Annotated in this window: 58 protein-coding genes and 1 pseudogene; 30 read left to right on the forward strand and 29 right to left on the reverse strand. The window is 72.4% G+C overall.

All coding sequences use genetic code 11. The features are described from left to right. The first annotated feature begins 134 nt into the window (after positions 1 to 134). From ACTWPP_RS30280 to ACTWPP_RS30295, 4 genes are all read left to right on the forward strand, one after another. Entirely contained in the window at positions 135 to 1,739 is a 1,605-nt protein-coding gene (locus ACTWPP_RS30280) for an alpha/beta hydrolase (protein WP_443107784.1), read from the forward strand. Positions 1,740 to 1,877: 138 nt separating this feature from the next. Then, positions 1,878 to 2,720 (forward strand): GNAT family N-acetyltransferase, encoded by an 843-nt coding sequence (locus tag ACTWPP_RS30285; protein ID WP_443108003.1) that lies wholly within the window; start codon positions 1,878 to 1,880, stop codon positions 2,718 to 2,720. 90 nt (positions 2,721 to 2,810) lie between these two features. Continuing rightward, positions 2,811 to 3,797, forward strand: a complete 987-nt coding sequence (locus ACTWPP_RS30290) for a helix-turn-helix domain-containing protein (RefSeq protein WP_443107785.1) — start codon at positions 2,811 to 2,813, stop codon at positions 3,795 to 3,797. A 150-nt stretch (positions 3,798 to 3,947) separates the two neighbouring features. Further along, on the forward strand, positions 3,948 to 4,856 hold the full coding sequence (locus ACTWPP_RS30295; RefSeq protein WP_443107786.1) for a hypothetical protein: 909 nt from the start codon (positions 3,948 to 3,950) through the stop codon (positions 4,854 to 4,856). A gap of 151 nt (positions 4,857 to 5,007) precedes the next feature. Here ACTWPP_RS30295 and ACTWPP_RS30300 read toward each other — a convergent pair whose 3' ends face one another. Together ACTWPP_RS30300 and ACTWPP_RS30305 are read right to left on the reverse strand one after the other, a co-directional pair. Continuing rightward, positions 5,008 to 5,409, reverse strand: a complete 402-nt coding sequence (locus ACTWPP_RS30300) for a DUF3037 domain-containing protein (protein ID WP_443107787.1) — start codon at positions 5,407 to 5,409, stop codon at positions 5,008 to 5,010. Beyond that, positions 5,406 to 6,233 (reverse strand): HipA family kinase, encoded by an 828-nt coding sequence (locus ACTWPP_RS30305; RefSeq protein ID WP_443107788.1) that lies wholly within the window; start codon positions 6,231 to 6,233, stop codon positions 5,406 to 5,408. Before ACTWPP_RS30305 ends, ACTWPP_RS30300 begins: the two co-directional genes overlap by 4 nt. Before the next feature lie 45 nt (positions 6,234 to 6,278). Between ACTWPP_RS30305 and ACTWPP_RS30310 the strand changes: the two genes are divergently transcribed. The 3 genes from ACTWPP_RS30310 (at position 6,279) to ACTWPP_RS30320 (ending at position 8,620) form a co-directional block, all read left to right on the forward strand. Then, entirely contained in the window at positions 6,279 to 6,962 is a 684-nt protein-coding gene (locus tag ACTWPP_RS30310; protein ID WP_443107789.1) for a cyclase family protein, read from the forward strand. Between the two features lie 69 nt (positions 6,963 to 7,031). Then, positions 7,032 to 7,790, forward strand: coding sequence for a hypothetical protein (locus ACTWPP_RS30315; RefSeq protein WP_443107790.1), 759 nt, complete (start codon positions 7,032 to 7,034; stop codon positions 7,788 to 7,790). Between the two features lie 5 nt (positions 7,791 to 7,795). Then, positions 7,796 to 8,620 carry an LLM class F420-dependent oxidoreductase gene (locus ACTWPP_RS30320; protein ID WP_443107791.1) on the forward strand — a complete coding sequence of 275 codons (825 nt, stop codon included), beginning with the start codon at positions 7,796 to 7,798 and terminating at the stop codon, positions 8,618 to 8,620. 1 nt (position 8,621) lies between these two features. Here the strand turns inward: ACTWPP_RS30320 and ACTWPP_RS30325 are convergent, their stop codons facing one another. Next, a complete protein-coding gene (locus tag ACTWPP_RS30325) occupies positions 8,622 to 9,206 on the reverse strand; it encodes a DUF4870 domain-containing protein (RefSeq protein ID WP_443107792.1) in 585 nt (194 codons plus the stop codon). Between the two features lie 85 nt (positions 9,207 to 9,291). On the opposite strand from ACTWPP_RS30325, the gene ACTWPP_RS30330 reads away from it, so the two are divergent. After that, a complete protein-coding gene (locus ACTWPP_RS30330) occupies positions 9,292 to 10,269 on the forward strand; it encodes a hypothetical protein (RefSeq protein ID WP_443107793.1) in 978 nt (325 codons plus the stop codon). A 74-nt stretch (positions 10,270 to 10,343) separates the two neighbouring features. Continuing rightward, positions 10,344 to 10,976: a PaaI family thioesterase gene (locus tag ACTWPP_RS30335; RefSeq protein ID WP_443107794.1), complete on the forward strand. Its 633-nt coding sequence runs from the start codon at positions 10,344 to 10,346 to the stop codon at positions 10,974 to 10,976. Positions 10,977 to 11,021: 45 nt separating this feature from the next. On the opposite strand, the gene ACTWPP_RS30340 is transcribed toward ACTWPP_RS30335, so the two are convergent. The 4 genes from ACTWPP_RS30340 to ACTWPP_RS30355 all read right to left on the reverse strand — a co-directional run bounded on the left by ACTWPP_RS30340 (position 11,022) and on the right by ACTWPP_RS30355 (position 13,343). Further along, positions 11,022 to 11,375 (reverse strand): DUF6510 family protein, encoded by a 354-nt coding sequence (locus tag ACTWPP_RS30340; protein WP_443107795.1) that lies wholly within the window; start codon positions 11,373 to 11,375, stop codon positions 11,022 to 11,024. A 1-nt stretch (position 11,376) separates the two neighbouring features. Then, complete coding sequence (locus ACTWPP_RS30345) at positions 11,377 to 12,132, reverse strand: ferredoxin reductase (protein ID WP_443107796.1); 756 nt, start codon at positions 12,130 to 12,132, stop codon at positions 11,377 to 11,379. Beyond that, complete coding sequence (locus ACTWPP_RS30350) at positions 12,102 to 12,701, reverse strand: sulfite oxidase-like oxidoreductase (protein ID WP_443107797.1); 600 nt, start codon at positions 12,699 to 12,701, stop codon at positions 12,102 to 12,104. Before ACTWPP_RS30350 ends, ACTWPP_RS30345 begins: the two co-directional genes overlap by 31 nt. A 126-nt stretch (positions 12,702 to 12,827) precedes the next feature. Further along, positions 12,828 to 13,343, reverse strand: coding sequence for a hypothetical protein (locus tag ACTWPP_RS30355; RefSeq protein WP_443107798.1), 516 nt, complete (start codon positions 13,341 to 13,343; stop codon positions 12,828 to 12,830). 27 nt (positions 13,344 to 13,370) lie between these two features. Between ACTWPP_RS30355 and ACTWPP_RS30360 the strand changes: the two genes are divergently transcribed. Both ACTWPP_RS30360 and ACTWPP_RS30365 read left to right on the forward strand, forming a co-directional pair. Continuing rightward, positions 13,371 to 14,057 carry a response regulator transcription factor gene (locus ACTWPP_RS30360; protein ID WP_358450891.1) on the forward strand — a complete coding sequence of 229 codons (687 nt, stop codon included), beginning with the start codon at positions 13,371 to 13,373 and terminating at the stop codon, positions 14,055 to 14,057. Further along, positions 14,054 to 15,397 (forward strand): sensor histidine kinase, encoded by a 1,344-nt coding sequence (locus tag ACTWPP_RS30365; protein ID WP_443107799.1) that lies wholly within the window; start codon positions 14,054 to 14,056, stop codon positions 15,395 to 15,397. Before ACTWPP_RS30360 ends, ACTWPP_RS30365 begins: the two co-directional genes overlap by 4 nt. On the opposite strand, the gene ACTWPP_RS30370 is transcribed toward ACTWPP_RS30365, so the two are convergent. After that, a complete protein-coding gene (locus ACTWPP_RS30370; RefSeq protein WP_443107800.1) occupies positions 15,394 to 15,843 on the reverse strand; it encodes a YdeI/OmpD-associated family protein in 450 nt (149 codons plus the stop codon). The two genes, ACTWPP_RS30365 and ACTWPP_RS30370, sit on opposite strands and share 4 nt — an antisense overlap. 129 nt (positions 15,844 to 15,972) lie before the next feature. On the opposite strand from ACTWPP_RS30370, the gene ACTWPP_RS30375 reads away from it, so the two are divergent. Further along, a complete protein-coding gene (locus tag ACTWPP_RS30375; protein WP_443107801.1) occupies positions 15,973 to 16,146 on the forward strand; it encodes a hypothetical protein in 174 nt (57 codons plus the stop codon). A gap of 11 nt (positions 16,147 to 16,157) precedes the next feature. Here ACTWPP_RS30375 and ACTWPP_RS30380 read toward each other — a convergent pair whose 3' ends face one another. The 3 genes from ACTWPP_RS30380 to ACTWPP_RS30390 form a co-directional block, all read right to left on the reverse strand. Continuing rightward, on the reverse strand, positions 16,158 to 16,655 hold the full coding sequence (locus tag ACTWPP_RS30380) for a DinB family protein (RefSeq protein ID WP_443107802.1): 498 nt from the start codon (positions 16,653 to 16,655) through the stop codon (positions 16,158 to 16,160). Positions 16,656 to 16,763: 108 nt separating this feature from the next. Beyond that, complete coding sequence (locus tag ACTWPP_RS30385) at positions 16,764 to 17,222, reverse strand: SH3 domain-containing protein (protein WP_443107803.1); 459 nt, start codon at positions 17,220 to 17,222, stop codon at positions 16,764 to 16,766. Between the two features lie 400 nt (positions 17,223 to 17,622). After that, a complete protein-coding gene (locus ACTWPP_RS30390; protein WP_443107804.1) occupies positions 17,623 to 18,183 on the reverse strand; it encodes a TetR/AcrR family transcriptional regulator in 561 nt (186 codons plus the stop codon). Between the two features lie 73 nt (positions 18,184 to 18,256). On the opposite strand from ACTWPP_RS30390, the gene ACTWPP_RS30395 reads away from it, so the two are divergent. After that, complete coding sequence (locus tag ACTWPP_RS30395) at positions 18,257 to 19,633, forward strand: amidase (protein WP_443107805.1); 1,377 nt, start codon at positions 18,257 to 18,259, stop codon at positions 19,631 to 19,633. Positions 19,634 to 19,701: 68 nt separating this feature from the next. Here the strand turns inward: ACTWPP_RS30395 and ACTWPP_RS30400 are convergent, their stop codons facing one another. The 5 genes from ACTWPP_RS30400 to ACTWPP_RS30420 all read right to left on the reverse strand — a co-directional run bounded on the left by ACTWPP_RS30400 (position 19,702) and on the right by ACTWPP_RS30420 (position 25,021). After that, the gene (locus tag ACTWPP_RS30400) at positions 19,702 to 20,463 is read right to left on the reverse strand and encodes a glucose 1-dehydrogenase (RefSeq protein ID WP_443107806.1); all 762 of its coding nucleotides are present in this window, start codon (positions 20,461 to 20,463) and stop codon (positions 19,702 to 19,704) included. A 71-nt stretch (positions 20,464 to 20,534) separates the two neighbouring features. Then, positions 20,535 to 21,131 (reverse strand): TetR/AcrR family transcriptional regulator, encoded by a 597-nt coding sequence (locus tag ACTWPP_RS30405; RefSeq protein ID WP_443107807.1) that lies wholly within the window; start codon positions 21,129 to 21,131, stop codon positions 20,535 to 20,537. A gap of 83 nt (positions 21,132 to 21,214) precedes the next feature. Then, the gene (locus ACTWPP_RS30410) at positions 21,215 to 21,901 is read right to left on the reverse strand and encodes an endonuclease V (protein WP_443107808.1); all 687 of its coding nucleotides are present in this window, start codon (positions 21,899 to 21,901) and stop codon (positions 21,215 to 21,217) included. A gap of 41 nt (positions 21,902 to 21,942) precedes the next feature. After that, positions 21,943 to 23,136, reverse strand: coding sequence for a serine hydrolase domain-containing protein (locus ACTWPP_RS30415; RefSeq protein WP_443107809.1), 1,194 nt, complete (start codon positions 23,134 to 23,136; stop codon positions 21,943 to 21,945). Positions 23,137 to 23,176: 40 nt separating this feature from the next. Next, positions 23,177 to 25,021 (reverse strand): bifunctional lysylphosphatidylglycerol flippase/synthetase MprF, encoded by a 1,845-nt coding sequence (locus tag ACTWPP_RS30420; protein WP_443107810.1) that lies wholly within the window; start codon positions 25,019 to 25,021, stop codon positions 23,177 to 23,179. A gap of 136 nt (positions 25,022 to 25,157) precedes the next feature. Here ACTWPP_RS30420 and ACTWPP_RS30425 point away from each other — a divergent pair, with 136 nt between their 5' ends. The 3 genes and pseudogenes from ACTWPP_RS30425 to ACTWPP_RS30435 form a co-directional block, all read left to right on the forward strand. Then, entirely contained in the window at positions 25,158 to 25,613 is a 456-nt protein-coding gene (locus tag ACTWPP_RS30425; protein ID WP_443107811.1) for a flavodoxin family protein, read from the forward strand. Positions 25,614 to 25,716: 103 nt separating this feature from the next. Continuing rightward, positions 25,717 to 26,016 carry a Dabb family protein gene (locus ACTWPP_RS30430; RefSeq protein ID WP_443107812.1) on the forward strand — a complete coding sequence of 100 codons (300 nt, stop codon included), beginning with the start codon at positions 25,717 to 25,719 and terminating at the stop codon, positions 26,014 to 26,016. A 192-nt stretch (positions 26,017 to 26,208) separates the two neighbouring features. Further along, positions 26,209 to 26,549 (forward strand): annotated as a pseudogene (locus ACTWPP_RS30435) (response regulator transcription factor); the annotation flags it as partial. Here ACTWPP_RS30435 and ACTWPP_RS30440 read toward each other — a convergent pair. Together ACTWPP_RS30440 and ACTWPP_RS30445 are read right to left on the reverse strand one after the other, a co-directional pair. Next, the gene (locus ACTWPP_RS30440; protein ID WP_443107813.1) at positions 26,524 to 26,754 is read right to left on the reverse strand and encodes a hypothetical protein; all 231 of its coding nucleotides are present in this window, start codon (positions 26,752 to 26,754) and stop codon (positions 26,524 to 26,526) included. The pseudogene ACTWPP_RS30435 and the gene ACTWPP_RS30440 sit on opposite strands and share 26 nt — an antisense overlap. 288 nt (positions 26,755 to 27,042) lie before the next feature. Next, positions 27,043 to 27,192: a hypothetical protein gene (locus tag ACTWPP_RS30445; RefSeq protein ID WP_443107814.1), complete on the reverse strand. Its 150-nt coding sequence runs from the start codon at positions 27,190 to 27,192 to the stop codon at positions 27,043 to 27,045. A gap of 80 nt (positions 27,193 to 27,272) precedes the next feature. Between ACTWPP_RS30445 and ACTWPP_RS30450 the strand changes: the two genes are divergently transcribed. Then, entirely contained in the window at positions 27,273 to 28,238 is a 966-nt protein-coding gene (locus ACTWPP_RS30450) for an MMPL family transporter (RefSeq protein ID WP_443107815.1), read from the forward strand. After that, positions 28,151 to 28,978, forward strand: coding sequence for an MMPL family transporter (locus ACTWPP_RS30455; RefSeq protein ID WP_443108004.1), 828 nt, complete (start codon positions 28,151 to 28,153; stop codon positions 28,976 to 28,978). The genes ACTWPP_RS30450 and ACTWPP_RS30455 overlap by 88 nt, the downstream gene beginning before the upstream one ends. On the opposite strand, the gene ACTWPP_RS30460 is transcribed toward ACTWPP_RS30455, so the two are convergent. After that, the gene (locus ACTWPP_RS30460) at positions 28,975 to 29,643 is read right to left on the reverse strand and encodes a TetR/AcrR family transcriptional regulator (RefSeq protein WP_358450867.1); all 669 of its coding nucleotides are present in this window, start codon (positions 29,641 to 29,643) and stop codon (positions 28,975 to 28,977) included. The two genes, ACTWPP_RS30455 and ACTWPP_RS30460, sit on opposite strands and share 4 nt — an antisense overlap. 112 nt (positions 29,644 to 29,755) lie before the next feature. Here ACTWPP_RS30460 and ACTWPP_RS30465 point away from each other — a divergent pair, with 112 nt between their 5' ends. Further along, positions 29,756 to 30,343, forward strand: a complete 588-nt coding sequence (locus ACTWPP_RS30465) for an HAD family hydrolase (protein ID WP_443107816.1) — start codon at positions 29,756 to 29,758, stop codon at positions 30,341 to 30,343. A gap of 82 nt (positions 30,344 to 30,425) precedes the next feature. Here the strand turns inward: ACTWPP_RS30465 and ACTWPP_RS30470 are convergent, their stop codons facing one another. Then, the gene (locus ACTWPP_RS30470) at positions 30,426 to 32,132 is read right to left on the reverse strand and encodes a LamG domain-containing protein (RefSeq protein ID WP_443107817.1); all 1,707 of its coding nucleotides are present in this window, start codon (positions 32,130 to 32,132) and stop codon (positions 30,426 to 30,428) included. A 280-nt stretch (positions 32,133 to 32,412) separates the two neighbouring features. Here ACTWPP_RS30470 and ACTWPP_RS30475 point away from each other — a divergent pair, with 280 nt between their 5' ends. Continuing rightward, positions 32,413 to 33,375, forward strand: coding sequence for a UbiA prenyltransferase family protein (locus ACTWPP_RS30475; RefSeq protein WP_443107818.1), 963 nt, complete (start codon positions 32,413 to 32,415; stop codon positions 33,373 to 33,375). On the opposite strand, the gene ACTWPP_RS30480 is transcribed toward ACTWPP_RS30475, so the two are convergent. Beyond that, complete coding sequence (locus tag ACTWPP_RS30480) at positions 33,372 to 34,331, reverse strand: hypothetical protein (protein WP_443107819.1); 960 nt, start codon at positions 34,329 to 34,331, stop codon at positions 33,372 to 33,374. The two genes, ACTWPP_RS30475 and ACTWPP_RS30480, sit on opposite strands and share 4 nt — an antisense overlap. 266 nt (positions 34,332 to 34,597) lie before the next feature. Here ACTWPP_RS30480 and ACTWPP_RS30485 point away from each other — a divergent pair, with 266 nt between their 5' ends. After that, positions 34,598 to 35,272, forward strand: coding sequence for a hypothetical protein (locus ACTWPP_RS30485; protein WP_443107820.1), 675 nt, complete (start codon positions 34,598 to 34,600; stop codon positions 35,270 to 35,272). Positions 35,273 to 35,337: 65 nt separating this feature from the next. Here the strand turns inward: ACTWPP_RS30485 and ACTWPP_RS30490 are convergent, their stop codons facing one another. Then, positions 35,338 to 37,863 carry a M14 family zinc carboxypeptidase gene (locus tag ACTWPP_RS30490; protein ID WP_443107821.1) on the reverse strand — a complete coding sequence of 842 codons (2,526 nt, stop codon included), beginning with the start codon at positions 37,861 to 37,863 and terminating at the stop codon, positions 35,338 to 35,340. Between the two features lie 96 nt (positions 37,864 to 37,959). Then, positions 37,960 to 38,607 carry a hypothetical protein gene (locus ACTWPP_RS30495; RefSeq protein ID WP_443107822.1) on the reverse strand — a complete coding sequence of 216 codons (648 nt, stop codon included), beginning with the start codon at positions 38,605 to 38,607 and terminating at the stop codon, positions 37,960 to 37,962. A gap of 228 nt (positions 38,608 to 38,835) precedes the next feature. Between ACTWPP_RS30495 and ACTWPP_RS30500 the strand changes: the two genes are divergently transcribed. The 6 genes from ACTWPP_RS30500 to ACTWPP_RS30525 all read left to right on the forward strand — a co-directional run bounded on the left by ACTWPP_RS30500 (position 38,836) and on the right by ACTWPP_RS30525 (position 45,068). Next, the gene (locus ACTWPP_RS30500) at positions 38,836 to 39,132 is read left to right on the forward strand and encodes a hypothetical protein (RefSeq protein ID WP_443107823.1); all 297 of its coding nucleotides are present in this window, start codon (positions 38,836 to 38,838) and stop codon (positions 39,130 to 39,132) included. Positions 39,133 to 39,608: 476 nt separating this feature from the next. Continuing rightward, entirely contained in the window at positions 39,609 to 40,688 is a 1,080-nt protein-coding gene (locus tag ACTWPP_RS30505; protein ID WP_443107825.1) for a sugar ABC transporter substrate-binding protein, read from the forward strand. A gap of 116 nt (positions 40,689 to 40,804) precedes the next feature. Further along, positions 40,805 to 41,590 carry an ATP-binding cassette domain-containing protein gene (locus ACTWPP_RS30510; RefSeq protein ID WP_443107826.1) on the forward strand — a complete coding sequence of 262 codons (786 nt, stop codon included), beginning with the start codon at positions 40,805 to 40,807 and terminating at the stop codon, positions 41,588 to 41,590. Positions 41,591 to 41,600: 10 nt separating this feature from the next. Continuing rightward, on the forward strand, positions 41,601 to 42,884 hold the full coding sequence (locus ACTWPP_RS30515) for a sugar ABC transporter permease (protein WP_443107827.1): 1,284 nt from the start codon (positions 41,601 to 41,603) through the stop codon (positions 42,882 to 42,884). Positions 42,885 to 43,083: 199 nt separating this feature from the next. Continuing rightward, positions 43,084 to 43,842 carry an ATP-binding cassette domain-containing protein gene (locus tag ACTWPP_RS30520; protein WP_443108006.1) on the forward strand — a complete coding sequence of 253 codons (759 nt, stop codon included), beginning with the start codon at positions 43,084 to 43,086 and terminating at the stop codon, positions 43,840 to 43,842. Then, positions 43,842 to 45,068 (forward strand): ROK family transcriptional regulator, encoded by a 1,227-nt coding sequence (locus tag ACTWPP_RS30525; protein WP_443108008.1) that lies wholly within the window; start codon positions 43,842 to 43,844, stop codon positions 45,066 to 45,068. The genes ACTWPP_RS30520 and ACTWPP_RS30525 overlap by 1 nt, the downstream gene beginning before the upstream one ends. A gap of 19 nt (positions 45,069 to 45,087) precedes the next feature. On the opposite strand, the gene ACTWPP_RS30530 is transcribed toward ACTWPP_RS30525, so the two are convergent. From ACTWPP_RS30530 to ACTWPP_RS30540, 3 genes are all read right to left on the reverse strand, one after another. Further along, on the reverse strand, positions 45,088 to 46,302 hold the full coding sequence (locus tag ACTWPP_RS30530; RefSeq protein WP_443107828.1) for a lysylphosphatidylglycerol synthase transmembrane domain-containing protein: 1,215 nt from the start codon (positions 46,300 to 46,302) through the stop codon (positions 45,088 to 45,090). Positions 46,303 to 46,464: 162 nt separating this feature from the next. Further along, positions 46,465 to 46,734, reverse strand: coding sequence for a hypothetical protein (locus ACTWPP_RS30535; protein WP_443107829.1), 270 nt, complete (start codon positions 46,732 to 46,734; stop codon positions 46,465 to 46,467). Positions 46,735 to 46,795: 61 nt separating this feature from the next. Then, positions 46,796 to 48,361 carry a hypothetical protein gene (locus tag ACTWPP_RS30540; protein WP_443107830.1) on the reverse strand — a complete coding sequence of 522 codons (1,566 nt, stop codon included), beginning with the start codon at positions 48,359 to 48,361 and terminating at the stop codon, positions 46,796 to 46,798. A gap of 105 nt (positions 48,362 to 48,466) precedes the next feature. Here ACTWPP_RS30540 and ACTWPP_RS30545 point away from each other — a divergent pair, with 105 nt between their 5' ends. Continuing rightward, the gene (locus ACTWPP_RS30545; protein WP_443107831.1) at positions 48,467 to 49,162 is read left to right on the forward strand and encodes an HAD family hydrolase; all 696 of its coding nucleotides are present in this window, start codon (positions 48,467 to 48,469) and stop codon (positions 49,160 to 49,162) included. On the opposite strand, the gene ACTWPP_RS30550 is transcribed toward ACTWPP_RS30545, so the two are convergent. From ACTWPP_RS30550 to ACTWPP_RS30560, 3 genes are all read right to left on the reverse strand, one after another. Further along, positions 49,159 to 50,223, reverse strand: coding sequence for a TRM11 family SAM-dependent methyltransferase (locus ACTWPP_RS30550; RefSeq protein WP_443107832.1), 1,065 nt, complete (start codon positions 50,221 to 50,223; stop codon positions 49,159 to 49,161). The genes ACTWPP_RS30545 and ACTWPP_RS30550 overlap by 4 nt on opposite strands. Positions 50,224 to 50,317: 94 nt before the next feature. Continuing rightward, positions 50,318 to 50,635, reverse strand: a complete 318-nt coding sequence (locus ACTWPP_RS30555) for a hypothetical protein (RefSeq protein ID WP_443107833.1) — start codon at positions 50,633 to 50,635, stop codon at positions 50,318 to 50,320. Positions 50,636 to 50,712: 77 nt separating this feature from the next. After that, a complete protein-coding gene (locus ACTWPP_RS30560) occupies positions 50,713 to 51,696 on the reverse strand; it encodes a ferritin-like domain-containing protein (RefSeq protein WP_443107834.1) in 984 nt (327 codons plus the stop codon). 212 nt (positions 51,697 to 51,908) lie between these two features. On the opposite strand from ACTWPP_RS30560, the gene rimP reads away from it, so the two are divergent. Both rimP and nusA read left to right on the forward strand, forming a co-directional pair. After that, on the forward strand, positions 51,909 to 52,604 hold the full coding sequence (gene rimP, locus ACTWPP_RS30565; RefSeq protein ID WP_443107835.1) for a ribosome maturation factor RimP: 696 nt from the start codon (positions 51,909 to 51,911) through the stop codon (positions 52,602 to 52,604). Positions 52,605 to 52,629: 25 nt separating this feature from the next. After that, positions 52,630 to 53,679: a transcription termination factor NusA gene (gene nusA, locus ACTWPP_RS30570; RefSeq protein ID WP_443107837.1), complete on the forward strand. Its 1,050-nt coding sequence runs from the start codon at positions 52,630 to 52,632 to the stop codon at positions 53,677 to 53,679. The last annotated feature ends 5 nt before the right edge of the window (positions 53,680 to 53,684 follow it).

Below are 53,684 nucleotides of genomic sequence, written 5' to 3' on the forward strand. Positions count from 1 at the left end.
TCACAAGCGTGAGGGGGCGGGCACGCCACGAGTCGTTTCGCCGCGCCGTTAGGTGGGACGGATCCGGAATCGGGTGGGAATCGCGCGATCCCGGATTCACGAGCTTCACGGCGTCCCTCCGGTAGAAATCCTGGGTGCTGAACGACGCTGGAAAGAGGGCCGCCGCGGGGACGGCCGCCGCCGCGGTCACCCTCGCGACCGCCGGAACCGCCGCCCTGGCGACGCCCGCCGCGGCGACGGGACGTCCCGGATCCGAGCCCGCCCCGAGGCCGGCGGGCCTCGCCTGGAAGCCCTGCCCCGGCAAGGACCCCGTGGCGGGCACCCGTCTCCAGGGCCTCCAGTGCGCGTCCATCCGGGTACCGCTCGACCACGCCCACCCGGACGGCGGGCAGATCACGCTCGAACTGACCCGTGCCCGGCACACCACCCCCGAATCCAAGGGCGTGGTGCTGCTGAACCGGGGCGGGCCGGGCGCGCACGGACGCGACCTCCCCGGCGTCATCAGGGGCGCGCTGCCCCGGAAGGTCGCCGCGTCCTACGACTGGATCGGCTTCGACCCGCGCGGGGTCGGCGCCAGCGAACCCTCGCTGACCTGCGACCCGAGCTACCAGAACCCCGGCCGCGCACGCCCGGACACCATTCCCGCGAACGCGAAGGAAGAGCGGGCCTGGCAGGCCAGGGCCAAGGCGTACGCCGACGACTGCGCCGAGAAGTACCGGACGATCCTCCCGCACATGGGCACGGCCGACTGGGCCCGCGACATGGACGAGATCCGCAAGGCCCTCGGCCAGAAGAAGATCAGCTACTTCGGCTACTCGTACGGCACCTACCTGGGCGCGGTGTACGCGACGATGTTCCCCGGGCGGGTGAGCCGGATGGTGCTCGACAGCGTCGTCCGCCCGAGCGGCGTCTGGTACGAGAACAACCTCGACCAGAACGTCGCGTTCGAGAAGCGCATCCGCGCGTACTTCGCCTGGATCGCCCGCCACCACGAGACCTACCGCCTCGGGACGACGCGGCGGCGGGTCGCCGCCGCCTACGCCAAGGCGCGGGCCGCCCTCAAGGCCGAGCCCATCGACGGGAAGATCGGCCCGACCGAGCTGGACGACGTCTTCCTCGCAGACGGCTACGCCGACTACGACTGGGCCGCGCACGCGAGGGCCCTGTCCGCCTACGTCGTCCGGCACGACCCCGGCCCGCTCCGCAAGGAATGGCAGCCGTCCGGGCGCCTCGAACAGAACATCTACGCCGTCTACACCGCCGTGCAGTGCCGGGACGCGTCCTGGCCGCGCGACTGGAGCCGCTGGCACGCCGACAGCGAGCGCCTCTACCGGCAGGGCTACCGTTTCGAGACCTGGAGCAACACCTGGTACAACGCCCCCTGCGCGTTCTGGGCGGTGCCCGGCGGTCCGCGTCCCGAGGTGAAGGGCACGTCCTCGCTCCCGCCGATCCTCCTGGTCCAGGCCACCGAGGACGCCGCCACGCCCTACGCCGGCGCGTTGGAGACCCACCGCAGGTTCCCCACGTCCCGGCTGGTCGTGCAAGCCGGCGGCGGCAACCACGGCGTCTCGCTGTCGGGGGACAGGTGCGTCGACACGGCCGTGGCCGCCTACCTCGGCGGCGGTGAACTCCCCGCGAGCCGGCCGGGCCCGGACGCGAGGTGCGAGGCCGGACCCGCGCCCGAGCCCGCCTCCGCCGAGAAGCCGGATGACCCGGAGCCCGTGGCCGGGCACCGCTGAACCCGTCCCCGGACCCGGGCGATGACCGAGCCCGCGGAGGTGCGGGGACCCCGGACGACATAGGCTTGTCCACGTGGTGCTGTCAGTGGTGAGGGCCGAACGGGGGCCGTTCCCGTCGCGGAGCCGGTAGCCGTGCGCATGCTGGGCTCGATGCCGGTGCGCGTGCTGGACGACCGGCACCGGGCGGAGGCCCTCGCGATCCTGGACGCCGATCCGGTGTCCAACGTGTTCGTCAGTTCCCGCGTGCACGCCGCGGGGCTCGACCCGCGCCGTCTCGGCGCCCAGATGTGGGGTTACCTGCACGACGGCCGGCTCACCTCGCTGTGCTACTCCGGCGCCAACCTCATCCCCGTCGCGGCGGGACCGGAGGCCGTCCGCGCGTTCGCCGAACGGGCCCGGGCCCAGGGACGGCGCTGCTCGTCCATCGTCGGGCCCGTCGGCGCCGTCGGCGAACTGTGGGAGATCCTCGCGCCGTACTGGGGGCCGCCCCGGGCCGTCCGCCCGGACCAGCCGGTGATGGCCACCTCCGCCGTCCCCGACGTGCCGGCCGACCCCGGTGTCCGGCGGGTCCGGATGGAGGAGTTCGACATCGTCTACCCCGCCTGTGTGGCGATGTTCACCGAGGAGGTCGGGGTCTCGCCGAACACCGGCGACGGGGGCGTGCTCTACCGTGCCCGCGTCGCCGAACTGATCCGCGACGGCCGCGCGTTCGCCCGCATCGAGGACGGCCGCGTCATGTTCAAGGCCGAGATCGGCGCCGTGACCCCGCGGGTCTGCCAGGTGCAGGGCGTGTGGGTGCCGCCCGATCTGCGGGGCCAGGGCCGGTCGGTGGCCGGGATGTCCGCGGTGGTGCGGGAGGCGATGCACGGCATCGCGCCGACCGTCTCGCTGTACGTCAACGACTACAACACGCGGGCGCGGGCCGCGTACCGGCGTGTCGGGTTCACCGAACTCGGCTCCTTCATGTCGATCCTGTTCTGAAGCGTTCCACGCGTTCCGTCCGACTTGTCATTGCGTGACTGGTACCCCCCGATACATGAATCGATCTTCCCGGACGGGTACCATCCGGCCGTGGAGTTCGCCGGGGCATTACGGCAGGCCATCCAGGCCAGCGGGCTGACCCTGGAACGGATCCGGCACCGCCTCGGCCGGCGCGGCCTGTCGGTCAGCGTGGCGACGCTCAGCTACTGGCAGCGCGGACGCAGCCGCCCCCGCTCGCGTACCGTGGTCGTCGCGCTGGAGGAGATCCTCCAGGTGCCGCCGGCGACCCTCACCGACCTGCTGGACGAGTCCGCGCCCACGGCGCCCGCCGTCCGCGGCGGCCTGGGGGCCGGCCCGTCCGGTGCCGACGGACGCGGCCGCCCGGTGCGGGAACTGTGGCCCGACCCGGACCGCTACGCGGGCCTCGTCGGGCAGCTCGACCGGTCCGGGGACCACCGGCTCGAACGGCTCAGCATCCACGACGTCTACCGGCTGGACGAGGCACGCCGCTCCTGGACCCTGTCGGTCCGGACCGTCCTGCGCGCCGCGGGCGACGACATCGACCGGGTCGTGTGCGTCCACCAGACGGGCGGCGTCCAGCAGCCCGGTTACAGCGGCGCCCTCTCGCCGGACGGCGGCTCCGGGCCGGCCGGCGGCGCCTCCGAGCCCGGTGCCGAGTCCCCGGCCGGCGGCGGGAAGGCCGACCTCGCGCAGGTGCGGTACTGCCGCCCCGGACGGATCCGCGCCGAGGGCGGGCTCATGGCGTTCGAGCTCGTCTTCGACCGCGTCCTGTCGGCGGGCGACACCGCGGTCGTCGAGTACGAGCTCGGACCCGTCGGGGAACCCCCGCACGACAGCTACGACCGGCGATTCTCCCATCCCGTCCACGACTATGTCGCGATCATCCAGTTCGCGGGCGACCGGCTGCCCGCGCGCTGCTACGGCTACACGGCCGAAAGCTCCCGGGCGCCGCGGCAGCGCCTCGGCGAGCTGTGGATCGGGACGTCCGGCAGCGCGAACATCGCGGTCGGGGCCGTGCGGCGCGGCATCGTCGGCATCGAATGGGAGTGGCATTGATGGGAATGGCGCCGACGCCGGTGCCGGTGCTTGTAGGAAATTGACGGTTGGAATCGGGCCCCGGGGGCCTTACAGTGAGCGCTGAAGTCGCAAGCGCAGTAGTCAAGGCCGTCATGCGGGGGCCGGCCGGAGCGGATCCGGAGGCCAGCGGTGCAGAGTGTCGCAGAAGACGATCTCCTACAGGTGCTGCAGTACGGTCCCTTCAACGTCGCCTTGCACGCGGCCATCCAGGCCCGCGGCCTGAGCCTCGACTCGTTGCGGCGCCGCCTGGAGGAGCAGGGCATCGCCGTCAGCCTGTCCACGCTGAGCTACTGGCAGCGCGGCCGGACACGGCCCGAACGCGCCGACTCGATGCGCGCCGTCCGCGGCCTCGAGGTCATCCTCGAACTGCCGCGCCATTCGCTGCTGACGCTGCTGAAGCCGACCGCGGAGCGGTCCGCGGGGCCGTGGCTGCCGGTCGAGGAACTGTGCCCCGAGCCGGGGATCCGCGACCTGCTCGACGAGATCGGCGACCGCGGTGAGCGGCAGCTCACCGGCCTCAGCCTGCACGACCAGCACACCATCGGACGGCGCCGGGAACTGCGGGAGGTCCGCTCCCGGGCGGTGTTCCAGGCGCAGCAGCGCGGCGTCGACCGCTGGATCGCCGTCTACCACCATCCGCAGGGCGTCCTGCCGTCGTCGCGCACCGCGCGCGGCTGCCGGTTCGGGCGCGTCCGGATGGACGAGGCGAGCGGCCTCATCGCCGCCGAGCTGCTGTTCGACCGGGCGCTCGGCCGGGGTGAGACGTACCTGCTGGAGTACGGCTTCGGGTTCGACGAGACGGGCCCGCCCGTGACCGAGGAGGGGCGCGGGTTCCGGACCCCGCAGCACGAGTTCCTCATCGAGGTCCGGTTCCACCCGGCCACCCTGCCCGCCCGCTGCTACCGGACGTGGCGGCCCGACGGCCACACCGCCCTCAAGGACTCCGCCGACCTGCGGATGTCCAGCTACCACAGCGTCCACTTCATCGAGTTCGGCATGGCCGCCGGCTACCACGGCATCCGCTGGGAGTGGGACTGAGTTCATCGCGACCTCGGCCCCTCGCCCGGCGGCTCGGGGCCGGATCGCGGAAGCGGCGAACGCGACACCGCTTCGCGATCTTCCCCTGAGGGTTCGCCGGCGGCGCGCTTGCGCTCAGGCAGCGCGTTCGCGGTGCGGACGCGGTGGTCGCTCACATGACCAGGAGATCCAGGAGACGGTCGAGTTCGGCGGCGGGGTCGCCGGTGAGGCCGGCGTGGACCGGGCCGGGCTGCACGATCGTGCTGCGCGGCGCGGTCAGCCACCGGAAGCGCGTGCCCGGGGTCTCCCGCGCGGCCTGCCCGGCGCGGTCGCCGCCGCAGCAGACGGCGTCCACGCCCTTGAGCGCCGACCGTACGCCCTCCAGGTCGAGGGACGGGTCCAGGGCCAGGAGGCGCCGCTCGTCCAGATGCGTGCGGCACCCGAGGTAGTCGAGCGCCCGGCAGTACACCACCACGCCCACGTTCATGCTCTCGCCCCGCTCCACGCGCGGGACGACGCGCAGCGCCGCGTACTCGAACACCGCCGGTTCCGCCGCCGTCCTGATGTTGCTCATGGGGCGCCGCCGAGCCAGTCGGGGCGGTTCCCGCCGCGCTTGGACGCCGTGTCGGGCCGGCGCCCGCCGACGGTGGTGTCGGGCAGCCAGTCGCGCGGCTTGCCGACGCGGGGCAGCAGCATGTCGACGTAGGCGTCCCGGAGGGCCTGCGGGCAGTCGAACCCGGGCTCGCCCTCCAGCCAGCGGTCGGGCACCAGGCCGGTCACCTCCCGCAGCAGGTCTTCAGTGATCTTCGGGGCGAGTTCCGCCTCGGCGTCCTCCAGCATCGTCGCGTACGGCGTCAGCACGTGGTCGTCCACGTCGTACGGGCCGGAGAACAGCCTCGCCGCGTTCGTCCACGCGTGGTGGAAGATGAGGCTCGCGCCGTGGTCGATGAGCCACAGGTCGCGGTGCCAGACCAGCATGTTCGGGTTGCGCCAGCTCCGGTCGACGTTGCCGATGAACGCGTCGAACCACAGCACGCGGGACGCGAACCCGGGGTCGGGTTTCCAGCCCAGCGGGTCGAAACCGAGCGACCCGGGCAGGAAGTCGACGCCGAGGTTCCAGCCGGGGCTGGCCTTCAGCAGGTCCTGCACGTCGGGGTCGGGCTCGTGCCGTCCGATGGCCGGGTCGAGGTCGATGAGCACCTGCTCGGGGACGCGGAAGCCGAGGCGGCGCCCCAGCTCACCCGCGACCACCTCGGCGATCAGGGCTTTGCGTCCCTGCCCGGCGCCATGGAACTTCATGACATAGGTACCGAGATCGTCGGCCTCGACGATGCCCGGCAGCGACCCGCCCTCGCGCAGCGGCGTCACGTATCGGATGGCTGTCACATGTGGCAACACGTCGCAACGCTACCGGGTGCGGGTGCACCCGGGATAATCAGTCGTATGGGCGTTGAGCTGCTCGACCTGTCGGTGCCGATCGTCACGGGCATGCCCGTCTATCCGGGCGATCCCGAGGTGGAGGCCGTCCCCGCGCTGACGGTCGCCGGGTCCGGTGTGAACGTCCTGCGCCTGCACATGGGCTCGCAGTCCGGTACGCACGTGGACGCTCCGTTCCACATCGACGACGCCCTGCCGCGCCTCGACGAGCTCCCCCTGACCCGCTTCACCGGCCCCGCCGTCGTCATGGACGCCCGCGGGCTGCCGCCCCGCGCGTCCATCGGCCCGGATCTGCTGCCGGCCGGTCTCGGGCCCGGCGTCGTCCTGCTCATCGGCACCGGATGGTCCCGGCACTGGGGGACCGATGCCTATCCGGCCCATCCGTACGTCGCTCCCGAGACCGCCGAGGCGGTCGTCGCCGCCGGTGTCCGGACGGTGGGCATCGACGCCCTCAGCGTCGACCGCACTCCACCGCCGGGCTCGGAGGAGTTCTCCCTGGCGGCTCACCGTGTCCTCTGCGAAGCCGGTGCGGTGATCGCGGAGAACCTCACCGGGCTCGGCCGCGTCATCGAGGCGCAGCGGGCGGGCTGCGCGATCGACGTGTCGCTCTTCCCGATCGCCCTCTCCGGCGCGGACGGCGCCCCCGTCCGCGCCGTCGCCCGGGTGGACGACCGGGCCGTCCTCATCTGAACGGTGCGCCATCCGAACGGTGCGGCGGGGCGGCCCGTCCATACTGGCGGGGATCAGGTGTCGGAAGGGATGGTCGCGGTGAGGGTGTCGTGGGCGACGGAGCAGGGGAACCCCGAGCGGGGGAACGAGGATTTCGTGGCCGCGGCCGACGGCGCCGTCGTGGTGCTCGACGGGTGCGGGCTGCCCCTCGGCACCGACCTCGGCTGCGAGCACGGCACCGCCTGGTACTCGCGGTCGCTCGGCACGCGGCTGCTGGCGCGGATGCTGGACGGTCTCGGCCCGCGGTCCGGTCCGCCGGTGGGGCCGCCGGAGGGGGTGCACCGGCCGGGGGAGCGGCCGCTGGTGGCGCGGCTGGCCGGGGCCATCGCCGACGTCGCCGCCTCGCACCGGGAGGGCTGCGACCTGCGGGCGCCCACGACGCCGGCGGCGACCGTCCTCGCGCTGCGGGTCCGCGGCGAGTGGGTCGACTACCTGGTGCTGGCGGACTCGACCCTCCTGCTGGACGGCCGCCGCGGGGTGGAGGCGATCACGGGCGGCCCGTACTTCGCCGCGGCCGACCCGGCGATGGCGGAGGCCGCGATCACGGGCACGGTGCCGGTGGGCGAGCTGGACCGCGCGGCCCTGCTGACGGACGGTGCGACACGGCTCGCCGACATGTTCGGCGTCACCGACTGGGACGGGCTGGCCGGACTGGCCGTGGACCCGGGGCCCGCCGGGCTGATCGAGCGGACCCGGGAGTTCGAGCGCACCGACCCCCGCGCCGTCCGGTGGCCGCGGGGCAAGGTCCACGACGACGCGACCGCCGCCGTCTGCGCCTTCGGACGGTGACGGGTATGCGGATCGGTATCACGATGTTCGCGACGGACCTGACGATGGAGCCGCACGAGCTGGCCCGGGAGGCCGAAGAACGCGGGTTCTCGTCCCTCTACGTCCCCGAGCACACCCACATACCCGTGTCGCGCCGGACGGCGCCCCCGACGGGCGACGCGGCACTGCCCGCCGAGTACGCGCGCACGCTCGACCCGCTCGTCTCCCTCGCCGCGGCCGCCGCGGTGACCGAGCGGATCACGCTCGGGACCGGCGTCCTGCTGCCCGCGCAGCGCGACCCGATCGTCACCGCCAAGGCCGTCGCGACGCTCGACCGGCTCTCGCGGGGACGGTTCGCGCTCGGCATCGGCTACGGGTGGAACGTGGAGGAGGGCGCCGCCCACGGCGTGCCCTGGAAACGGCGGCGCGCGATGGTGCGGGAGCACGTGCTGGCCATGCGGGCCCTGTGGTCGGACGAGGAGGCGTCCTTCCGCGGCGAGTTCGTCGGCTTCGACGCGAGCTGGTCGTGGCCCAAGCCGTCCGGGCGGGTGCCCGTGCTGCTCGGCGGCGCGCCCGGTCCCACGCTGTTCGCGCACATCGCCGAGTACGGCGACGGGTGGCTGCCGATCGGCGGCGCGGGCATCCGCGAGGCGCTGCCCGGGCTGCGGCGCGCCTGCGAGGAGGCGGGGCGGCCCATGGTGCCCGTCGTGCCGTTCGGGACGCTGCCCACCCCGGCGAAACTCGGCTACTACGCCTCGCTCGGCATCGAGGGGGTCGTGCTGCGCGTGCCCGCCGGCGGCCGCGACGCCGTCCTGCCGCTGCTGGACGAGTACGCGCGCTCCTACCTCTGAGTCACCGGATCATCCGGAAGCAGAAGAAGGTCGGGAAACGGTAGTACTGCCCCTTGCCCGACTTCACCGCGCCCAGGATGAGGAACACCCACCCGGCGATCAGCAGCTCCAGATACGGGAGGAGGAGCAGGATGAGGAAGGCCGGCGTGTCGAAGATGATGGCCGGCGGGACGCAGACCGCCACCACCACGAGGAGATGGATCAGCAGAGTGAGCGTGTGGTTCATCGACTGCGCCGCGTGGAACCGGGTGAACGGCGAGGTGTTCTTCTTCACGAAGTAGATGATCAGCGCGGGCAGGAAGCCGATCAGGAGGTTCCCGACGTAGGCGAAGACGGCCCAGGTGGTCTCCTCGCCCGGGTGGTTCTGGGGCGGCGGCGGCCCGTACCCCCAGCGCGGGTCGTAGGGACCCCCGGGAGGCGGGCCGTAGGGCGGCTGACCGTAGGGCGGCTGACCGCCGGGAGCGTGCCCGTAGGGCGGCTGACCGCCGGGAGCGTGCCCGTAGGGCGGCTGACCGTAGGGGCCCTGGCCGTAGGGGCCGGAGTACGGCGGCGGCTGATCCGGGTGCGGCGGGGGGTGGTCCGTCACTGGCCTTTCCTTCGGTCCGCTAAAGGTATTGCAGGAATCTATCCGACTGCCGGCCGCCGCCGCAGGTGCGCTACCGTCACCGGCCATGAAGGGTGACAAGGGACCCGGCGACGCGGGCGCCGACGGCAAAGGACGGCGGAACCCGTACCCTCTGCCGGGACAGGGGGCGGGCTCGCCCGGCAACGACCCGCCGCCCCCGCCTCCCGAGCCGCCCCCGCCTCCCCCGCCTCCCGCTTCAGGCCCGCCGTCCCTTCCCGAGATGCCGCCCCCGGTCCCCGGCTCCCCGATGACGTCCGAGGGCGGCCCGGCCGCTTTTCCGGTCGGCGGCCGTTCGGTGCGGTCCGGACAACGTCGGATCTGGCTGCTCTTCCTCGGCCCGTTCGTCGTCGCGATGCTGGTCCTCTTCTCCTGGGCCGGATTCCAGTTCTACGGCCTCAACAAGGACGGCGGCGCATCGGCTCTCCCGTCCTCCTCGCCGGAACCGGAGCCGGTCAGCACCGTCCCGCCGAAGGTGAAGGGCTGGAAGGCGGTCAGCAGCGCCAAGTACGGGCTGACCTATGACGTCCCTCCCTCGTGGCGCATCCTGCCCCCGACGACCCTCATCGGATGGGACGCGGTCAAGGGCGGGCAGCGGTCGATGATGAGCTCCGCCGCCGTGTTCCGCGAGGACACGTGCAAGGACGGCGACGACGGGTACAGCCGCGCGCACACGGGCTTCAACCAGTACGTCGACGCCAGGCTCGATGAGGCGGCCGAGCACGCCGCGAACAAGTGGGCGACGAACGCCTACACCGTCGAGGGATCCCCGGCCCCGTCGATCGCCCTGAGCGCTCCGCAGACCGTGCGGGTCGGAGGCGCCGAGGCCGTGCACATCCGCGCCGACGTCGCCGTGAAGGCAACGGGCCCGTGCTACTCGCCGACCGCGGTCGTGCACGCGGTCGCCGTCCCGGGCGTCGCTCCCGGCAAGACGACGGTCTTCCTGCTGCTGTCCGACCAGGGCGTCCCGGACGCGGCGCCGAAGGCGGAGCTCAAGAAGATCCTCGGCGGCCTGCGGCCCAGCTGACCCGGTGCGGACCCCGCCGTCCGGCGCATGCGCGCCCGCATCCTAGAATCACGTTCGGCAGACGGGAGGGCCGCATGAGCGCGATGCCGATGGAACGGCAGGAGCTGGGGGACGACGAGGTGACGGCGCGGGCCGGCCTCGCCGCCCGGGTGCGCGAGCTGGCCGAGGCGGCCGTGCTCACCGGCGTCGGCGCCGCCGAGGCCGCCGCGGTGGCGGACGAGGTCGAGGCGCTGACCGCGCGGCTCGCGGTGGAGCGCCGGGTCGCACCGCCGTACGTCGCGTCCAGCGAAGGCATCCTGGAGCGGCACACGGCCAACCCCGTCAACGGGGCCCTCAACCCCTTCGCGCCACCGGTCGACCTGCAGGTCACCCCGGACGGCGCCGTCCGCGGCGAGTACACGCTCAGCCCGCTCTACGAGGGGCCGCCGTCGTACGTGCACGGCGGCGTCTCCGCGATGGTGCTCGACCAGGCCCTCGGCATGGCCGCGGCCGTCTCCGGGACGCCCGGCATGACCGCGACCCTGGAGCTGCGCTACCGGCGCCCCACCCCGCTCGGCGTCCCGCTCGTCGTCGAGGCGCGGTTCAGCCGGGTGGAGGGGCGGAAGGTCCACGCGTCCGGGAACATCACCGGGCCGGACGGCCGCGTCACGGTGGAGGCCACCGCGATGTTCATCATGCCCGAGCGGTTCCTCACGTCGCAGCACTGACCCCGGCCCGGCCCGGTCCGGGAGCCCGCCGGCGGTGCGGCCGGCTCATTCCTCCACGGGGATCGAGAGCGCGACCGTGCCCCGCATGTCGAGCCAGACGGTGCCGGGGCCGCGCACGAGGCGCAGGACGATGTGACCGCAGCCCTGGCAGCGGGCGACCAGGCCGGGCGCGCGGCCGTACACGCGGAGCTCGGCGACGGGGCCGGTGAGGCCGCAGTGGGCGCAGCGGCAGCCGGCGGCGGTCACGTCGACGGCGAAGATCTCCGACAACGGACCCGCCATGGCGTTCCCGTCGATGTAGTCCGGATCGACGTCTTCCGGATCGATGGAGCCCGGGTCGGCGTGGTCCGGGTCGGCGTGGTCCGGGTCGCCGGACGGGCCGGTCTCCGAGGTCGCCATGTCATCCTCCGCTAGGGCCGAAGCGTTCCGTCCGGACGCGCTCCGGGGCGTGGCCGAGCAGAACCAGGTAGGCGGCCGCCTTCTCGACGAAGCCGGTCGGCCCGCAGACATAGCAGGCCGGTTCGAAATCGGCGGGCCATCCGTCGCGCACGAGGTCGTCGGGGACGAGCCGCCCCGGCGGGCGCGGCCACCCGTCCGGTGCGCCGCGCGTGAAGAGGTAGGCCGAGTCCAGCCCCGGTGACCCTTCGCGCAGTTCGGCCGTGTAGAGCCGCTCCTCCGGGCTTCGCACGGAGTACAGCAGCCGGAACGGCACGCGGCTCCCGGCCGCCCGACGGGTCCGGATCATGGACATGAGCGGCACGATCCCGGAACCGCCGGCCACCAGCAGGACGGGCTCGGTCTGCTCGGGACGCCAGACGAACCACCCGCCCACGGGCCCGCGGATCTCCACGAGGTCCCCGGGCATGAGAACGCCGGTGAGATAGGGCGACACCTCCCCGTCGTCCACGCGCTGCACGGTCAGCTCGACGCGGTCGCCGTCCGGGGCGGATGCGAGCGAGTAGCTGCGCTGCGTGCTGTAGCCGTCCTCGGCGGTGAGCCGGACGTCCACATGCTGGCCCGCCAGATGACCGGGCCAGTCCGGGACGTTGAACACCAGTGTGGCGGCCGTCGCCGACTCGGCGCTCCGCTCCAGCAGTTCGGCGGCACGCCAGCGCAGACGCGCGCCTAGTCGCCCTGGTACCGCTGTTCGCGCCACGGGTCTCCGTAGTCGTGATATCCGGCGCTCTCCCAGAAACCGGGCTCGTCCTGGAGCAGGAGCCGGATCCCGCGCACCCACTTCGCCGACTTCCACAGATAGAGGTGCGGCACGAGCAGGCGTGCCGGGCCGCCGTGCTCGGGCGCCAGTTCCTCGCCCTCGTACCCGTAGGCGATCCACGCCTTGCCGTCGAGGAGATCCTCCAGCGGGAGGTTCGTGGTGTAGCCGCCGTACGAGTGGACGAGGGCGAAGTCGGCCGCCGTCTCCACTTCCTCGAACAGCGTGTCCAGCGGGACGCCCCTCCAGCGCGTCTCGAACTTCGACCATTTGGTCACGCAGTGCAGATCGACCGTGGGCGTCTCGGCCGGCAGCGCCGTCAGCTCGTCCCAGTTCCACGTGTACTGGGCGTCGCTCTCCGTGCCGATGGTGAACTCCCAGTCCTCCACGGGCACATGGGGAGTGGGACCGGCGGAGAGCACGGGGAAGTCGTGCGTCTCGTACTGGCCGGGCGGCAGTTCACGGCCGCCGGCGGGCCGCCGCCCGTGGAACCCGCGGGAGATGATGGGCATGTCCTCGCCTTCCCCTCGAACCTGGTGTGCCCGGGGCAGGACGCGCCCCGCGGCTGATCGGTGACACCGGGTGAGCGGTTTCTACCCGGCGGGCGTGAGATTCGAAACCGGTGGAAGCGGCGCGCGTCAGTATTCGTAGACCTTGACGGCCGGATCGCCCTCGTGCCAGGTCGCGATGACCGACGAGGTGCGCTCGTCGTCGAGGAAGTCGACGCGGAGCCATCCATCGGCCTGCGTCACCCGCGTCTCGTAGCCCGCGTTGGGCGTCGCCGACACCAGCCGCACGCGGTCCTTCTCGACGGACATGGCGGCGCGCCCGCCGCGCGTGGCGTAGCTGCGGACGTTGTCGGGCGGCTTCGGGTCGGGGGTGTCCGTCTCGTGCCCGCCCGGCGGCGCCTTCGGGGACTTGGACGGCTTCGGCGCCCGGTCCTCGCCGGCGGGCGGGCTCGGCCGCGAGGTCGGCGAGCCGATGTCGGTCGGGACCGGCGGGCTGGAGTGGATGATCGGACCCGCGATCGGCGGTGGCGCCGACCTCTCCGACACCGCGCCGCGGACGACGCCGCGTACTCCCAGCCAGGAGAGCGCCACCGCGAGCGCGGTCACCCCGGCCCACGGGGCAACATACGACATCGCGCGACGCATGGGCACATGGTGGCATACGGTTCCGCCATGGCGAGTGTTCTGGTGGTCGAGGATGACGCGAATGTCCGGACCGCCTTGATCAGGGAACTGAGTGTGCGGTCGCATGTCGTACGCAGCGTCGGGACCGCGATGGACGCGCTGCGCGAAGTCACACAGGCGCCTCCCGACGTCGTCGTCCTCGACCTCGGGCTGCCCGACCTCGACGGCGCGGAGGTGCTGAAGATGCTCCGCGGCATCTCCGACGTCCCCGTCATCATCGCGACGGCACGCGACGACGAGCCCGAGATCGTCCGGCTGCTGAACGCCGGCGCCGACGACTACCTCATCAAACCGTTCTCCATCGAACACCTCAGCGCCCGGCTCGCGGCGGTGCTGCGCAGGTCCGCGCGGTCCGGGCCGACCGCCGAGCTCAGCGTCGGCGGCCTGCACATCGACCTCGACCGGCGGGAGGCGCTGCTGGACGGCGAGAACCTCGAACTGACCCGCCGCGAATTCGACCTGCTGGCCTACCTGGCCGCCCGCCCCGGGCGGGTCGTGGCGCGGCGCGAACTGCTCGCCGAGGTGTGGCGGCAGGCCTACGGCGACGACCAGACCATCGACGTCCACCTGTCCTGGCTCCGCCGAAAACTCGGCGAGACCGCCGCGGCCCCCCGCTACCTGCACACGGTGCGCGGAGTCGGGGTGCGACTGGCCGAGCCCGATCCGCGGTCATGAGGAAGACGCTCGTCCTGGTGTCCCTCGCGGTCACCTCGATGGTCGCGCTGGCGTTCCTGATCCCGCTCGCGCTGACCGTCCGGGAGATCGCCCGGGACCGCGCCTTCACCACCGCCGAACGGCAGGCCAGCGCGCTCGGCCCCGTCCTCGTCGTCACCGAGGACCCCGCCGCCCTCGAACGCGCCGTCGCCAGCACCCAGGCCGGCGCCGCGGGCCGCATGACCGTGCACATGCCCGACGGCGGGCTCGTCCCGAGGAACGGCCACGGCGAGTTCAGCGCCCGCCCCGAGCAGCTCACCGAGGCCGGGCGCCGCGGACGCGCCTACACCGCCCGCGTGAACGGCGGGTACGCGCTGCTGCAGCCGGTGTCGCTGGACGCGGGCCGCACCGCCGTCGTCGAGGTCTTCCTGCCCGACGATGACCTGTCGCGCGGCGTGTGGCAGGCGTGGCTCGTCATGACGACCGTCGCCGCCGCGCTCGTCGCCGGGTCCGTCGCCGTCGCCGACCGGCTCGGCAACCGCATGATCCGCTCCACCCGCCGGCTCGCCGAGGCCGCCGGCGCGTTCGGCGAGGGCGAGATGTCGGTGCGCATCGAGCCGGACGGGCCGCCCGAGCTGATCGAGGCCGGGCTGGCGTTCAACGCGATGGCCGACCACGTCGTCCAGCTCCTGTCCGCCGAACGGGAGATGGCCGCCGACCTCTCGCACCGGCTGCGCACGCCGCTCGCCGCGCTCCGCCTCAACGCCGAGGCCCTCGGGGACGGCGTCGTCGCCGACCAGACCCGCGAGGCCGTCGACCGCATCGAGCGCGAGGTCGACCAGATCATCCGGACCGTCCGGCGCCCGACCGGCCGGGGCAGCTGCGACGCCGCCAAGGTGCTGCGCGACCGGGTCTCGTTCTGGTCCGTCCTCGCCGAGGACGAGGGACGCTCCTGCGAGCTGATCGGCGTTGACGGGCCCGCGCCGCTCCCGCTGCCGGGAACCGAACTCGCCGCCGCCGTCGACGCGCTGCTCGGCAACATCTTCCGGCACACGTCCGAGGGCACCGGCTTCGCCGTCACCCTCCACCAGGGCCAGGGCGTCACCGGCATCCTCGTCGCCGACGCGGGCCCCGGCATCACCGACCCGGACGCCGCGCTGAAACGCGGCAGCAGCAGCGGCGGTTCCACCGGCCTCGGCCTCGACATCGCCCGCCGCGCCGCCGAGTCCACGGGCGGCTACCTGCGCATCCACCGCAGCGTCCTCGGCGGAGCCCAGGTGCAGATGTGGTTCCGGACCAAGTGGCTGCCGCCCGCGCGCCGTTCCCGCCGCCTCGTCCGCCGCCGCCACTCCCGCACCTAGCGGTCGCGCCCCTCCCGCAGCTTCGCGACGGCCTGCTCGACCCGCCGGAGCCGCGTCTCCGGCTTCTTCGCGCCGGTGACCGACTCCACGAACCACCGCTTCTTGCTGTAGGACAGGCCGTCGAAGAACCGCCTGGCCGCCTCGTCACCGGCGAGGGCCTCCGCCAGATCGCCCGGGACGGTCACCTCACGCGGCTCGGTGTCGGCCTCCACCTCGACGTCGATCGTGTCGCCCGCCCGCACGCCGGCGGCCTCGCGGTTCTCCGCGCTGACGGGCAGCATGTACCGGCCGCCCATGGACGCGACCGTCGATCGGTACATGTGCCCGTTGATGGTGACCTTCACAGCGGCCCGCTTCCCCTGGCCGAGCCCCTGCACGACCTTCCCGGGCACCTCCACCCCGGTCGCCGTCCTGCCGTGCAGCTCCAGCGTCGCGTGAAACCTCATGATGACCTCCTCGTTCGGGGCTCGACTCGTCAACGCGTCGAACGGCCCGCCGCCGGATCGACATAGCCGGGACTTAAATCCGCCTTAACAACGAAGAAGATGCCTTGGCGCGCTTCTAGCCTGGCGGACATGAAGAGCCCCCGCTCCCCGTACGAGCCTCGCCGCTCCCAGTACGTGGCCGCCGGCCTCATCGGCGTCGTCGGCCTCGTCGTCGCCGCCCTCATCGCCGTCCTCGCCATCCGCGCGAGCGGCAACATCCCCACCGCGCCCAGCTCGTACATCGTCAACGTCCGGGGGGCGTGAACCGGGGTCGGTCAGCCGCGGACATGGTCGCCGGTCGCACCGTCGACGAGCTCGCGGACGATGTCCATGTGGCCGGCGTGGCGCGCGGTCTCCTCGATCATGTGGATGAGGACCCATCGCAGCGTCACGGTCGCGCCATGCCAGGCCGTGCCCCGCGAGTCGAGGTCGAGTTCCTCGATGACCCTGTCGGACGCGGCGCGGGCACGCCCGTAGAACGCGACGATCCCGGCCGTGGTCTCGCCCGGCTCGACCCTGAGGTCGGCGTCGGGATCGTCCTCGTCGAACGGCAGCGGTTCCGTCTCCCGCCCGAACGTCTCGCAGAACCACCCGTACTCGACGGCCGCCAGGTGCTTGGTCAACCCCAGCAGGCTCGTTCCGGACGCCGTCATCGGCCGCCGCGCCCGCTCCTCGTCCAGCCCCTGGAGTTTCCACAGCACCACGTCCCGATGCCGGTCGAGGCTGACCTTCAGACTCTCCTTCTCTTCGCCCGTGAACGGCACCTGTTCCATCCGCGAGACGCTATCAGCGCCCTTTGCCGCCGAAGAGAAGAAGCTTGACCGGGTGAAAAGCGGAACCGGTGCCCGTCGAGCGACGGACACCGGCCCCGGCCCCAGGCGTCAGCAGTTGGAGTACTTCACGTACCACTTGCCGTTACCGTGACCGATCTTGTAATCGGCGATCCAGCGGTGCGGCTTCATCCTCACCCACAGGTATCCGTCCCGGCGCTGGATGGTGTCCCAGTCAGTCTTGACCCGCGCCCCGTACTCCAGGGCGGTCACCTTCCGGTACCCGAGCCCCGGCCCCGTGCGGACGTTCAGCCCGTTCTCGGGGAGAACCACCCCGTGGCACCAGCGGCTGCGCTCCCGGTCCTGCTCGAGCCGCTCCATCGCCTGGGCGGCGCCCTTGGGCCCCACCATGATCGCGCCCGGCCCGTGCCCCTCCTCCTCCTGCGGAGGCTGGGCGGTCTCCGGGTTCGGCGGCGGCTGCCCGGCGGCGGCCACCGCCCCCACGCTCAGCGTGCCCCCCGCGAGGACGGCGGCGGCCAGACCGGCGCCGAGCTTCACCCCTACATGCATATGTCTCCTCCAGGTCGGTCCGACGTGCACCACTTGACTACCCAGAGTCAGATAACGTCGACACAACGCAACGAAGACTCTTCTTGGTCATCCGTCCGACCGGCCCTCACCAGGGCCCCACACCCACCGAGCAGGCCGCGAGCGCCTTCCCCGAACGCCCCCGAACCACCCCCGAATAAGACTGGGTGAGCCCTTCCCTAAGTGAGGCTTAAAGGCGTTCTGTTGGGTTGCCGGGCGGCCTAGCGTTACGGGTGTCAGATCGAAGAGACGGCGGAGGTGCACAGGCGGAGAGCAGAGCGAACGTCGGCTGAGGTTCCGACTGAGGTTCCTGATTGAGACAGGTTTCTGGCCCGCACGGCCTCGTAACCCCGCTCTGGGGCCGTGCGGGCCAGAAGCCTTTTCAGGTGCGGGGGAGGGCGCCCAGGAGGAGGAGGCGGAAGGCTTCGGCGGTGCCGGTGGCGGCGGTGTCGCCGGTGGCGAGGCGGCGGAGGGCGAGGCCGTAGAGCATGGCGACGATCGAGGGGGCGTGGCGTTCGGCGTCGGGGATGCCGAGGGCGGTGAGGATGGCGGCGGCCAGGCGGTCGTAGGCCTCCACGGAACGGGCCGAGGTCTCGCGGAGGGCGGGATCGCGGGCGGCGTGCAGGTGGAGTTCGAGGTTGGCTATCTCCTCGGGGCCGTACGCGAAGCCGACGACGGCCTTCTCGACCTCGTCGGCCGCGTCGACGGGCGCCATGCCGGATTCGGCGAGGGTGGTCACGTAGGCGGTTATGCGGGTTATCTCGTCGTCCACGAACGTGTGCAGGGCCTCGCGGAGCAGGTCCTCCTGGCTCGGGAAATGGTAGGTGAGGGAGCCCAGGGAGACGCCGGCCGCGCGGGCGACGGCCCGGTTGGTCACGGCGCCGATGCCCTGCTCGCCGATGAGGCGGAGGGTGGCTCGGAGAATCCGGTCGCGGGCGCTCATTGATGGACAGTCTTCCCTAGAATCGGGTCGTTCTGTATCGTTCGTTCGAACGAACGATACCTTGGGAGGCGGCGTGGTGCTGGGGCTGGCCGGGCAGGCGGAGGCGCTGGCGAGGGGCGAGACGTCCTCGAACGAGCTAGTCGAGGAGAGTTTGGAGAGCATCAGGCGGCAGGAGTCGCTCGGGGCGTTCCGGGTGGTGCGGGACGAGGCGGCGAGGCAGGAGGCCCTGGACGCCGACAAGCGGCTGGCGGACGGGGAGCGGCTGCCGCTGCTCGGGGTGCCCGTCGCGATCAAGGACGACACGGATCTGGCGGGGGAGACGACGCCGTTCGCCGTGGCCGGGGATCACCGGCCTGCGGCGCGGGACGGGGAGGTCGCGCGCAAGCTGCGGGCCGCCGGTGCCGTCATCGTGGGGAAGACCACGACGTGCGAGATCGGGCTGTGGCCCTTCAGTGAGTCGCCCGGGTACGGGGTCGCCAGGAACCCGTGGAATCCCGCCTACACGCCGGGCGGGTCGTCGGGTGGTTCGGCGGCGGCCGTTGCGTCGGGGATGGTCGCCGGGGCGGTGGGGTCCGACGGGGCCGGGTCGATCCGCATCCCGGCGGCGTGGACGGGGCTGGTCGGCATCAAGCCGCAGCGGGGACGGGTCTCCGGATATCCGCACACCGATCCGTTCAACGGGATCACCGTGTGGGGGCCGCTTGCCCGGAGTGTCCGTGACGCGGCCCTGCTGCTCGACGTGCTGACCGGGAGCCACCCGGAGGACGTGTATCAGATCGATCCGCCGGTGACGCCCTTCGCGGAGTTCGCGAAGAGGGAGCCCCGGAGACTGCGCATCGCCGTTTCCTTCAGGACAGCGTTCGGGGTGAGCGGGAAACTCGATCCGGAGATTCGCGGGGCCGTTGAGCGGCTCGCCAGGCGGCTGACAGATCTGGGGCACAAGGTCTTTCCCGCCGATCCCGACTACGGGCTCGTGGGGCTCGGGCTGATTCCGCGGGGGACGGCGGGGGTGGCGGACTGGCTCGATGCCATGCCCAACCCGCGGCCGGAGCACCGGACGCAGGTAGAGGCGCGGATCGGGCGGCTGGCCGGGAAGCGGCTGCTCCCGCTGGCGAAGCGGATGGACCCCTACCTGCGGAGGAAGGTCGGGCGGATCTTCCAGGCGGCCGATGTGGTGCTCACCCCGACCACCGCGCAGCCGCCGCTGAAGGTGGGGGCCTTCGATGGGGCCGGCTATCAGAAGACGCAGTCCGGCGTGGCCGCGGTGTGTCCTTATGCGTGGACGTGGAATGTGCTGGGGTGGCCTGGTGTGAACGTCCCCGCGGGGTTCACGAAGGCCGGGCTGCCCGTCGGGGCGCAGCTTCTCGGGCATGACTCCGACGAGGCGACGCTCATTTCGCTCGCCGCCCAGCTGGAGGCGGTCGAGGGGTGGGTCGAAAGGCGTCCCTGAGCGCGCGGCGGGCCGCCGGTGCGGGGGTCCGAGCCAGTACCGGCGGCCCGTCGTGTGAACGTTCGGTGTCAGTAGCCCGCGCCGGTGAGCATGCCGCCGTCGACCAGGACCTCGCTGCCCGTGCAGTAGGACGAGTCGTCCGAGGCCAGGTAGACGACCAGGCCGGACACCTCCTTGGACTTGCCCATGCGGCCGAGGGGGAGGGCCTTCATGAACGCGTCGGCGCTGTCGGCGGTGGCGGAGACGACGTCGTCCTGGAGGGAGAGGGGCGTCAGGACGCCGCCGGGGTGGATCGAGTTCACCCGGATCTCGTACTTGCCGAGTTCCCGGGCGGCGGCCTTGGTGAGGCCGCGGACGCCGAACTTGCTGGCGCTGTAGGCGGCCAGCCCGGACGCGCCGATGAAGCCCTCGGTGGACGACACGTTGACGATGGAGCCGCCGCCCGCCTCGCGCATCGCGGCGGTCACGGACTTCACGCCGAGCCACTGGCCGATCAGGTTCACGTCCAGGATCTGGCGGAACTCGTCGACGGACATGTCCTCGATGGTCTTGTGCCTGATGATGCCGGCGTTGTTGACCAGGATGTGCAGTGCGCCGAAGGTCGCCGTCGCGGTCTCGACCGCGTTCCGCCAGTCGTCCTCCCGCGTCACGTCCATCCGGACGAACCGGGCGCCGTCCCCGAGGTCGGCGGCCAGTTTCGCGCCCTCGTCCTCCAGGACGTCGCCGAACACGACCTTGGCGCCCTCGTCGAGGAACCGGCGGACGTGGGACTTGCCCATGCCGCGCGCACCGCCGGTGATCAGCGCCACCTTGCCGTCAAGCTGCCCCATCAACGCTCCTCGTCGCCGGTGACCATCGCCAGCAAACCTAGCGAACGCTTGGTTGACGCAACAAGTGGGGGCTACCTCGCGCGCAGGCCGTGGAAGAGCAGCGCGAGCATCCGGTCGGCGTACGCGCCGGGATCGGGGGTGCGTTCCGACGCCGCGCCGATCGCGTTGGCGATCCGCAGCAGGTCGCGCGGGTCGACCTCGGCGCGGATCGCGCCCGCCCGCTGCGCCCGGCCCAGCAGCCGCCCCAGGGCGTCGCAGATCGAGGCGGCCGCGGCGCCCAGCCCGGTGCCGGCCCACTCCGCCGACATGGCCTGGATGATCACGGTGGAGGTGCCGCGCGGCGTCACCGCGCCCGTCAGGTAGGTGCGCAGCCAGCGGCCCAGCGCCGCCTCCGCGTCGAGCGCCTCGGTCTCCGCGTCCGGCGCGGGTTCGGCCAGCAGTTCGTCGGCGTGGGCGAGCAGCCCGTCGATCCGGTCGCGCAGGACGGCGTGCAGCAGGGCGTCGCGGGTGGGGAAGTGGCGGTACAGCGTCCCCGAGCCGACGCCGGCGCGCTTGGCGATGTCGTCGAGCGACGCGTCCGTGCCGTGTTCCATGAAGGCGGTGCGGGCCGTCGCGATCAGTCGCTCGTAGTTGCGGCGGGCGTCGGCCCGCATCGGCCGGGTGTCCATGGGCACCGTCCAGCGGTGTCGCGGATGACCTGGGATGTCTCCGCCTGCTTCCTGACGAGACTGCCATCATCGCAGGGGACGCGCTACCCGGCGAGGGCGTCCCGGGACAGCCGGTCGGCCCTGCGCGTGGTCTCCGGCAGGCGGTATTCGGGTGTGAGGCCGAGGACGTTGCGGCACGCCGTATCGAGGTCGGTGCGGTGGCCGACGGACACGAACACCGGTTTCACGTCGTCGCGCGTGCGCAGCACCCGTCCCACGATCTCGCCGCCGTCGGTCAGGGGGCTCGCGTCGCCGCGCCGCCGTCCCGGCCGCTCGTAGGCGCCGACGAACGCGGTCTTGCCGACGCCGATCGTCGGCAGGCCGGTCAGGACACCCAGATGGCAGGCCAGCCCGAACCGGCGCGGATGCGCGACGCCGAAACCGTCGCAGACGAGCAGGTCGGGCACGGTCTTCAGATCGTGCAGCGCGTTCAGCAGCGTGGGCAGCTCCCGGAACGCGAACAGGCCGGGGACGTAGGGGAACGCGGCCGTGCCGACGGCGACCGACTCTTCGAGCACCTCCAGGCTCGTCCCGTCCAGGACGACCACCGCGGCGGCCAGGCGCGTCCCCGTGCCGCCGCCGTCGCCCGCGTACGAGACGTCCAGCCCCGCGACCGTGCGCGGCCGCGCCGGGCCGGGGACGTCCAGTTCGAGCATCGGACGCAGCCGGTCCTGGATCGCCTCGGCCTCCTCGGGGCCGGGCGGCCAGGCATGCAGGTCGCGCACTTCCATGCCCGTATTGTCCGCGATATTGCCCGCGATCGGGCGCCCGCTCAGGACAGGGACGCGTACGCGGCCCCCGTCAGCCGGTAGGCGCGCAGGTCGCCGGACACCATGTCGCCCATCAGGTTCGGCAGGTAGGCGAGCGCGAGCCCGGCCTCGGCGTCGCCGAGCCCGATCGAGCCGCCGGCGCCGGTGTGCCCGAACGCCGACTCCCGCCCGGCCGCCGGGGTGAAGAACGACTGGGCGGGGCGCATGAAGCCGAGACCGAACGCGCTGTCGATGAGCAGCGTCCGGTCCGGGCCGGCGACCCTCGGGCGGATCGCGTCCCGCAGCGTCTCCGGGCGCAGGATCCGGCCCGCGACGAGGTCGCGGTAGAACGCGGCGAACGCGGGCGCGGTGGCGAGCATCCCGGCGGACGGCCAGCCGGCGCGCAGCACGACCGGGTTGTTGTAGCCGCCCTTGCCCGGGTGCGGGTTGTTGAGCGACCGGTTCATGGTGCTCTGCGGGTCGGTGTACGCGGCCGCCAGGCGGGTCAGGAGGTCGTGGTCGGCCGTCTTGGCAGAGTCGGCCCCGCCCCCTTGGCCGCTCTGCCGACCGCCGCCCTGCGCGGGCCGCGCGGCCGACATCTTCGCGGCGCGCTCGATCACGTCGTCGGGGGCGCCGATCCACAGATCCAGTTCGCGGGCGAACTCGTCCGCGGCGAACGCGCCGACCGTCCTGCCCGAGAGGCGCCGGACGATCTCGCCGGCCAGCCAGCCGTAGGTCAGCGCGTGGTAGCCGTGCGCCTCACCGGGCGTCCACTCCGGCTTCTGCGCGGCCAGCTCGCCCGCGCGGGCGGCGGGGTCGGCCGCCTCCTCCGCCGAGACGGGACGGGCGAACGCGGGCAGGCCGGCCTGGTGCGTCAGCAGGTGCGCGGCCGTCGCGCCCTCCTTGCCCTCGGCGCCGAACTCCGGCCACCAGTCCGTCACCGGGCCGTCCATCTCGTACGTGCCGCGCTCGGCGAGCAGCAGCGCCGCGGCGGCCGTCACTGCCTTGGTGCAGGAGAACCCGAAGCAGGGCGTGCCGGCCAGCCACGCACGCCCGCTGCGGCGGTCGGCGACGCCGCCCCACAGGTCCACGACCTTGCGGTCGCCCGCGTAGACGGCGACGGCGGCGCCGAGTTCGCGCCCCTCGGCGAAGTTCTCCTCGAACACCTCGCGGACGCCGGCGAACGCCGGATCGCAGTGACCCTGCACAGTGCTCATGCGCCAACCTCTCAACCGGAGACCTCCATAGAATCACGTTCTAGGAATCTCCGCTGTGCGGACGGCGGTCGCCGGCCTCAAGCGTTGCGATCGCGCGCGAAGCCGGTTCCGAGCTGCGGGAAGCCGATCGCGGAGCCAGCCGTAAGGCGAGCCGGCGCGATGCGGCGATCGCCGCGGTGCCCGCCGAAGGACGACGCTCGGCGCCCGACGTCGAGGACGCCGAGACGAGCGCCGACCGGCCGAACTCCAGGGTCACGAGGGCGGCGGCCAGCCACACGACGTCGAACCAGGAACGGAAGACGACGTGGCGCGGCTTGTAGGCCGGCCTGAACTTCCGGTCGAAGAGAAAGAGGGACTCGGCCGCGATCCACCGGTCGAGCAGGTGCACGGTGCGATAGCCGACCCTCTGCAGGGTGGTGCGCTCATCGGCGTCCAGCAGCTCACGGAACGCGGCGAAGTTCAGGGAGACGACGCCGTGGCCGTGTCCCGCCGCGTACTCGATCATCTCGACGATGAGGCGCTCGTGGACGCCGTTCGGGCCGCCGGGGACGCGGCGCATCGCGTCCAGGCTGACGCCCTCGCCGGCGGTGACGTACCGCTGGAAGGCGATGGGTGCCCTGTCCTCGTCGTAGGCGACCGCGACGATCGCTCCGGGGTGGTGGCCGGTGAGCAGTTCGTCCAGGTTCATTGCGAAGCCGCGCTCGGCCGCCCCGCCGAGCGAGCGGGACGCGACGTCCAGCAGCCGCTCGCGGAGGCCGGGCGTGAGTTCGCGTTCCGCGACGATCTGCGACGTGACGCCCGCGTTGGCGGTGCGCTGGACCGCCTGGCGGACGTTGCGCATCCGGCGTCCGGACAGGGTGAACTCGCCGGGGCGGACGATGACCTCGTCGCCGTAGCCGATCGAGCGGATGCGTCCCCAGGCGGGGAGCAGGCCGTCGCTCGCGCCGAGGACGGCGGGCCGCCAGCCGGCCGTCCGGCACCGCGCGAGGAACGACCGGACCGCGCCGGCGTGCGAGGCGGGGTCGCCGACCGGGTCGCCGCCCGCCACCGCGATGCCGAACAGCACCCGGTAGCCGATCGCGGCCCGCCCGTCCGCGCTGAACACGTACGCCTTGTCGCGGCGCAGGGCGAACGGCGCCAGGGTGTCGGAACCGGGGTGGGCGACGAGGCCCGCGACACGGCGGCGGTCCGCCTCGCCGCCGGGCGGGGGTGCGGGGGCGGGCGCGAGGAGCGTGATCACCATGACGAGGAGCCCGGCCGCGCCCGCCAGGCCGAGGACGCCCGGGAGCCAGGACGCGCCGTCGATGGGCGCGCCGGTGGCGCCGAGCCCGCCGGCGACCTGGCCGACCGACCTGACCGACACCCCGCCGAAGAGCAGCGAGCCGGCGACGGCGGCGACGGCGAGGAGCGCGCCGGTCTTCACCGCCGCCCGGACGCGCTCGGGGTGCGGGCGGACGGGGAACCGGTCCCGGGCCTGCCACAGGCCGCCCAGGGCGGCGGCGAGCAGCGGCGGCAGCCACGGCACGCCGGCACCGGCGAGGACGGCGCCGCCCGCGAGGGCGTCGTCGCCGGCGAGCCCGGCGAGCAGGCCGAGCAGGGCCAGGACGACGAGGCCGTACCAGGCGGCGCGGCGGCGCAGCAGGACGCCGCGGGCGACGAGCGCGAGGGCGAGGCCGAGGGCCACGGCGTGGACGGGGGCGAGCGGACCGCCCATGACGTGACGGGCCGGCCGGCCGAGCCACTGCGGAGACTCTGACAGCGCCGGCGCCGCGATCAGCACGGCGGCGAGCATCGTGGCGAGCGCGAGCGGCCATACCGGCCGGTCCGGCCCGGCGATCCCCGTCGACCGGGCGAGGTCTCCCCGGGATGAGTCGCCTGCTCGCACGAGGACACCTCCGCTGGCCCGCACAACCAAGATCCTTCGAACGGCCATACCCGGCCCGGGCGTTTCGAAGCAGGCGGCGGCACCGGCCGCGGGCGACACCGGCCGCGGCGCCCCCGGCGCGGTTAGTCTCGTGGGGATGAAGAGGTTGCTGCTCGTTCACCACACGCCGTCGCCGTCCGTCCAGGCGATGGTCGAAGCGGTGCGCGCCGGGGCGTCCACCGATGAGGTCGAGGGTGTGGAGGTGGTGTCCCGGCCGGCGCTGACGGCGTCCGCCGTGGACGTGCTGGAGGCGGACGGCTATCTCCTGGGCTCGCCGGTCAACCTCGGCTATCTCTCCGGGGCGGTCAAGCACTTCTTCGACCAGATCTACTACCCGTGCCTGGAGGAGACGGTCCGCCGCCCGTACGGGGCGTTCCTGCACGGCAACAACGACGCGACCGGTGCGCTGCGCGCGCTGGAGTCCATCACCACGGGATTGAAGTGGAAGGCCGTCCAGCCGGCGGTGGTCGTGATCGGCGAGCCCGGCAAGGCCGACCTGGAGGCGTGCTGGGAGCTCGGCGCGATCACGGCGGCCGAACTCGGCGGCATCTGATCGGAAGGCGTCTGGCGGGCACCGTCTGGCGGGGCGGCGTCTGATCGGGCGGCGTCGCATCGGGGAGCGTCCGATCCGGTGGCGTCGGCGATAGCGTGCCGGCATGAGCGGTTTCCGGCACGTGGTGATGTTCAGGTGGGTCGAGGGGACGACGACCGGCCAGCAGGACGAGGTCGCGGAGAAGCTGGGCGAGCTGCCCGGCGTCATCGAGGAGATCCGGGAGTACAGCCTCGGCGCGGACGCGGGCGTGAACCCCGGCGCCCACGATTTCGTCGTGGTCGCGGACTTCGCCTCCCGCGACGCCTATCTGGCCTACCGCGACCACCCGTCCCACCGCGCGGTGGTCGAGCAGTACATCGCGCCGATCCTGGCGGAGCGGGCGTCCATCCAGTACGAGGTGTAGGCGGGGCGTGACGGGGAGAGACGTAACCGAGCAAGCGCTTGTGCGCAGAACTGTTTTCGGGTTAGTTTCCCAAGACGCCCACCGGGGACGGATCGCGCCCCGTTCCCGGCGGGCGGCATCTTGAGCGGCGCATGGGCGGCGCCGGGACGAAAGGACCGGAACCGTCGTAGGTTTGCGGCGTGAACGTCAGCGGACGAGCTGCTCCGGGCGGTGCGGGTCGTCGCGGGCGGCGAGTCGCTGCTCGCTCCGGCGGTGACGCGCGGTCATCGAGGGGTTCATCGCGCGGCGGCCCGAGCCGGCCCGGCCGGCGGCCGCGCTCGACGCCCTGACGGGCCGGGAACGCGAGGTGGTCCGGCTGATCGGGCCGGGGGCTGTCCAACGAGGAGATCGCGGCGCGCCTGCTGCTCAGCCCGCTCACCGTGAAGACGCACGTCAGCCGCGCCCTGGGCAGGCTCGGGGCACGGGACCGGGCGCAGCTGGTGGTGCTGGCGTACGAGTCGGGGCTGGTCACCCCCGGCTCCGGAGACTCATGATCTCGTCGCGGAGCTGCTGCGGGGACGGCGCCTCCAGCAGCCGCGGCCCCTCGCGCAGCGGTACCATGGCCCACCAGGACCCGGTGGCCTCGCCGTACCAGACGCGCACCCCTGGGAACTGCTCCTGCAGGCCGCGCGCCGTGGCGGCGCGCATGGCCGCGGGCGTGGGCTCGTCGCGGCCGGCGGCGCCCCGTTGAGCCGTCATGTCGCCCTCCCCCCGTAGATCTCCTCGGTAACAGCGTCCCCACGGGCCAAAGCGTCACCCCTACTCGGCAAATAGTGACTAAGCACACTATGGCGGTTAGGGCACGTGCACAGTGGGATACCGCGCCGGATGTACTCCAACAGATGTATTCGGCGGGCCGAATCACACCGTCCGCCGGATGTGCGGAGCCCACGGAGGCGGAACGCTGAACGGGACAGCAGGTCGTCTCCGGTTCGGCGTGTCCGCAAAGGGTGGTTCCCATGAGGTGGCCAGGCTCGCCCGGTTCTGTTACAGGAGGCGGCGCCTGACGGTGGCAGGCTGGATCGTCGGTGCGATCGCCGTGATGATGCTCGGCTTCGGTTTCGCCGCCGAGCCGCTGAACGACTTCTCCGGCGGGGACTCCGGGTCGGCGAAGGCCACCGACACCTCGACGAGCACTTCCCGCGCCAGAGCGGCGACTCGATCACGCTGGCGGTCCAGGCCGACGCCGGCGTCCGGAGCCCCAGGTCGAGCGGCGGGTGCGGCAGGCGATCGACCGTCTCGCGAAGACACCGCACGTGGTGTCGGTGACATCGCCGTACGAGACGCCCGGACAGATCTCCCAGGATGGGAAGACGGCGTTCGCCACCGGCACCCTGGACGTCCCGTCTGACGACATGCCCAAGGACGCGGTGACCGCGCTCCTCGACGATGTGCGCACCGACTCCGGGCCCGTCGAGCTGCAGCTCGGCGGTGCGGCGGTGGACATCGCCGAGACGCCCGGCGGAGGGCCCTCCGAAGCCGTCGGCGTGCTCGCCGCCATCGTCATCCTGCTCGTCGCGTTCGGCTCGGTGCTGGCGATGGGGCTGCCCATCGTGACCGCGCTGCTCGGCATCGGCACCGGCCTCGCGCTGATCATGCTGATCGGGCATCTGCTGCCCGCGCCGTCGTTCAGCCCCATCGTCGCGGCGCTCATCGGACTCGGCGTCGGCATCGACTACGCGCTGTTCATCGTCACCCGCTACCGCGAGGAACTGCACGCCGGCAGCGACCCGGAGGAGTCGGTCGTCACGGCCGTCACCACCGCCGGGCGCGCCGTGCTGTTCGCCGGCACGACCGTGGTGATCGCGCTGATGGGCCTGTTCGTCATGCAGCAGAAGCTGCTCAACGGCGTCGCGGTCGCGGCCGGCGTCGCCGTGCTGATGACCATGTTCGCCGCGGTGACGCTGCTGCCCGCCCTGCTCGGCTTCGCCGGGCGCTCCATCGACCGGCTCCGGGTCCCGGTCTCGGCCGCTCCCGCCGCCCGCTCGCCGAACGCTGGGCGCGGGTCGTGCAGGCGCACCCCGTCGTCGCCGGGCTCTGCGCCGCCGCCGTCCAGCCGCCGCGCACCAGCCGGGACGGCGCCGCCTCCATCGTCATCGCCTTCCCGACGACCGGCGCGCAGGACGAGGAGACGCCGGAGCTGGTCCACGAGCTGCGCGACGACGTCATCCCCCAGGTCATGAAGGGGGCGGACGCGCAGACCTATGTCGGAGGGCAGAACGCGGCCTCGATCGACTTCGCCGAGAGCGTGAGCACTCGGCTGCCATGGCTGATCGCCGTCGTCGTCGGCCTGTCGCTGCTGCTGCTCGTCGTGCTCGTCCGGTCGGTCACCGTGGCGCTGCAGGCCGCGGTCATGAACCTGCTGTCGATCGCCGCCGCGTACGGGGTGGTGACCGCCGTCGTCCAGTGGGGCTGGGCGGGCGGCCTGCTCGGGTTCCCCACGGACATGCCGGTCACGACGTGGGTGCCGCTGATGATGTTCCCGATCCTGTTCGGGCTGTCGATGGACTACGAGGTGTTCCTCGTGTCCCGCATCCGCGAGATCTACGAAAAGGGTCCCGACCTCCAGCCTCCGCCCACCGCCGGTGAAACGACGACCTCCGCACGGCAGCCGACCGGGGAGGCCGTCGCGCTCGGCCTGTCCCGCACCGCCCGCGTCATCACCGCCGCCGCGGCGATCATGGTGATGGTGTTCATGTCGGTGCTGCTCGGCGCGGACGTCGCGGTCAAGCAGATCGGCCTCGGCCTCGGCGTCGCGATCCTGATCGACGCGACCATCGTGCGGCTCGTGCTCGTCCCGGCGCTGATGGAGCTGTTCGGGGAGAAGAACTGGTGGCTTCCCGCCCGCTGGCGCGGCTGCTGCCGTCCCGCGGCGCGCCCGCCGGGACGCCGCGCCCCGGTGTCCGGGCGGGTGGCTAGCTAGTGGAGGTTGATGCCGTCGAACATCACCTTGAGATAGTGCTCGGCGAGGCCCTGGGCGTCGAGCCTGCCCCCCGGCTTGAACCAGCGCACGGCGACCCAGATCGTGTCGCGGACCATCCGGTAGGTGAGCTTCGGGTCGAGGTCGTCGCGGAACAGCCCGTCCTTCTGGCCCGCGCTCAGGGTGTCCACCCACATCTTCTCGACCTCGTCCTCGGACTTGGTCAGGTAGGAGAAGCGGTCCATCCCCTTGAGGTAGTTCCAGTCGTTCTGCATCACCGTGATCGCGGCCCGGTGCGGTTCCAGGGAGCCGAACGCGGCGCGGACGAGGCCGGCGATGGTGTCGCGCGGATTCCCGCTCTCGTCGAGCACCGCCTGATACGCCGACATGATCTCGTTGAAGAAGCTGGCGAGAATCTCGTCGACGATCGACTCCTTGGAGTCGAAGTGGTGGTAAAGGCTGCCCGAAAGAATGCCGGCCTCATCGGCGATGTTGCGGACGGTGGTGGCCTGGAAGCCCTTCTCGGCGAACAGTTCCGCGGCCAGCTTGACCAGGTGCTCGCGCCGCTGCGACGCCAGTGCGGCGGAGCCCTTGCCGCGGCGGCGGGCACCGCCCTCACCGCCGGCGCGAGTTCTGGATCGTCCGGAATTGGCGCTCGTGGTCGTCACCCTCTCATTATGCCGTGTCGCCCAACCGCTTGCTCGATCGACCGCCCCAGCGTACGTCGTGCAGCAAGCGCTTGCTACGGTCGGCGGGCGCGTGTTCGCCTAGGCTCGGGACATGCCCGATGTGATCGTTTTCGACCTGTACGGAGTGATCGCCCGCACCCAGACCGCCGAGGCCGTGCGGCGGATCGAGGAGATCGCCGGCGTTCCCGGGCCCTCGTTCTGGGACGCCTACTGGTCATGCCGCCCCGCCTACGACGCCGGCCAGGAGAGCGCCGCCTACTGGGCGGATGTCGCCGGGCTCCTCGGCACGGCGTTCCCCGACGTCCCCGCCCTCATCGAGGCCGACCTGGACAGCTGGACGGAGGTGGACGACTCCATGGTCGCCCTCGTCCACGAACTCGCCGACGAGGGACGCACGCTCGGGCTGCTGTCCAACATCATCAGCGACCTCGTGCCCCGCTTCGAGGCCCGCCACGGCACCTGGCTCGCCCGGTTCGACGCGCTGACCTACTCCTGCCGCATCGGCGTCGCCAAGCCCGACCCGCGCGCCTATGAGATCTGCGCCGAGCGCCTCGGCGTCGAGCCCGCCGATGTCATCTTCTTCGACGACGCCGAGCGCAACGTCCTCGCCGCCCGCGAGACCGGCATGCGCGCCGAACTCTTCGCCTCCCGCGACCAGGTCCGCACCCTCATCGGCTAGCCACGTCCGGCGACCCGCCGGCCGTGCATCCCGCACAGGGAGCGGTGGTGACCCGGTAGCCGGGCCACCACCGCTCACGGGGTCAGTCGAGCCACTCCATGGTGTCGAGCTCCACCCAGCCGCCCAGCATGGCCACCTGGGACTGGTTCAGGGCTCCTTGGAACGCCCAGACGTCGTCGACGGCTCCCTGCCAGTACTCGGGGTCGCCGATCGCGGACCGTCCGACCTGGAGAACGCCCTCCGCGTCGAACGCGCCCACATCATGCTTCACCGACCGGGTCGCCTCGACCTGGCCGTTGACGTAGAGGCTCATCGTCCGGCGCGGGGCGTCGTAGACGACGGCGATGTGGTCCCAGTCCCACGTGTACGTCGTGTGCTCCGCGACGGTGGTCCGCGCGCCTGCGGAGTCGTCGTCGGCCATCACCAGCTGCCAGCTGAACCTGCCGGGCTCGGTCCCCGGCTGGAACCTCACCGCGAACCGGTTGACGTTCTCGCCCGGCAGGGAGAGCAGCGTCGCCGCCTTCGTGGGCTGCTGCTCCGTGTTCACCCACGTCGACACCGTGAAGCTGTCGTCGCTGCGCAAGACCGGGCCCGCCGTCTCCGCGTAGGCTCCGGTGCCGTTCAGCATCAGCCCGGCCGGTGAGGCCCAGCCGTGGAACCCGGCGTTCGGATCGATGGCCGCGCCGCCCCGCAAGGTCATGTCGTGGCCGAACGCGGAGTCGTCGGCCCCGCCGGTGTTGAACCTCCAGCGTCCGTGCACCCGCTTGGGGACGTTCGGGAGCTCCGCCGCCTCGCTCGGGACGATCATCCGGTCGTACACCCTGACCTCGTCGAGGTCGCCGTGGAACGCGTGCACGCGCGGCCGGACGCCCGTCCCGATCCGCAGGGAGCCCCGCGCGTTCCACGCCGGGTCGCCCGCGGCGACGTCGGACGCGAGGGCGCCGTTCACGTAGAGCCGGAGCCGCTGCCGTGCCGCGTCGTACGAGCCGACGAGGTGGGCCCAGGTGTCGACGTGGACGGGCTGCTCGGCGACCGCCTGCGTGGTCGCCGCGTCGCCGGCGTCCGAGGCGGACTTCACGAACGCCCAGCGCCCGCCGAGCGACTGGAGCGCGAACGCGTTCCGCCGGCGTCCCGTCGCCGCGATGACCACGGAGTCTCCGTCCCGGGACGGCCTCGCCCAGGCGGCCATGGTGAAGCTCTCACTGGTGTCCGCCACCGGCCGCGTGAAGGCGAAACCGCCGGTGAGGCGAGCCGCCGTCCCCAGTTGCCCGTCGGCGCCGGTGGCGACCGGCCCGACCGCGTACGCGGTGACGGGATCCTCGCCCTCCCTCGTTTCGGCGGCGAGGCGGCGGGTCCCGGCGGGTTCGTCGAGCTTCCACCGGGCCTTCGGGGCCGTGCCGGCGCTCACCCTGAACTGGTACGCGGTCCTCGGGCTGATCTCTCCGGCCGGGCCGAAAGACCGCACGTCCATGATGTTGGGGCCGCTCCGGTGGGGCGCGATCGCCACGGTGACCGGCGCCCCGTCCCGGGTCGGGAGTTCGAGCCCCGGCTGACCGGTGATCGACACCGAGTACCGGACCGCCTGGCCGCTCGGGTCTTCGATCGTGAAGTCGCCGTACTCGCCGACGCCGCCGTGCCATGCGTCGTCGTCGGGGTAGTCGGCCGACGTGACGTCGGGTGCCGGGAGGACGACCTCGGCCCATGCCGGTCCGGCGTTCCCCGCGATGACCATGGGCGCCGCCAGCGCGAAGGCGGCGATTAGCACCCGGATCAGTTGACGTGGACGCATCCACACCTCCTGTGAGAGGCATGCGGCGCTGCGGGGGAGGGACGCCGTCCATGCCGATATGGAATTGAAGTCGGTGATTTTGCCACTTGGCGGAGCGCTCCAGGACACGGCAAGATCACGGTCGCCTGGAGCGCATGGCCATATGCGGCCGAGGGATCTGCGTCGCGGCTCACGCGGGTGATCTCGCATAGGAGGCGTGTTGCCCGGGAAGGGGCATCCTGGTCGAAGTAACTGGATCTATTGTCCAATAGATCCAGCGGATCCCCCGGGGGTGGCGGCCTTGCGCGCTCATCGGACCGAACGTCACGTCGCCCGCGCCGCGCCGCGGCTGCTGCTCGACCTGTGGCTCATCGCGAGGCCGGCGATCTGGCTCGTGTCGCTCGTCCCGTTCTACGTCGGTCACCTGCTGGCGACGCGGTGGCTCATCGCCGGGCAGGACGCGTGCGTCCCGCCGAGCGGCGCGTGCCCGGCGGCGGTGACGCCCGTCCTGACCGGGCTGGTCGTGTGGGGCCCGCTGGTGTGGCTGGCGGTGCTGGCCATCAACGACGCGTACGACCTGGACGGCGACCTGCGCAACCCGCGCAAGGACGACGCGCCGCTCGTCGAGGGACGGCTGAGCGCCCGGGGCGCGGTCATCGCCGCGCATGTGACCGCGGTGGCCGCGCTGATCGTGGCGTGGACCGTGCGGCCCGCGTTCGCGCTGGTGACGTTCGGTTTCCTCGTCCTCGGATGGCTCTACAGCGTGCCGCCGGCCAGGCTGAAGGACCGGCCCGGGTTCGACGTCGCGACCAACGCCGCCGGCGTCGGCGGCTTCGCGGTCCTGGCCGGCTGGACGGTGGTGCGGCCGATCGAGGGCTTCCCCTGGATCATGGCGGTGGAGGGCGTCCTGGTCGCCGCCGCCCTCTACATCCCGACGACCGTCACCGACTACCGGGCCGACCTCGCGAGCGGATACACGACCGTCGCCGTCCGGCTCGGGCCGCGCGGGGCGTACCGGATCGGCCTCGCCGCGTGGACGGCCTCATGCGCCATCGCGGTGGTGCTGGCCGCGTTCGGGCATGTCTTCCCGCACCGGATCCTGTGGGTACAGGCGGCCTTCGCGCCCGTGCTCGTCTGGGTCTACCACCGGTTCCTGGGACGGGCACGCGAGCCGGGGGAGGTCCTGCACGGCATCATCGTCGTGAGCTGGGTGTTCCTCGTCCCGTACCTGGTGTTCGCGCTCATGTACACCGGCGTCCTCTAGGACGGCGGCGGGAGTTCGCCGCCCGCCTCCGCCGCCTGCGCCAGCCGCTCGCGCAGGGTCCGCAGCAGCTCGTCGCCCTGCTCGGTCAGCCGCTCGATCGCGGGCAGCGCCAGATCGTCGCGGACGGTGTCGGCGATCAGTTCGTCGTACTCGTGCGCCTTCTCCGCGATGGCCTCCAGGTGACGCTGGGCGCGCAGCACCTCGTCCGCCGACCTGGCCCGCTCCGCGTAGCGTTCGAGCGCCTCAACGCGGCGCGTCACGGCCTCGACGGAGATGTCGAGCTTGTCGCACAGCGGACGCAGCGCCGCCTCGACCTCGGGAAGCATGGCGCCGACGGCCATGTCCTCGTGCTCGGCGCGCAGCCTCGACTGCTTCGCCAGCACCTGCGCGATCTCCCACTCCTGCCGCGGCAGCGTGACCGCGTTGTCGACCGCGTCCAGCAGGCCCTCCCGGTTGACCTCGGAGTCGCGGACGGCGTCGATCGCGGCCTGGACGCGTGCCAGCATCGCGCGGCCGTCGTCGTCGAGGTCCTGGGGCGTGAGGTAGCGGTCGCGGCGGCGTTCCAGCTCGCGGGCGCGCCGCAGGTCCAGCGAGACCGACGGGGTGCCGAGCGCGACGAGCACCGCGAGCATGCCGAGGCCGATCAGCCACAGCGAGCCGAGCAGCGGGGAGCCGAGCAGGCCGAGGCCGAGGACCGTCAGCGGCGCCAGCCACAGCAGCGGCCGGCGGCGCGCGACGATCGTGTCGAGCTCGGCGCGCAATGCGGGATCGGCGACCGGCCGCGGCTCGGCCGGCGAGCCGTCCTCGGGGGCGCGGGGCGGCGCGATCCGCCGCCAGGAGGTGGACACGTGCGTCTCGAACGCGAAGTCCGTCTGCGCGATCTCGATCTCGGTGGGACCGGCGGGCAGCGGCCACGAGCCCACGGGATCGCCGCCGCCGGGCCCGGTGAAGCGCACCCACCAGCCGCCCTTGCCGTCGTCGCATCGGTAACGGCCAGGGGCTACGTCGATACCGACGAAAAACGTTCCGATTCCCGGTATGGAATCGCTCCACGCGCCACTGGTCACCGGTGACCTCCGACCCGACTTCTCCGCCGTGCCCCCTCGCCCCCTACGGCGAGGACCGTCCAGCCCGTAACAGGAATGACGTCCGGGGGACGACAAGAGTTGCAGTACCCACATCCGTCTCCGGAAAGCCGGATCGGGTTTGGAATACTCCACGCGTGCGACCTGACTATGACCCCCTCGACGATCCGCCATGGGCGATGCAGTTGGTGGTACGCGCCGAGAAGGCCGATCCGCCCAATCACGGCGCGGTCTGCGAGGCGGCGGCGACCGCCGTCGCCGCGCTGCTCACCGACCCGCGGGCGGCCGGGCCCGACGGGGAGTGGCGGGAGGCCGTCCGCGAATGGGAGGCGCGCCGCATCCGGAAGGTGACGCGGCGGGCGCGGGGCGTCCGCTGGCCGGAGGCGGAGGCGCTCCCCGGCGTCACCGTCGAGCACGCGGGGGCGCAGGTGCGGGCGTTCCCGCCGGGCCCGGTGTCGGACATCCCGCCCGAGCTGGCCAAGCTCCAGGTCGCCGGCCTGGACCTCGCCGACGAGGAGGAGCCGGGTCCGCCGCCCGAACCCCCGTACGCCGCGATCGCCCTCAACCCGGACGTGACGATCACGACGGGAAAGGCCGCCGCCCAGTGCGGGCACGCGGCGCAGCTCCTGCTGCGCCAGGGCCGCCGCAAGGACGCGGCGGCGTGGGTCGAGGGCGGCGCCCGCGTCCACCTGGTCAGGGACGTGCCGTGGCGCCGCTGCGTGAAGCGGGCGACGATCGCGGTCCGCGACGGCGGCTTCACCGAGATCCCTCCCGGCACGATGACGGCCGTCGCCTGGATCGTCCGCCGTTGATCTGCGGCGTGTCGCCCTTATGGCGGCCGGTATTGGGGCGACACGCCGCAGATCAACGAATCGGGTCAGGGGAGGGTGACGGCGACCGGGGTGATCCCGGCCTTCTCGATGAGGGACGGCAGCCGCCTCGCGAACGGGTGGTGGTCCGTGGGCAGGCCGCGCGGGTTGTCGACCACGTAGTGGACGACGTCGGCGCTGCGGCTCTCGGCCCACTCCGCGCCGGCCGACCGCAGGACCGACGCCGCCCCGGCCGCGTCGCCCGCCTTCACCGAGACCCGGATCGGCGACTCGTACGACGGCAGCGCCGCCGCCCGCTCCGCCGCCTTCGCGGTGGCGCTCGCCCGCGGTGCCGCCTCCTTCTCCGGGTCCGGGCCGAGGATCGCGTTGTAGAGCAGCTCGGCCGTCCCGTCGGTGAACGCGCGGAAGTTGGGCTCCGCCGCGAACAGCACGGACCGTCCCTCGCCGACGGGCTGGTCCACGACCGCCGCGGTGCCGCCCAGCTCGGACGCGCCGCGCTCGAAACCGGAGACGAACCAGTCGGGGGAATCCGCGTCCGGGTACGACACGGCGACCCCGTTGGAGGCCCTCATGACCAGGTCGTAGGCATTGAAGTTCCAGACCGTCCCGCCGACGTCCTCCGACAGCGGGCTGTCCTCGTCCACCTTCACGCGGAACAGCGATCCGGGGATGTCGGACGTCGGCTCGGACAGCGTCGCGGTCGTCAGGCCGAGCCGTGCCGCGAGCTGCGTTCCGCCCTGCCAGCCGATGTAGCGGCCGCCGTCGCGCGTCCACTCCTGGAGTGCGGTCCGCCCGGCGTCGCCGAGCGCGTCGTAGGCGGACGACGCCGGGCCGTCCGGCGTGACCAGGACCTCGATGCCCGCCAGTTCGCCCGCCGCCACGTCCGCCGGGGTCAGCGGCGTGAACGGCAGTTTCCAGTCGCGGTCGAAGCGGTGCCGCAGCCAGCCGGCCGACTCGCGCGCCGACGACGACGTCGCCGAGAGCTGGAGGACGCCGACCTTCGGTGTCCTGCCGTCATGGCCCGGACGCGGCGCCGGAAGCGTCCGCACCGGGATCGCCTGCGGGCGCAGGACGGCACCGGACGATCCGCCGGACACGTTCGCCAGCAGCGGCAGGCTCCACGCCGTCACGTCGTAGAAGTAGGGGAACGGCGTGTAGGAGTCCTCGTTCAGCATGGCCTGGATCCAGTGCTTCTGGCCTTGAGCCATCGAGACCCAGTACGTGCCGGAGGGGAGGGTCGTCTCGGCCTCGGACCGTCCGTACGGCTTGAAGTCGGGGACGGTCAGCGGCCGGACGAGCTTCTCGACGCGCACGCCCATCCGCTGGAGCCTCCGCACGACGGTGCGGACCTCCTCGCGCTCGGCCGGGTCGTCCGCCCGCAGGAAGTAGTGCCGCACCTTGCGGTCCGGCACAGGCCGGACGACCTCGTTCGGCGGGTTGTAGATCTGGTTGGGCTCCAGCTTCCCCGCCTTGCCCTGCTCGTAGGCGTCCACGGTCATCTGGCGCCACTCGGTGAGGACGCGGTGCCGGTCGCCGGCCGCCGCCGACAGCGTCACCCACTGGGTGAGGTACTGCTCCTGCACCTTCTCCGGGTACGGGCTGTCGTTGCCCTTCTCGAACGTCATCCCGGCGGCGTGGAACCCGCTCGTCGGGACCGAGTCGCCGTACCCCTGGTAGAAGAGGTCGTAGACGTCGCGGTTGAAGAAGTCGATGCCCCGCCGCGTGAACTCGGAGGCCATCGACGCGCCGTACAGGTCGTTGATCCAGCCGATCGCCTGCTCGGGCGTCTCGTGGTAGATCGGGTCGGCGTTCGGCGGGAAGAAGTACGACGTCCCGCCCATCTCGTGCGCGTCGATGTAGAGCGCCGGCGGGTACTCGCGGAGCATCGCCAGCTTGCCGTCGGTCTCCGGCTGGGTCCGCGCGAACCAGTCGCGGTTCATGTCGAAGCCGTAGGCGTTCTGGCGGGTCCCGGCCTCGCGGCCGTCGGGGTTCTGCACCGGCAGGACGACCACGAGCGCGTTGTCGAGGATCGCCCTGGCGGCGCAGTCCTCGCGGTCGCCGAGGCCGCGCAGCACCTTGAGCGCCGCGTCCGTGCCGCTCGGCTCGTTGCCGTGGACGTTGCCGCTGACCCACAGGATCGGGACGCCGCGCTTGGCGATCCACTCGGCGAGCGCGTCGGGTGTGCGGGGATCGCGCAGCAGGCCGGCCTGCCGCCGCACCTTCGCGAGCCCCGCCTTGGACATCAGCGCGGGGCGTCCCGCGATCGCGTACTTCAGCGGACGGCCCTGCGCGGAGGTGGCGAGCGTCCCGGACACGACGCGCTCGCTCTTCGCGGCGACCGTCTCCAGGTACTCGTCGGATTCGGCGGCGGTGACCGGCCGCTCGCCGAGCTCGAAGCCGAGGACCTTCTCAGGGGAGGGGACCTTGCCCCGGTAGACCGGTTCGGTCTGCGTTGGATCGCAGCCGGCCGCGGGCGCGGCGGGGGACTGCGCGGCGGCCGGCGCCGCGAGCGACGCGGGTAGCGCGAGGGACGCGGCCAACGCCAGTGGCCACGCCAGTTTCCGGGCTCTCATGAGCCACAACGTGACACCGGGCGGGGGACCCACCAAGGGCAACATCTGCCAAGATCGGCGGCACCTCGGAAGCGGGCTCTCAGCGGCGCGGCGCCATCAGGGGCGCGGGATCCGGTTGATCGCCTGGAGGGCGAACTCCTGTGTCCGGGTGAGCCGCCGCCCGTCGCCGGACGGGCCGTCCCCGTCGTCCTTCGCCGCCTTCGCGAGCTGGGCCTTCGCGCTCAGCCCGTAGGACAGGAACAGCAGGACCACGAACGCCGCCAGATAGAGCAGGTGCTCGATCAGCCCGTCCCACCTGGCCGTGAAGACGTCCAAAACGGCGAACATCGCGAACCCGGCCATCCATCCGGCCATCGGCGGCACGAACAGCATGTCCCGGCGGAGCACCACCCCCACGGCGGCGGACGCGACGAGCGCCAGCTCGATCGCCTTGACCGCGATCAGGACGGCCGACGCCGGGCCGGACCCGAAGTAGCCCTCGATCTCGTCCTGCCGGTCGCCCCACAGCAGTACCGCGCTGACCAGGCCCGTCATGCCGTACGCGATGAGGAACACGCCGACCGCGTAGTGGAACCGGTGCCACGTCGCCACGCCCGATGCCGGCCGCATGCCCGGCCCGCCGCCCTGCCCGTTCCCTGGCCCGTTCCCCGGTCCGATGCCCGGTCCGCCGTTGCCCGGTCCGCCGGCCGGTTCCACACCGGTGACCGGAGTGGCTCCCGGGTCCGCGCCCGCGCCAACCGTCATCGTCGCCCCCATACTCCGGTTCGTGTGCTATGCGCAAGATATCCCGGATAGGGTGCCGTGGACCTCCGAAACGCGGGCCGCCCGGCACCGCCGTACCGGCCGCGACCCCTCGGCCGTGCATCGCCGCGACCCGGCTGACCAGCTCGAAGCGCTTATGCTTGCACACGGGCGGGTGAAGCGGGAGGCTGAGTTCTCGTCGGGCCGCGCGGAGTCCGTGAGGAACTGAGGATGACGCCTGACGATACGGGAACAGCCGCGCCTTCGAAGACGCGGATCGAATATCTGGAAGAACTCGGCGACGAGCTGGTCAAGCGTGGCTTCCGGGTGCGTCTCACCCTGCCCCGCGGCCAGTCCCCGAGCCTGCACGTGCTGAATCCGGACGCGTCCGCCCTCACGGAGAACATCCTCGCGGAGCAGGGCGCGGACGGCTGGTGGTACTGGTGGTCGTGGGCGGAGCGGATCGCGGCCGCCGACGACGTCACCACCGCGGCCGACCGGGTCGCGCTGGTCCTCGCCGCCGACTGAGGAAGCGCTCCGCCGCCGCGCCGTCCGCCGACGAAGCCGTTCCCTGCCGTCCGCCGACAGGCCGTCCGATCACCGGGCCGCCGGGAGTTCGCCGGCCGGTGTGGTCACGTCATGCCCGCCCCGGCGTGCCTCCGTACCGGCCCCGCATGATCGCAGAACTCCGCCCGCACGGCTGACCGCGGGTAGAGGTGAATGTTGAGCCGCCGAACATTCTGCCGCTCCACCGGTGGGACGATCCCATCCGCCGCGTCTCACGCTCCGGGCGGCGCCTCGCCCCGGTTCCCCCGTGTTGATCTCGCGTTATGTGATTGTTACGCCTGACAACAAATTGGCTTGCGGCAAGTCTGGCGCGACGGACAAGCACGACATAAGTTGCGGGGCACAACATTCACGCCGGTGGACGTGTGATCTCGCTCACCGGCTTGGCGACCCCCCGGCCGCGCCAACGGCGGCCCACCCCAGAAAGGACCCGGGCAATGCGCAAGGGGATCCTCAGCCTGATGGCCGTCATGACGGCCGGGGCGCTCACTCTCACCGCATGCGGGGACGACGGCTCCGAGAACTCCGGTGGCTCCGGCGACGTCAAGGGCAAGGTCGGCGTGATCCTGCCCGACACCGCCTCGTCGGACCGCTGGGAGAGCTTCGACCGGCCCTACCTCGAGCAGGCGTTCAAGGCCGCCGGCGTCGAGAGCGACATCCAGAACGCGGAGGGCTCGGCCCAGCGGTTCCAGACGATCGCCGACCAGATGCTCACCAGCGGCGTCACGGTCCTGCTCGTGACGGGCCTCGACTCCAACTCCGCGGCCGCCGTCCAGCGCAAGGCGCAGGCGCAGGGCGTCAAGACCATCGACTACGACCGGCTCACGCTCGGCGGCGTCGCCGACTACTACGTGTCGTTCGACAACGTCAAGGTCGGCGAGGAGCTCGGCAAGGGCCTGCAGAAGTGCCTCGGTGACGAGAAGTCCAACATCGTCTACCTGAACGGCGCGCCGACCGACAACAACGCGACCCTGTTCTCGCAGGGCGCGCACAACATCCTCGACAAGAACGCCAACTACACGAAGGTCGCCGAGCAGGCCGTGCCGGAGTGGAGCGCCGAGAAGGGCGCCACGATCTTCGAGCAGATGTGGACCGAGGAGCAGGGCAAGATCGACGGCGTGGTCGCCGCGAACGACAACCTCGGCAACGCGGTCATCTCCATCCTCAAGAAGAACAAGCAGGCCGGCAAGGTGCCCGTCACCGGGCAGGACGCGACCGTGCAGGGCCTGCAGAACATCCTCGACGGCACCCAGTGCATGACGGTCTACAAGCCGGTCAAGCAGGAGGCCGAGGCCGCCGCGAAGCTCGCCGTCTCCCTGATCAAGGGCCAGAAGGGCGAGACCAACGGCACCACGAACGACCCCCAGGGCAAGCGCGACGTGCCGTCGGTGCTGCTGACCCCGATCGGCGTCACCGAGGAGAACATGAAGCAGGTCGTGGACGACGGGTTCGTCAAGGTCGAGGACCTCTGCAAGGGGGCCTACGCCGCCAAGTGCAAGGACGCGGGCATCCAGTAGCCGCCCCCCGATGACCTCGTGGCGGGCCCCGAACCGCTGATGGCGCCCCGGGTACCCGGAAACCCGGGACGCCGGGGGCCCGCCACGGGCACGACGTGAACCCTGGAAGGAAACCCGTGGCAGAAAACGGAGACCCCGTCCTCCGCCTGACCGGGCTCAACAAGAGCTTCGGTGCCGTCCATGTGCTGCACGACGTGGACTTCACGGTGCGGCTGGGCGAAGTGATGGCCCTCGTCGGAGACAACGGCGCCGGGAAGTCCACCCTGATCAAGTGCATCGCCGGCATCCACCCGATCGACTCGGGCCAGATCGAGTACGACGGCCGCCCGGTGACCATCGACGGGCCGCGCACCGCGTCCGAGCTCGGCATCGAGGTCGTCTACCAGGACCTCGCCCTCGCCGACAACCTCGACGTCGTGCAGAACATGTTCCTCGGCCGCGAGCGGCGCAAGGGCATCGTCCTGGACGAGCCCTCGATGGAGGAGGCGGCGCGGGAGACCCTCGCCCGGCTGTCGGTCCGCACCGTCAAGTCCGTCCGGCAGCAGGTCGCGAGCCTGTCCGGCGGGCAGCGGCAGACGGTCGCCATCGCCAAGGCCGCGCTGTGGGAGTCCAAGGTCGTGATCCTGGACGAGCCCACCGCCGCGCTCGGCGTCGCGCAGACCCGCCAGGTGCTCGACCTCGTGCGGCGGCTCGCCGACACCGGGCACGCCGTCGTGCTGATCTCGCACAACATGAACGACGTGTTCGAGGTCGCCGACCGCATCACCGCGCTCTACCTCGGCCGGGTCGCGGCGGAGGTCACCCGCACCGAGGTCAACCACGGCCAGGTCGTGGAACTCATCACCGCCGGCCGTTCCGGTGATCTCGGCCTCGCGCCGCAGACCGCCGCCGAGAGCATCTGAAGGGGCCCAGGTGTCCACCGACATCCCCGAGCGCAAGGAGGCCGCCGTGAAGCTGGCGGACTCGGACTTCGCGACCGACCGGCGCGCGCACGACATGAAGTCCGCGATGCTGGACTACTGGAACAAGATCAAGTCGGGCGAGCTGGGCGCGCTGCCCGCCATCCTCGGCCTGGTGTCGCTGTTCGTGCTGTTCACCGTGCTCAAGCCCGGCACGTTCCTCAGCACGGGCAACATCGCGAACCTGTCCACACAGGCGCTTCCCATCACCATCCTCGCGATGGGTTTGGTGTTCGTGCTGCTGGTGGGGGAGATCGACCTGTCGGCGGGCGTGGCGAGCGGTCTCAGCGCGGCCGTGATGGCCAAGATCCTCGTCGAGTCCGGGCAGCCCTGGTACGTCGCGGTGCTCAGCGCCGTCGCGGCCGGCATCATCATCGGCACCGCGATCGGCTGGCTCGTCGCGGTACTGCGCATCCCCTCGTTCGTCGTCTCGCTGGCGTTCTTCCTCGGCCTGCAGGGCATCACGCTCTGGCTGATCGGCGAGGGCGGCACCGTGCCCGTCCGCGACGAGGTCGTCGTGGCGCTGGCCACCAGGAACATGCCGATCTGGCTCGGCTGGACGCTCGCCGTGGTCTGCGCCGTCGGCTACGCCGCCACGCAACTGCTGCGCTGGCGCCGCCAGCACGTCCGCAACCTGCACTCCAAGCCGATCGAGTTCGTGCTCGCCCAGTCCGCCGTCGTCGCGGCGGTGCTGCTGGGCACCACCTACGTGCTCAGCCTGGACCGTGCGGCCAGCCCGCTGATCGAATTGGCCGGCATCCCGTGGGGCGTGCCGCTGGTCGGCACCCTGCTGATCCTGTGCACGTTCATTCTGAGCCGCACCGCCTTCGGCCGGCACATCTACGCGGTCGGCGGCAACGCCGAGGCGGCCCGCCGGGCCGGCATCAACGTCGTCCGCATCCGGATCTCCGTCTTCATGATCGGGTCCGGGCTGGCCGCGATCAGCGGCATCGTGGCCGCGTCCCGGCTCAACTCCGTCGCCGTGAGCGCGGGCGGCGGCAACACGCTGCTGTACGCGGTCGGCGCCGCCGTCATCGGCGGGACGAGCCTGTTCGGCGGGCGCGGCAAGGCCCGCGACGCGGTGTTCGGCGGGCTCGTCATCGCCACGATCGAGAACGGGCTCGGGCTGCTCGGCACCAAGGCCTACCTCAGCTTCCTCATCACCGGGGTGGTGCTGCTGCTCGCCGCGAGCATGGACGCACTGGCCAGACGCCGGCGATCCAGCGCCGGGCGGTGACCTCCGTGGGAGCGGTGACCCCGTGAACACGGCCGGGGACGCCTGGGAGCCGGTGGCCCGCACCATCGGCTCCCCGGCCCTGCCGGACGGCCAGAGCGGGCCGTCCGGCGGTTTCGGGCCGCGGAACGCCGCTGATACCCTCACCGACCAGGACCGCCTGGCGCGCGGCGGCGGTGCGGCACGGTGGGAGCCCCTCGGCATGTCAGTGACGCCAGCCCTGGATCTGCGCGGGATCGACAAGAGTTACGGTTCCGTGAAGGTCCTGCACGATGTCGCGTTCTCCGCCTATCCCGGCGAGGTCACCGCACTCGTCGGGGACAACGGCGCCGGCAAGACCACCCTGGTCAAGTGCATCGGCGGCATCCACACGTTCGACGCGGGCGAGTACCGCTTCGAGGGCCGCCCGGTGCGGATCGCCGGCCCCCGCGACGCGACCCGCCTCGGCATCGAGATCGTCCACCAGGACCTCGCCCTCTGCGAGAACCTCGACATCGTCCAGAACCTGTTCCTCGGCCGGGAGCAGCGCCGCGGCCTCACGCTGGACGAGACCGCGATGGAGGAGATGGCGCGCCAGACGCTGTCCGGCCTCGCCGTCCGCACGATGGGTTCGGTCCGGCAGCGGATCGCGACGCTGTCCGGCGGGCAGCGGCAGACCGTCGCCATCGCCCGCGCCGTCCTGTGGGACAGCAAGGTCGTGATCCTGGACGAGCCCGCCGCCGCGCTCGGCGTCGCGCAGACCCAGCAGGTGCTGGAGATCGTCCGGCGGCTCGCCGACAAGGGGCTCGCCGTCGTGCTGATCTCGCACAACATGAACGACGTGTTCGCGGTCTCCGACAGGATCGCCGCGCTGTACCTCGGCCGGATGGTCGCGCAGGTCAGGACCGCCGACATCACCCACCGGCAGGTCGTCGAGCTGATCACCTCGGGCGTCAGCGGAGACCTGGGGCTGCGCCGATGATGAAGGGCGGCCCGTCACAAGAGGACATCCGGCGCCACAACCTCGGGACACTGCTGCGCTTCGTGCACCTGCGCGGCCCCGCGTCCCGCGCCACGCTCGCCGAGTCCCTCGGCCTCAACCGCAGCACGATCATGGCGCTGACCGCCGACCTCACCGGTGCCGGCCTGGTCCGCGAGGAACTGCCGCGCGGCCCCGGACGCCGCGCCGGGCGCCCGTCCCTCGTCGTCCGGCCCGAGTCCACCCGGGTGTACGTGCTGGCGTTCGAGGTCGGCGTCGACCGGCTCGTCGTCGCGCGCGTCGGGCTCGGCGGCGTCATCCTGGACCGCCGCGAAGGCGTGCGGGCCCGCGACTCCGACTCCGCCGAACTGCTCAGCGTGCTGGTCGCGGGGGCGCGCTCCCTCGTCCGCAAGGCCGAACGCGACGCCGTGTGCGTCGGCGCCGCGCTCGGCTTCCCCGGCACCGTCCGCCGCGCCGACGACACCATCATGTTCGGCCCCAACCTCGACGTCGGCGAACTGCGGCTCGGTGACGCACTGTCGCGCCGCCTCGGCCTCGGCATCCCCGTCTCGGTCTGCAACGACGCCAACCTCGGCGCCCTCGCCGAGCACGAACGCGGCGCCGGGGTGGGCTGCGACAACCTCATCTACCTGCACGGCGACGTCGGTGTCGGCGGCGGCATCATCGCGCACGGACGGCTGCTCGGCGGCGACGAGGGCTTCGGCGGCGAGATCGGCCACATGATCGTCAACCCGGGCGGGCGGCGCTGCGCCTGCGGGTCGAAGGGCTGCCTGGAGGCCGAGGTGGGGGAGCGGACGCTGCTCGCCCACGCCGGCTGCGAGGAGGTTCCCGGCCAGGCGGGCCGCGACGCGGTCCGCGACGTCGTCGCCGCCGCCGACGCCGGCGACATCGCCGCGCGGGAGGCGCTGCACCGGGTCGGCACCTGGCTCGGCCTCGGCGTCGCCAACCTCGTCAACGTCTTCAACCCCGGCCTGGTCATCTTCGGCGGGACCCTCCGCGACATCTACCTCGGCGCCGCCGCGCAGATCCGCAGCGTCCTCGCGACCGGCGCCCTCGCCGCCCCCCGCGAGAAGGTCAAGCTCCGCACCGCCGCCCTCGGCGACGACACGACCCTCGTCGGCGCCGCCGAGTTCGCGTTCGCCGAGGTCCTCGCCGACCCGGTCCAGGTCCTGACCCGCCTGCGAGCCCCCGAGGACACCCCCGTCTAGCCGCCGTGGGCACCCCCGGCTACGGGCGGCGTGCCTCCGCGGCGGGTGTCGGCAGAGGGACGGCGGTGTACGGCGTGGCGAGCGCGAGCGCCGTCATGCCCTCAAGGGCCAGGCGTCCGGCCCTTGTGAGACGCGTCCTGACGTGGACGGGGAGGCGTGGTCCTTCATGCAGGGCGGCCCACGCGATCCAGCCGGCGGTGACCACGGCCCAATAGGACACGAGCCTGTAGAGGACCACGGCCGCGGCGGCCGGCGACAGTGCCGCCCCGAAGGCGACCAGTGAGGCGGCCATGCTGCTCTCGATCGCGCCGAGACCGCCGGGCAGGAGCGGCGCCAGGCTGCTCGCCGCCTGCGCGGCGAAGTAGGTGAGGGCGACGCTGCCCGGGGTGACGTGGATGCCGACCGCGTGCGCCGCCGACAGCAGCGCCAGGATGTCGAACACCCAGTTCATCAGGGCGAGCGTGACGAGCGCGGCCCAGTCGCGGCGGGTCGGGCGGAGGATCTCCGGGATCTCGGCCAGCCGCCGGGCGTGCGGGGCGACCTTGGGATGGGCCAGGGCGGCGCGGTGGGCGCGGCGCAGCGGCGCCGTCACCAGGGCGCGCACCCGTGGCCGGCGCAGTGCGGGGACGAGCGGAACCGCGAGGACCAGCGGGACGGCCAGGGCGGCCAACGCCGGCCCCCGTGCGTGCGGATCGGCCAGCAGCGCCAGAAGGCCCACGATGGAGTAGGCCGTGGTGGTGATCACGCCGCCCGCCAGGATCACCGCCGTGGCGAGCCGCGGCGACGCGCCGCCGCGGCGGAACTGCCGGAACGTGTAGACGACGCTCACCGCGGGCCCGGCCGGCAGCGTCGTGGACAGCGCGTTGCCCGCATAGGTGATCGCGAACGCGCGGCGCTGCGACATCCGCAGGCCGCCGACGCGCAGCAGCCGGCGCTGCAGCCGGGCGAACGCGCCCATCGAACCCGCCACGGCGAGGACGACGACGGTCAGCCAGCCGGGGTCGGCGTCCTTCGCGGACGACCAGACGGCCCCGATGTCGGGAAGCTCGTCACGGTAGAGCGGAAACGCGGCGAGGGCGGCCAAGAGCAGCGCCGCCTGGGCGAGCAGACCCGCCCGCCGCCGCCACCATGGACGCGGCGGCGCGTCCGGGCCCGGACCGCCGCGGCCCGGCTCGAACGTGAGGGGCGGGACGGTTTCGGGGGAGCGTTCCGGTGCCGTGACTGTCCCGTCCATGTCCCGGTCACCCCGCAAGCTCGCCCGCTTTGCGCAAACCTATGGCCCGGCGATGACATTCCCTGCGGTAGGAAAACGAACCGCCAAGCGACCGGCGTCACACCCGTCACAGGGCCCCTCGCGGCACCCGCTCCCGGAGCCGGTGCGGGCGCCGCGGTGGCGTCAGGGCCTGCGGGTGGGGTTCACCGCGTCGGACTCGGCGGGCGTGTCCGGGTGGGGCCGCTCCTCCTCGCCCTCCTCGGCGGTCTGCCGCTCGTAGTCGGTGATGCCCAGGCCGTCCCGGCTCTGGGCCGGCTCCTCGATCGTCAGCTCCTCGGGCGGGTCGTTCACATACTCCTCGGTCAGGCCGATCTCCTCGTCCTGATCGTTGTCTCCCATGTCGTCGATGTCCTCGCGGAAATCGCGGGTCTCACCGGGCTTGCGTGCCCTCATGCCTCCTCCACGGTCCGGCTCGGTTTCGCTGATCGGACCGGTATCCCCGCTGACCGGCGGCCTACTCCCGGTCGCGGACGGCGACGAGCCCGCCGATCACGCCCAAGTACGCGGTTCCGTCCGGGCCGATGGTGATGGGCGCCCAGTTGTTGTCGAACCACTTGCCGGTGCCCGTCAGCACCTTGTAGACCGTGCGTCCCGTGTGGACGTCCACCGCGGTCAGGTACCAGGCGTCGATGAAGTCGTTGCGCGGTTCCTTCGTGTAGAGGTAGAGCAGCCCGGCGGGGACGGAGACCTTGGGGACGGTGGACGGCGACCGCTCCTTGCTCGTCCAGACGGTCTCGCAGCCATTCCCGTCCGGCTTCACGTCCACGCGGCTCACCCCGCCCACGGTCGACCCTCCCGGCGGCAGCTCGAAGAAGTTGCGGTAGCCGTAGTTGTTCTCGATGAACAGGCTGTCGCCGTACCCGACGAGCGTGTTGTCCGTCGCGCTCGCTCCGCTGCCGAACACGGGGATCCGGCAGATCGGCCGCCCGTCGTTTCGGCGGCGGACGATGATGTTCATACGGTCGTCGGCGTTGTCGGTGATGGCCACGTACCCGTCGCCGAAGAACGTGGGCGTCGTCCCCGAACCCTGGTCGATCTGGCCCGGCTTGCGTGCGCTGCCCCTGTCGTACGGCTGACGCCAGAGGACCTCGGGCGTGCCGTTCTCGTCCGCCCGCATCCGGTAGAGCGCGTGGTCGGACACGATCGACACACCGTCGTCGGCCGTCGCGAACGAGTTCTGGATGCTCTCGCCCGGGAGCCGGGTCATCCGGACGGTGCCGGTACCGGGGTCGACGGTGCCGATCCGCCCGTTCCGAGTGATCCACCAGATGAGACCGTCCCAGTCGGGCCCGACAGCGGTGATGGGGTCGCATTCACCCTTCGGCCACGGGTTCGTCCACGTGGCGCAGTCGTGAGGGAGGTACCTGCTCAGATCCCAGTCGTCGGTCACCGTGAAGCGCCACGTGCCGTCCGGCCCCTTCTCGTGCGCGAACCGCCGCAGGTGGAACGCCGAGTCCGCGATGACGGCGCGGTCCTGCGGGTCCAGGTAGTAGTACGCGCCGCCGGAGGTGTCGGTGAACACCTTGTCCAGGCTCAGCGAGAACACCGCCTGCACCGTGGACGGCCTCGGCGGCAGGTCGTAGGTGGCGAGGTCCTTCAGCGTCTTCGGGTCGATCAGCCGAAGCACGAAGTTCTGCCCGCGCGTGCATTGCGCCACGATCAGGCCCGTCCTGCGTGCGAACGTCACCGTCGAGCACAGCCCGGGCAGGCCGCCGCCCTTCGCCTCGTTGAGCACCTCCGGGTTTCGCCCGAGCGGCCCCATGAACGGGTACGTGTCGGACGCGTAACTGTCGGCGTGCATGGACGAGAGCCCCACCGGCCCCTGGTGCGGATTGGCCGGAACGGGCCGTCCGGCCAAGGGCTTCGGTGTGGCGGGCCCGCCGACGTAAGCCGGGACGAAGCCCCGGCCGGGACCGTCGGGGATCGTGTCCGCCGCCGCCGGAGCGGCCGTGCCGGCGGTGCCGGCCATGCCGGCGGACAGGGCGACGGAGAGGAGGGCGGCGACCAGGGGTTTGCGCATACAGGGCTCCTAGACGGGCGTAGGTGGCCCCGGTCGCGCCCTCCGGGACGATTCACCGCGTAAAAGGGTGATCGTTACCCGCGCCCGGATGGTTACGATCCGGGCATGGGCGTACAAGCTGTGATCTTCGACTGGGGCGGCACGCTGACCCCGTGGCACGACCTCGAACTGGCCGACATGTGGCGCGCGATCTGCTCCGCGCACCTCCCCCCCGACGACGTCGAGAAGGCCGCCGCCGCGCTCGCCGACGCGGAACTGCAACTCTGGCGCCGCGGCACCGACGAGCATCGCAGCGCCACGCTCGCCGAGGCGTTCGAGCTGGCCGGGGTCGAGCCCACCGAGGCGCTCCTCGCCACCCACTTCGAGACGTGGACCCCGCACACCCACACCGATCCGGCCGTCCCCGGCCTGTTCCACGCTCTCCGCGACCGCGGCATCAAGATCGGCGTCCTGTCCAACACCATCTGGACCCGGGAGTGGCACGAGCGCGTCTTCGTCCGCGACGACGTCCTCGACCTGCTCGACGGCGCCGTCTACTCAAGCGAGATCCCCTGGACCAAGCCGCACGCCAACGCGTTCCGCGCCGCGATGGACGCCGTCGGCGCCACCGACCCCGCCTCCTGCGTCTTCGTCGGGGACCGCCCCTACGACGACATCCACGGCGCCAAGTCCGCCGGGCTCCGCGCCGTCCAGATCTGGCACCAGACCACCCACGCCTTCGACCGCCCCGGCCTCGCCCCGCCCGACGCCGTGATCCACGACCTGAGCGAACTGCTCCCGCACGTAGAACGCTGGATTTAGCCGGGAGGCCTTTGGGCGGTGATCAGGTCTCTTGAGATGGCCTGGTCCACGCGGTGGCGGAAGCCCCGGTAGGCGTCGGAGCCGTGGACCCGAAGGCCGTTGGACGTGAGGATGTCCGCCAGGTCCTCGCGGCGTCCGACGAAGGTGTTCCAGGAGATGCCGATGGCGCCGCCGGGGCGGAGGAGGCGGGCCCATTCGGGGACGGCGGCCGCCAGCAGTCCGACCGGGCTGCGGGACAGTTGCGGCTTGCCCTTGCGGCCCGGCCGCCCGCCTTTGGGGCGGCTGCCGTGCTGGACGCCGTACGGGGCGTCGGTCACGATCAGGTCGAAGGAGGCGGGGCGGAAGAACCGGCCCGCCTCCAGGGAATCGGCGTTGACGACGGTGATCTCCATCGTCTCGCCGCCCTTGTAGAGCTCCTTGGAGGCGCCCAGCGTCACGTGGAGGCGGCGTCCGAGGACGGCCTTCTCGCGGCGGACGCTGGTGATCTCGGCCCGGTGCTTGACCCGGTTGTTCTTCAGCCAGGTCTTGATGAAGGCGGCGTAGGCGTCGAAGTCCTTGCCGTCGATGTCGATTCCGGCGGCGTCCAGCCCGTACATCATGGCCTGGTTGAGGGTGGTGCCACGGCCGCACATGGGGTCGAGGACGCGGGGACGGCCGCTGATCAGGTCCATGGGGGAGTCGGTCGCCATCGCGGTGACGTTCAGCAGGAGCTTGGTGAAGTACTCGTTGGTCTTGCCGGAGTACTTCTGGATGGTGAGCAGGTCACTGCCGAACAGGTCGAGGGGCTGGAGCGCGACCGGCCGGAGGAGTTCGCCCTCGATCCGGAACAGCGCGTAGAGCGACGACACGTTCGAAAGAAGGCGGAGGTCCTGTTCCGTCAGGCCGTCGGCGGAGAACGTCACGTACGGGACGCCGCCCATCGCCGTCTCGCGGATGTCGCGGACGCGCCCGTCGAGCGCCCGTTCGCTGAACACCGTCAGTTCCGCTCTCACCAGATCGGCGGCGGCCTGTGCATAGACCCGGTTGTGCGAGGGCGAGACGAGAAGGCCGTACGCGGTCATTTGCGCGACCCTAACAGCGCGGCCGGCGGAGACCGCCGGGATCCGTCGTCCCGGCGGTCCCCGTGCGGCCCTTGGGCGGGCCGCTCCTCCCCGGTCAGGCTGCTCGGGCGGGCCGTGTTCCGCCGTCGGGGGCGTCCGAGGCGGCGGGCAGGGCCCGCTGGGCGGCGGTGAGTTCCGGAGCGGCCGGGGACTCCGGCGCCGGCAGGTCGGGAAGATGCCGGGCGGCGGCGGCCAGCAGTTCCTGGACGCTGCTTCTGAGGCTGGCGAGGTCGGCCCGCGCCACATCGGCCTGGGCCTGGGCCCTGCGCGCCTGCCGTCGCGCCGCGTCGCGTTCTGCGGCGAGCCGGGTCAGCTGTTCGTGGTAGGCGGCCCGGAGCTCCTCGAGAGCGCTTCCCTGTGGAGTGGTGGTCATGGACTCCTCCCCCGAGTAATGCCATGTAAAGGGACTAACGCGATCAATCGGGCGCTTCGTTCCCGGCGTGCGGAAGATCACTCACCCGGTTCGGGACGGGGCGACAGCGCCGAGGGGGGCAGCCCGGGGAACGCGTCCGACGGCGGCGGGGCGCCCGCCTTGGCACGCCAGGCGGCCGACCGGGCCGAGGCCCGCTGCGCGCTGTCGGCGGCGAAGGCGCGCAGGTCGGGGGAGGAGGCGCCGGCGAGGCCGACGTACGCCGGGACCAGATCGTCCTCCAGGGCCGCCGCGAGCTGAGCGGCGCTGCGCGCCGAGGTGACCTTGACGGGCAGCTCGTAGGCGGCCGCGGCGGCGGTCGGCTCGCCGGTCAGGATCGAGATCAGCTCGTCGCGCTGGGCGCGATGGGCGTCCCACACGGCCTTCGCCGTCCGCCGGAGCGACCCGCGCAGGTGGGCGCCGAGCACCCCGTACCCGTACACGGCCGCGTGCTCGGCCGACAGCGCCGTCCGAAGCACCCCGGCGCCGGACTTCGACCGGACCGGCGGAGCCTCGCCCGACGCGCTCATGGCGTGCCCCGCCTCGCAGGCGCCGATGCTGGCCAGCAGCTGGGCCAGCCGCGGATCGGCCTTGGCCGCGTCGGCCGTGCGCGCCTTCGCCGCCCGGTCCTCCACCTCGCGCAAGGCCGCGAGGGCCCTGTTCCCGTCCGGAACCGGCGTGGCGCTCGGGGGCGGGACGGCGCCGCCCTCGTCGGCCCGGTCACCCGAACCGGGCACGTAGTGGCGCTTCAGGACGGCGAGATGTTCGCGATGATGGGCGAGCACCGGGTCCAGGCGCCCGGCCAGCGAGGCGTTCGCGGACCGCGCCGACTCGTAGGCGGCGATCAGGTTCTGCTCGGACGCGATCGCGCCGACCAGCGTCGGCACGTCCTCGTGCGGGACGGTCTCGGCCGCGCAGCCCGCCGCCCACGGCAGGACGAGCGCGGCGCCGGCCAGCACGGCGCCCCGTCCCAGCAGCGCGCGGCGCGGCACGGCTTCCGGCAGGCGCGGCACGGCCTCTGGCAAGGGAGTCTCCTCACCCGATGGTGTGGTGGCGGTGGCCCGCGGTGGTCCCGGTCCCCGGACATGTCCATCAGGCCAGCTCAAGCATTCCATATCCGCCGCGCCGGTGAGCCGTCCGAAAGACCGCCGCGGTCCCCGGCTGTCGATAGTCTTGAGGTGTCAACGGACGAGCGGCGACGCCGCGACCGCAGGCGGAACAACAGAGGGAGGGGCCCATGAGCGTCGAGTCCCACGGCGGCCGCGCTCAAGGGAGGCGCGACAAGAGCGGGCGCCCCCAGGGCCGGAGCGAGCAGGGCGGACGCGACCACGCCTCGGCGCGCCCGGCGCGCGACGCCGTCATCGGCGAGCTGAGCCGGCTGCTCACGCCCGCGGTGAACGAGGCGGGTTTCGATCTGGAAGAGGTCGACGTTCGGCCCGCCGGGCGCCGCCGCCTCGTCAGGATCGTGGTGGACGGTGACGGCGGGGTCGGCCTCGACGACATCACCCGGCTGAGCGAGACGGCCTCCGGGCTGCTCGACGGGTCCGACGTCATGGGGGCCTCGCCGTACGTGCTGGAGGTGACCTCCCCCGGTGTCGACCGTCCCCTCACCGAGCCGCGGCACTGGCGCCGTGCCGTCGGCCGGCTGGTCGTCGCCCCGTTGACGGAGGGAGGCCAGATCGAGGGCCGCGTGGTGGCGGCCGACGACGAGGCCGTCGAGATCGACGTCGTCCAGAAGCGCCGGAACAAGGGAGCCGGTGGCAAGGGCGGCGGCAAGTCCGCTGGGTCGAAGACCGCCGGGCCGAAGGCCGCCGGGCCGGAGACGGTACGGCGCCGGTTCGGCCTCGGCGAGCTGGGGCGCGGCCGTGTGCAGGTGGAGTTCAAACCCGCCGCGCCGGCCGAGGGAACGCGTTCTCCGGCTGAGCCGGACTAGAGGGGGGAACCTCGTGGACATCGACATGACCGCCCTTAGGGGCCTGGAGAGCGAGAAGGACATCTCGCTGGAGGTGGCCGTCAAGGCCATCGAGGACGCCCTGCTGATCGCCTACCACCGGACGGAGGGCGCGGCCCCGAAGGCGCGCGTCGAGCTGGACCGGCAGAGCGGGCACGTCACGGTGTGGGCGACCGAGACCGACGAGGAGGGCAACGCCCTCCGGGAGTACGACGACACCCCGACCGGGTTCGGGCGCATCGCGGCGACCACCGCCAAGCAGGTCATCCTGCAGCGCCTGCGGGACGCCGAGGACGAGCTGACGTTCGGCGAGTACGCCGGGCGTGAGGGCGACATCGTCAGCGGCATCATCCAGCAGGGCAAGGACCCGCGGAACGTGCTGGTCGACCTCGGCAAGATCGAGGCCGTCCTGCCGCCGCAGGAGCAGGTGCCCGGCGAGCGCTACGAGCACGGCGAGCGGCTGCGCGCCTACGTGGTGCAGGTCCGCAAGGGCCACCGCGGGCCCTCGATCCAGCTGTCGCGGACGCATCCGAACCTCGTCCGCAAGCTGTTCGCGCTGGAGGTCCCGGAGATCGCCGACGGGACGGTGGAGATCGCGGCGATCGCCCGCGAGGCCGGCCACCGCACCAAGATCGCGGTCCGCTCGCGCAAGACCGGGGTGAACGCCAAGGGCGCCTGCATCGGCCCGCTCGGCAGCCGGGTCCGCAACGTGATGGCCGAACTGCACGGCGAGAAGATCGACATCGTGGACTGGTCGGAGGATCCCGCGGAGTTCGTCGGGAATGCCCTGTCGCCCGCACGGGTTTCCACTGTCGAGGTGGTCGACGCGGACGCCCGGGTCGCCCGGGTGGTCGTGCCCGACTACCAGTTGTCGCTCGCGATCGGCAAGGAGGGCCAGAACGCCCGGCTCGCCGCCCGGCTCACCGGCTGGCGGATCGACATCCGGTCCGACACCGAGCCCGAGCAGACGGCCGCGAAGGCCGTCGGGACGGGCGAATCCGGATCTTCTTCCCCGGAGGCGCATGCGACCGGCCCCGCCGACGCGTCGGCGCGGTAGACTCA

Origin of the sequence: Actinomadura sp. 3N407 (assembly GCF_052245875.1) — a bacterium.
In the GTDB taxonomy this organism is placed as follows: Bacteria; Actinomycetota; Actinomycetes; order Streptosporangiales; family Streptosporangiaceae; genus Spirillospora.

What these genes read in the sequence shown, in the direction of transcription:
- ACTWPP_RS30500 (WP_443107823.1), top strand. Translation starts at nt 38,836, where the DNA reads ATGACGCCTGACGATACGGGAACAGCCGCGCCTTCGAAGACGCGGATC.
- ACTWPP_RS30340 (WP_443107795.1), bottom strand. Translation starts at nt 11,375, where the DNA reads ATGGCGACCTCGGAGACCGGCCCGTCCGGCGACCCGGACCACGCCGAC.
- ACTWPP_RS30465 (WP_443107816.1), top strand. Translation starts at nt 29,756, where the DNA reads ATGCCCGATGTGATCGTTTTCGACCTGTACGGAGTGATCGCCCGCACC.
- ACTWPP_RS30310 (WP_443107789.1), top strand. Translation starts at nt 6,279, where the DNA reads ATGGGCGTTGAGCTGCTCGACCTGTCGGTGCCGATCGTCACGGGCATG.
- ACTWPP_RS30525 (WP_443108008.1), top strand. Translation starts at nt 43,842, where the DNA reads ATGAAGGGCGGCCCGTCACAAGAGGACATCCGGCGCCACAACCTCGGG.
- ACTWPP_RS30375 (WP_443107801.1), top strand. Translation starts at nt 15,973, where the DNA reads ATGAAGAGCCCCCGCTCCCCGTACGAGCCTCGCCGCTCCCAGTACGTG.
- ACTWPP_RS30330 (WP_443107793.1), top strand. Translation starts at nt 9,292, where the DNA reads ATGAAGGGTGACAAGGGACCCGGCGACGCGGGCGCCGACGGCAAAGGA.
- ACTWPP_RS30505 (WP_443107825.1), top strand. Translation starts at nt 39,609, where the DNA reads ATGCGCAAGGGGATCCTCAGCCTGATGGCCGTCATGACGGCCGGGGCG.
- ACTWPP_RS30535 (WP_443107829.1), bottom strand. Translation starts at nt 46,734, where the DNA reads ATGAGGGCACGCAAGCCCGGTGAGACCCGCGATTTCCGCGAGGACATC.
- ACTWPP_RS30490 (WP_443107821.1), bottom strand. Translation starts at nt 37,863, where the DNA reads ATGAGAGCCCGGAAACTGGCGTGGCCACTGGCGTTGGCCGCGTCCCTC.
- ACTWPP_RS30405 (WP_443107807.1), bottom strand. Translation starts at nt 21,131, where the DNA reads ATGGACACCCGGCCGATGCGGGCCGACGCCCGCCGCAACTACGAGCGA.
- ACTWPP_RS30350 (WP_443107797.1), bottom strand. Translation starts at nt 12,701, where the DNA reads ATGCCCATCATCTCCCGCGGGTTCCACGGGCGGCGGCCCGCCGGCGGC.
- ACTWPP_RS30315 (WP_443107790.1), top strand. Translation starts at nt 7,032, where the DNA reads ATGGTCGCGGTGAGGGTGTCGTGGGCGACGGAGCAGGGGAACCCCGAG.
- ACTWPP_RS30360 (WP_358450891.1), top strand. Translation starts at nt 13,371, where the DNA reads ATGGCGAGTGTTCTGGTGGTCGAGGATGACGCGAATGTCCGGACCGCC.
- ACTWPP_RS30335 (WP_443107794.1), top strand. Translation starts at nt 10,344, where the DNA reads ATGAGCGCGATGCCGATGGAACGGCAGGAGCTGGGGGACGACGAGGTG.
- ACTWPP_RS30520 (WP_443108006.1), top strand. Translation starts at nt 43,084, where the DNA reads ATGTCAGTGACGCCAGCCCTGGATCTGCGCGGGATCGACAAGAGTTAC.
- ACTWPP_RS30555 (WP_443107833.1), bottom strand. Translation starts at nt 50,635, where the DNA reads ATGACCACCACTCCACAGGGAAGCGCTCTCGAGGAGCTCCGGGCCGCC.
- ACTWPP_RS30540 (WP_443107830.1), bottom strand. Translation starts at nt 48,361, where the DNA reads ATGCGCAAACCCCTGGTCGCCGCCCTCCTCTCCGTCGCCCTGTCCGCC.
- ACTWPP_RS30390 (WP_443107804.1), bottom strand. Translation starts at nt 18,183, where the DNA reads ATGAGCGCCCGCGACCGGATTCTCCGAGCCACCCTCCGCCTCATCGGC.
- ACTWPP_RS30355 (WP_443107798.1), bottom strand. Translation starts at nt 13,343, where the DNA reads ATGCGTCGCGCGATGTCGTATGTTGCCCCGTGGGCCGGGGTGACCGCG.
- ACTWPP_RS30400 (WP_443107806.1), bottom strand. Translation starts at nt 20,463, where the DNA reads ATGGGGCAGCTTGACGGCAAGGTGGCGCTGATCACCGGCGGTGCGCGC.
- ACTWPP_RS30410 (WP_443107808.1), bottom strand. Translation starts at nt 21,901, where the DNA reads ATGGAAGTGCGCGACCTGCATGCCTGGCCGCCCGGCCCCGAGGAGGCC.
- ACTWPP_RS30285 (WP_443108003.1), top strand. Translation starts at nt 1,878, where the DNA reads ATGCTGGGCTCGATGCCGGTGCGCGTGCTGGACGACCGGCACCGGGCG.
- nusA (WP_443107837.1), top strand. Translation starts at nt 52,630, where the DNA reads ATGACCGCCCTTAGGGGCCTGGAGAGCGAGAAGGACATCTCGCTGGAG.
- ACTWPP_RS30380 (WP_443107802.1), bottom strand. Translation starts at nt 16,655, where the DNA reads ATGGAACAGGTGCCGTTCACGGGCGAAGAGAAGGAGAGTCTGAAGGTC.
- rimP (WP_443107835.1), top strand. Translation starts at nt 51,909, where the DNA reads ATGAGCGTCGAGTCCCACGGCGGCCGCGCTCAAGGGAGGCGCGACAAG.
- ACTWPP_RS30370 (WP_443107800.1), bottom strand. Translation starts at nt 15,843, where the DNA reads ATGAGGTTTCACGCGACGCTGGAGCTGCACGGCAGGACGGCGACCGGG.
- ACTWPP_RS30365 (WP_443107799.1), top strand. Translation starts at nt 14,054, where the DNA reads ATGAGGAAGACGCTCGTCCTGGTGTCCCTCGCGGTCACCTCGATGGTC.
- ACTWPP_RS30320 (WP_443107791.1), top strand. Translation starts at nt 7,796, where the DNA reads ATGCGGATCGGTATCACGATGTTCGCGACGGACCTGACGATGGAGCCG.
- ACTWPP_RS30550 (WP_443107832.1), bottom strand. Translation starts at nt 50,223, where the DNA reads ATGACCGCGTACGGCCTTCTCGTCTCGCCCTCGCACAACCGGGTCTAT.
- ACTWPP_RS30470 (WP_443107817.1), bottom strand. Translation starts at nt 32,132, where the DNA reads ATGCGTCCACGTCAACTGATCCGGGTGCTAATCGCCGCCTTCGCGCTG.
- ACTWPP_RS30300 (WP_443107787.1), bottom strand. Translation starts at nt 5,409, where the DNA reads ATGAGCAACATCAGGACGGCGGCGGAACCGGCGGTGTTCGAGTACGCG.
- ACTWPP_RS30425 (WP_443107811.1), top strand. Translation starts at nt 25,158, where the DNA reads ATGAAGAGGTTGCTGCTCGTTCACCACACGCCGTCGCCGTCCGTCCAG.
- ACTWPP_RS30430 (WP_443107812.1), top strand. Translation starts at nt 25,717, where the DNA reads ATGAGCGGTTTCCGGCACGTGGTGATGTTCAGGTGGGTCGAGGGGACG.
- ACTWPP_RS30440 (WP_443107813.1), bottom strand. Translation starts at nt 26,754, where the DNA reads ATGACGGCTCAACGGGGCGCCGCCGGCCGCGACGAGCCCACGCCCGCG.
- ACTWPP_RS30495 (WP_443107822.1), bottom strand. Translation starts at nt 38,607, where the DNA reads ATGACGGTTGGCGCGGGCGCGGACCCGGGAGCCACTCCGGTCACCGGT.
- ACTWPP_RS30385 (WP_443107803.1), bottom strand. Translation starts at nt 17,222, where the DNA reads ATGCATGTAGGGGTGAAGCTCGGCGCCGGTCTGGCCGCCGCCGTCCTC.
- ACTWPP_RS30530 (WP_443107828.1), bottom strand. Translation starts at nt 46,302, where the DNA reads ATGGACGGGACAGTCACGGCACCGGAACGCTCCCCCGAAACCGTCCCG.
- ACTWPP_RS30415 (WP_443107809.1), bottom strand. Translation starts at nt 23,136, where the DNA reads ATGAGCACTGTGCAGGGTCACTGCGATCCGGCGTTCGCCGGCGTCCGC.
- ACTWPP_RS30545 (WP_443107831.1), top strand. Translation starts at nt 48,467, where the DNA reads ATGGGCGTACAAGCTGTGATCTTCGACTGGGGCGGCACGCTGACCCCG.